We start from the raw sequence: 53,487 nt of genomic DNA, 5'->3' as shown, positions 1-53,487 counted from the left end.
CACCCGTCGGCCCGCCCCCGCCCGTCACATACGCTCGGTACATGCGCCAGCGCCCCATCGGCACCGCGACCCGCGGGACCACCAACCCCAACCGGCTGCGCCGTATGGACCGCTGGATCGCCGCGGTGCACGGCCCGGCCCTGCGCCGCGCCGCCTCCCCCCTCGCCGTCGACCTCGGTTACGGCGCCGCCCCCTGGACCGCCGTCGAGCTGCTGGAGCGCCTGCGCACCGTCGAGCCGCGCACCTCGGTGGCCGGTGTCGAGATCGACCCGGCCCGGGTCGCCGCGGCGAAGCCGTACGAACGGGACGGGCTCACCTTTCTCCACGGCGGCTTCGAGATCCCGCTCCCGGAGCGGCCCCAGCTGATCCGGGCGGCGAACGTGCTGCGCCAGTACGACGAGGACGAGGTCGCCGAGGTCTGGCGGCGGCTGTGTGCGCGGCTGGCCCCCGGGGGGCTGCTCGTCGAGGGCACCTGCGACGAGATCGGGCGGCGGCACGTGTGGGTGGCGCTGGGGCCGGAGGGCCCGCGGACGGTCACCTTCGCGACCCGGCTCGGTTCGCTGGAGCGCCCCTCCGATCTCGCGGAGCGCCTGCCGAAGGCACTGATCCACCGCAACGTGCCGGGCGAGCCCGTGCACGCCTTCCTCCGCGACTTCGACCGGGCCTGGGCCTCCGCCGCCCCGTACGCCTCGCTGGGCGCCCGGCAGCGCTGGATCGCGGCCGTGCGCGCGCTCCGCGCCGACTGGCCGACGACGGACGGCGTACGCCGGTGGCGGCAGGGCGAGATCACCGTGCCGTGGAGCGCCCTGCGCCCCGGCGGGGACTGAATACCGCGCGGGCGCCCCGTACCCCGGCGAGGAACTGGTACCGCGCGGCACGCTGTGAATCGCCGCTTTCCGGGAACGTCGCCGACTCATCGTTCGTCCCGTATCTACGGGACGTGCGCCGGCCGGGGCAGGGGTGTGACAGGGGGAGTGACAGGGGATGCGGCAGAGGGGTGTGACGTGTCAGCCGCGCTCGGCCTCTGTTGCTTTACGGGGTGACATGGCACGATCGCGACGTCGCCGGGAAGTTACTGACGGTAAGTCATATGCGCGTTACCTGACTTTTGTTGCATTCGCCCGGAGGGGGAGCTTGTGAACCGACGCCACTGTGCCACTGCCGCGATCACTCTGGTCTGCGCGCTGGCCATGCTGACCGCGCCGGTCCAGGCCATGGCCGCACCGATTCCCGAGCCCTCCCCCACCGCTCCCGCGAAGCCGGGGAAGAAGAGCCTCGAAGAGGTCCGCCAGGAGATCGACACCCTCTACCGCAAGGCCGGGGCGGCGACGGACGCGTACAACCTCGCCGAGGAGCAGACCGAGAAGCAGTCCGGCGAGATCGTCAAGCTGGCCAAGGCGATCGTCGACGGCCAGGCGAGGATCGCCGAGCTGAAGAACCAGGCGGGCGCCCAGGCCCGCGAGCAGTACCGCAACGGCGGGCTGCCCCCGGGTGCGCAACTGGTCCTCAGCGACGACCCGCAGCTCTTCCTGGACGGGGTCAACCAGGTCCGTCAGGGCCAGCAGGCCTCCAAGCAGGTCCTGGCGGAACTGAACAGGACCCAGGAGGACCTGGAGACGTACACCCAGGACGCGAGCCTCAACTGGCAGAAGCTCGAAACCAACCGGCTCAAGCAGGCCAAGGCCAAGAAGAAGATCGACGCCCAGATCGCGGCGGCGAAGAAGCTCGAATCGCAGCTGGAGAAGAAGGAACTGGCCCGGCTCCTCAAGCTGGAGCAGGAGGCCGAGTACACGGCGCAGACCGCGTGGCTCTCCTCCGGCGCGCTCAAGGACATCAACCGCGAGGCGAGCGCGAGCGGCAAGAAGGCGGTGGCCTTCGCCACCCGGGAGATCGGCAAGCCGTACGTCTGGGGCGCCGAGGGCCCCGACTCGTACGACTGCTCGGGACTGACCTCGCAGGCCTGGGCGGCGGCGAAGCGCCCGATACCGCGGACCTCGCAGGAGCAGTGGCGCCAGCTGCCGCGCATCGACATCAAGGACATGCGCCCCGGCGACCTGATCATCTACCACAGCGACGCCAGCCACGTCGGGATGTACGTGGGCGACGGCGCCATCGTGCACTCCCCGCGCCCCGGCCGGAACGTCACGCTGGCCGGCGCGGGCTCGATGCGGATCCTCGGAGTGGTCCGCCCGGACAAGTAGGGGCCGGGAACACCACCGCGCACGGCGGACCACGGGTACACGCCGGACACGTCGCGGCACCGCCGCGGCGGCCCGGAGCCGTTGCCCGCGTCCGCCGTGCGAGCCGGCAGGCCGGCCGGCCGCGTGAACCGGATCACGTGAGCGGCGCCACGCCGTGTCCCGGCGGCGCGTGATGTTTGTCATGGCCTCCGCCCCCGCCGAGCGGCGGCACATCTCGCCGGATCCGTGCCGGGACGCGGCTTATGGCTGCGCATATGACAGCGGACGTTCCCCCTGCGCCATTCCGTTCCCCTGCCACGGACCGCTATGGTCCCCGTCTGGCGGGTCGTCGATCGTCGTCCCGCCGCGCCCTCGGGGGGAGGGAAGGAAACCCGAACCGATGCCCGTACCCGTACCGCAGCAACGTGCCGTTCCCGCTGCGGAGACCACCCATGGCGCCGACCTCACCCTTCTGGTGATCGAGGACGACCCGGCGGGCACCATCGCCGTACCCGAACTGTCGGCCGGGACCCGGGTCCGTATCCGTACCGCCCGCAATCTCACCGAGGCGGAGCGGCTCCTCACCGACGACGTCGACTGCATCCTGCTGGACCTGGCCCTGCCCCTGCCGCTGAGCGCCGAGACGCGCCACGGTGACACCGGGACGGGGCCGCAAGCCCCCTCCGGGCGCGCGGACGAGCTGGCGGCACTCACCCACGTCCTGCGGATCGCGCCCCGGCACGCCGTCCTCGCGCTCACGGCCGAGGACGACGCGGAGCTGGCCGCCGAGGCGGTACGGGTCGGCGCGCAGGACTACCTCTTCCGGGACGAACTCGACGCCCGGCTGCTGAGCCGCGCCATCCGGTACGCCGTGGAGCGCAAGCGCGCGGACATCGCCCAGCACCAGCTGACCGAGTCCCGCCTCCGCGCCCAGGAGAACGCCCGGCTGGAACGCGGACTGCTGCCCACCCCGCTCCTGGACGGCTCCGACCTGAGCTTCGCCGCGCGCTACCGGCCGGGACGGAGCCGCGCCCTGCTCGGCGGCGACTTCTACGACACGGTCCGCACCCCCGACGGCACGGTCCACGCGATGATCGGCGACGTCTGCGGACACGGCCCCGACGAGGCGGCGCTCGGCGTCGAACTGCGCATCGCCTGGCGGGCGCTGACGCTGGCGGGACTGTGCGGCGACGAACTGCTCTCCACGCTCCAGCAGGTCCTGGAGCACGAGCGGGAGAGCGAGGAGATCTTCGCGACGCTCTGCACCGTCGACATCTCCCCCGACGGCCGCCGCGCCGGACTCTGCCTGGCGGGCCACCCCGCACCGCTGATCGCCCGCCGCGGACAGGCCGCGAAGCTGCTCCCGTACGAGGACGGCGGCCCGGCCCTGGGTCTGCTGCCGCGGGCCCGCTGGCCGCGCCGCCAGGTCGAACTGGGCGGCTCCTGGAGCCTGATGATGTACACGGACGGGCTGATCGAGGGCCGCGTCGGGCCGGTCGGCACCCAACGGCTCGGTCAGGAAGGCATGGTCGCCATGATCAACGGCCAGCTGGACCGCGGGCTCGCCGGCGAGGAGCTGCTGGAGGCGGCGGTCACGCAGGTGCGGGAGCTGAACGGCGGCGAGCTGACCGACGACGTGGCGGTGCTGCTGCTCGACCGCGACCAGGAGCGGATACGCCGACGGGGCGGCAGCGCACCGCGCTCCCGCCCCGTACCGGCGTCCACCCGCGCGGCGAGCGCTCAGCGCCCGCCGTTGTAGGGGCCGTACGGGCCGTCGCTGCTGGACCCGCCGCGTCGGCCGCCGCCCGAGACCGCCTTGAGCGCGGGCCGCACGTCGACCATGAACACGATCGACGCGACCGTGCCCGCGAGCTGGAGGAACAGCATCGGGACGAACAGGTTCACGGCCACGGTGATGCCGAGAATGATCAGCCAGAACGACTTCTTCTGCTTGTCCGCCGCACGGTAGGCGTCGTCGCGGGCCGTCACCGCGAAGAACAGTGCGATCACGGCCAGCACCAGCATGGCCAGATAGAGCAGCCCGATGAGTGTGCCGAAACCTGTGAGCAACATGGTGTCTACCGCCTAGTGAGTGGATGGGCGCCCTGCGGCCAAGCTACCGGGAGAACGAACCGGCCACCGGTATAGGTGCCCGGTCCGCGCCCCAGCCACTCGGCCGACGGCTCCGCGTGGACCGCCCGGGTCACTTCCCGGCGGGCGGGGTGGGCTTCTTCGCCACGGGCTTGCGCGGGGCGGGCGCCTTCCGGGCGGGCGCGGCCTTGGCCTCGGCGGGCTTGACCGGGCCGGGCTTCGCCGCGGCGGCGGGCTTCGCGAGGGGGGCGGGCTTCGCCGCGGCTGCGGGCTTGGCCGGCGAGGCCTTCGGCTCGCTCTTCGCGGCGGACGCGGGCCTGGCGGCCGGCGCGGGGCCCGCCGCAGGCCTGGCCGCGGGCTTCGCCTTCGGCCCGGCGTCCACCAGGGCGGCGATCTCGACGATCTCGTCGGCGCTCTCGCCACGCCAGGTCTTCACGCTCTGCTCGCCGCGCTCGGCGACTTTCTCGTACGTCTCACGGGCCCTGACCGCGTACTCGGCGGCCACGCCCAGGCTGCGCAGCGCCAGGTCCTGAGCGCTCTCGCCCAGCTTCTTCAGGTCGGTGTCGAACGATCCGAACACCTCGGTGACCTTCGCCTGCACGGTGGCCTGGGCCTCCTTGGCCTGCTCGGTCACCTTCTCCTGCACGGCCTTGGGGTCGGTGTTGCGTACGGCCTCGATCCGCTCGGGCGCCTCGGCCCGCAGCTGCTCGATCAGCGCCGGGACCTTGCGCGCCTGCTGCACGGCCAGATCGGCCGTACCGGCGGCGAAGTAGAGGGGGGTGGGGTCGGTGAGGGTCTTGCGCAGGTCATCGGTGATGGCCATGACTGTGGTCCTCCCGGATCATCAGAGCTAGCTGTGAGGGTGTGTGGCTGCGTCGGTACCGGCATCGGACCCGGGCTCGGGCGCGGGCTCGAACCCGTTCTCCTTGCGGAAGGAGTCGTAGATCTGGAGCAGCACGTTCTTCTGCCGCTCGTTGATCGACGGGTCGGCCAGAATCACCGCCCGCGTCTCCAGCTCCTCCCGCTCCCGCTCGTCGAGGATTCCGGCCCGTACGTACAGGGTCTCGGCGGAAATCCTCAGTGCCTTGGCGACCTGCTGCAGAACCTCCGCACTGGGCTTGCGCAGGCCGCGCTCGATCTGGCTGAGGTAGGGATTGGACACCCCGGCGGCATCGGCGAGCTGCCGCAGTGAGAGCTGCGCCGCGCGTCGTTGGTCGCGCAGGTACTCGCCGAGATTGCCGACGTTGAGTGATGCCATGACTCGATACTGCAACAGGTCTGCTAACTATTGCAAGCAGGCGCTTGCAAAAGTGTCGCCTGCCACTCGCGCGGAGCAGCGGCGCGCCGCGCGGCTGTCCGTTCCCGGTCTATCTGCGATTTCCCACCGGGCCTGCAGTGTGAAGTGAACGGGTCCCGGGCGCCCTGCGCAGCAACCCGCCCACCAGAGCCACCTGCCCGCGAGGGCAGTGCCCACCGCCCCGGGTGTCGGATGGCCTGGGAGATCACGACGGCCAGCGGGCGGACGCCCCACCTTGCCCGAGTTGCCAGGAAGGTGGGGCGCCAGGCGCGCCCATTGGTTCGTCGGTTCAGCAGGCGTATCCGCCTGCTCGTGGTTACCGAGGCTGGTAGGAGGTGGCCAGCACGGAGACGGTCACCTGACTGGGCAGGGGGCCGTGGCCGCTCAGGTCCGCGTGGGTCAGGTGGCGTGCGCTCGGTGTCATCCCCACCAGGTCGATGGCTTCTTGCCTGGTCAGGGGCGTGGTGTATTCGACGTGTTGGGTATCGGCGGCCTGGAAGTAGGGGTCCAGCGCCTGTTGCAGGCGCTGTTCCTTGGCCGGGTCGATCGTGACCATCGCGGGGATCTGGCCCCGTAGCTCGGCCAGGTGCCGCTCGATGGGGCGCACCACGATCAACCGGCCGGTCGGACAGAGCACTCGGTGGAACTCGGACGGGTTGCGCGGGGCGAACACGTCCAGCACGACGTCGACCCTCTGGTCGGCCAGGGGGAAGGGGCGGAAGACGTCCCAGCTCGCCGCAGCAGCTCGCGGATGAGCTCGGGCTGCTGAGCGCAGGGCGCGTGCTGACGTGTCCAGCCCCAGGCCGCGGGTGCCGGGCAGTTGATCGAGTACGCCGCCCAGGTAGTAGCCGGTGCCGCATCCGACGTCTACGACCGTGCCTTGATCAGGCAGGGCGTCGGCTGCCATGCGGGTCAGGGTCTGGTGGATAGGGGCGTACCTGCCGGTGGACAGAAACCGGTTTCGGGCCTGAACCATGGCTGCGTCGTCACCGCTGGTGGCGCGGATGCCCGTCAGCAGGCTGACGTAGCCCTGCCGGGCGATGTCGAAGGTGTGGCCCTCCGGGCAGCGCAGTGAGCCACGGTCGGGTCGGAGACAGGCGCGGCACACCGGGCAGCGCAGCAAGTCGAGAAACGGTTCGAGGGCAGGGGGAAGCAACGCAGGCACGAGGCACTCCAGGCGACGGTGAAGGGAAGGGACCGTGCCTGCACGCGCTCTCAAAAGCCGCCGTCTTAAGAAGGACGAGGCCCGGCATCTCGCCGCCTCGGTGTGGGCGGCACAAGGGAGATGGATCACGTAAACAGGCACGCCAAGGAGGGCGACGCCCTACGGCATCGCCCTCAACGCCTCGTGATTACAGAGCCTGGATGTGCTGGGTCCACATGCCTACACCTTACGAGCCTTACCAAAAGCCCGTCACCTCGCCTCAGCAGTCAAGAGACGCGGCCCGGCCGTGGGGGATCGCGCCGGACTGCGTAATCACCCGGACGAGGGGTTTGGTCCCGTTTAAGCTGCCCAGTCCCGACAGGTCTGCAAAGCGGCATACATGGGGCTGGGTGTGCTGGAGGGGACGAAGCCGTCACAAGTAAACGGCTTCGAGGTCGGCTGGCGGGACGACCAGGGTGAACATCGGCTGCCGTTGGCGGATGCGGTCTCGGTGCCGTTCGAGGCCGGGCGGCCGGTCCGAGACTTCCCGTCATATCGCGGACAACGGCATTTCCCTGGGTTGTATTGGTCGTCGACGACCGGTGGGCACGTGGGGTTCGAGTCCTGGCTGGAGCGGGATCACGCGATGCTGCTCGACTTCACGCCGCAGGTGATGGGGCTGCTCTCGCAGCCGTTGTGGCTGTTCTGGGAGGACGAGCGGGGCAAGCGGATCTCGCACGCTCCGGACTACTTCGCTCGGTTCGAGGACGGGCGGGGGCTGGTGGTGGACTGCCGGCCGCTGGACCGGATCGACGCACGGCCGGCGGCCAAGTTCGCAGCGGCGCGGGCGGCTTGTGAGGCGGTGGGGTGGGGATACCGCGTCGTCGGCGAGGTGGATCCGGTGCGGATGGTGAACGTCCGCTGGCTGGCGGGATACCGGCACCCACGGCACGGGGCCGATGACGGGCTCGCGGCCCGGTCGCTGGCCCTGTTCTCGATGCCGTCGCCCCTGGTGGCACAGGCTGCGCTGCTCGGTGATCCGATGGCGGTGTTGCCGACGGTGTTCCACCTGCTCTGGCTGGGACGGCTGACAGCGGATCTGTCGCGGCCCCTGTCGGATGCCACGCTGGTGTCACGGGCGGAGGCTCGGCGAGCGGGCACCCAGGGGCACGTGCAGCGTTGAGGGTCGGGGATCGGGTGCGCATGGATGACCGGCTGCGCACGGTCGTGGGCCTGTCCGGGACGACAGTGCGGCTCCTCGACGAAGCCGGGCCGGCGAGCCTGGTGTTGCTGTCGCATCTACTGGTCTCGGAAGGCTTTGAGCTCATCGGCCAGGGAACCGATCAGGGCCGCATGCCGCCGTTCGCACTGTTGGACATCGTGCCGGAGCGGGAAGCCGAGAAAGCGGTGGCCTGGGAACAGCATGTGACCGAGGTGGAGTTCGGCAAGCCGCCGGATGCTGATCCCACAGCCCTGCCTCGTCCGGAATACGACCCGGCCCGCCACACGGTGGAGGAGCGGGTGGCGGCCAAGGCGGCGGAACTGCGGGCTATCGGATGGCAGGCGAGTGTGGGGACCGTTCAGCGGATGCGCAGGCGCTACCGCGAGCAGGGTCTGTGGGGCCTGGTCGATCACCGTGCGACTCGTCTGTCCTCACCGACGGGACGGGCCGATGAACGGGTGGTGGCCGCCATCACGGAGATCCTGGCCGCGACGACGAACGAGTCCACTGGCACCCGCGGCCGACTGCGTCGGCGGGTGGAGGCGCTGCTGGCGGAACGGCACGGGCCGGGCACAGTGGCGATGCCGTCGAAGTCGGCGTTCTACCGGCTCGTCGAGGCGATGAGCGAGGGTACGCACGCCTTCGGCGAGGCTACGTCCCGCAGGTCAGCGGCTCGCCGCCCGCCAGGAGCGTTCACCCCTTCCTCGGCTTGCCGACCCGGCGAGATGGTGCAGATCGACACGACACCGCTGGACGTACTGGTGGTCCTGGAGGACGGAGTGAGCGGACGCCCGGAACTCACAATCGCCGTCGACGTGGCAACGAGGACAATCTGCGCTGCGGTGCTGCGACCGGCAGGCACCAAAGCCGTGGACGCCGCCCTGCTGCTGGCCAAGATACTGGTCCCGGAGCCGCTACGGCCCGGTTGGTCGGGCGCGCTGGCGATGTCGACGACGCTGATCCCCCACCGGCGGTTGTTGGAGATCGACACGCGCCTGGAGCAAGCGGCCGCCAAGCCGGTGATCGTGCCAGAGACGATCGGCATCGATCACGGGAAGGTGTTCGTCTCCAACACCTTCCTGACCGCCTGCCGGCCGCTGGGCGTCTCCGTCCAGCCGTCCCGCCCGGCGACCCCAACTGACAAGGGAATCGTTGAGCGGACGTTTTCCTCGATCAACACGCTGTTCTGCCAGCACATCCCTGGCTACACCGGTTCGAACACGACCCGCCGGGGGGCCGAGGTCGAGGCCGTCTGGACGCTCGCGGAACTGGACGACCTGCTGCAGGAGTGGATCGTGACCTGCTGGCAGCAGCGGCCACATGAAGGACTGCGCAGCCCGTTCCTACCGGGCCAGCCGATGTCTCCCAACGACGCATACGCCCTGCTGGTCTCCCGCACCGGCTACCTGCCGATGCCGCTGAGCGGCCCCGACTACTTGGAACTGCTGCCAGCACTCTGGCGTTCGGTCAACGACTACGGCATCCGCATCGACCACCGCACCTACAACTCCCCAGGACTGAACCCGCTGCGGCGCCGCTCCTCGGGCGTGACCGCCAAAGGCGGGCTCTGGGAAGTCCACTACGACCCCTACGACCTGTCCCAGATCTGGGTACGCGACGCGCGCACCGGAGAGTGGATCACTGTTCCGTGGACACACCGGCACCTGGTCTCCGCCCCATTCGCGGACTTCACCTGGCGCCGGGCCCGGGACCTGCTCGCGATGCGAGGCCAGGACGACACCAACCAAGCCGCTGTGGCCGCCGCAGTCGACCAGTTGCTGACGCGGGCGGAAAGCGGGCCGGACCGCCGGATCGCGGCCCGCACCCGCGCCGCCTTGGAGCCCGCTCGGCCCGTCGCCGCGCTGCCGCAGGCACCAACTTCGGAAGATGTCGAGGACGAGACCACCGTCCTGGAGCAGCCGTCGAACGTCATCCCCTTCGGCGTCTTCGACGCCTTCACTGACGGGAGCCGCCTGTGAGCCAGGCCCCGCCACAGGACATCGCCAACCCGCAGGCGTCGCTGACCACGAAGGAAGGCTGGCGGGCGTTCGTCGACGAGAACCCGGAGCCCCCACCGTCTCTCCCGTCCGGCACCGTCCTGGACGAGGACGAACTGGAGTCCTACAAGGAAGCGCGAATCGACTACCACACACGATCCGTCATCGTGAACACCCCCACGATCCGCGGCGTCGTCACCACCGGCCGCAAACGCATCGTGCTCAACCGGCACCAGGTCTCCGCCCGTCGCGGCCTGATCGTGTCCGGTTCGGCCGGCACCGGCAAGACCACAGCGATCACCCAGCTGGGCAAGAACGTCGAACAGATCACTCGGCGCCGCAACCCCGCCGCCGTCGGCGGACTGCCGGTCGTCTTCGTCACCGTTCCCCCGGCCGCCACCCCGAAGATGCTCGCAGGCGAGTTCGCCCGATTCCTCGGCATCCCGCTGGAGCACCGCATGAGCCAGGTCCAGATCACCAACGCCGTCTGTGACCTGCTCGGCAAGCTCGGCACCACGCTCGTCCTGGTCGACGAAATCCACAACCTCGACCTGACCACCCGCAACGGAGCCGAGGCATCCGACCAACTGAAGTACCTATCGGAACGGATCGCGGCCACCTTCGTGCTCGCTGGTCTCGACGTCGAGACCAGCAGCCTGTTCCAGGGCACCCGCGGACAGCAGATCGCCGGCCGCTACACGGTCATCCCCTCCCGGCCCTTCGGCCACAAGAACCGCGCGGACAAGGAGAGCTGGCAGGCCCTGGTAGTGACCATGGAGAACTCCCTGCGACTACACGCCCATCGTCCCGGCACCTTGGTCACCATGACCGATTACCTCCACGAACGCACCAGCGGGCTGATCGGCAGCCTTTCCCAGCCCGCTGAGCACCGACACCGACGGATCGCCCGGCGCTTCCCCGACACCCTGGAAACAGCGACGAAGGAAGCGCAGCACTTGGTCCGCTCCTGGCTCCTGAACAAGAACCAACCTCATCTGCTCTCACGCTGGAACGACCGCCTCGCCCAGCTCCCTCCCAAGGAAGCCATCTACGGGAACATCATCAGGCGACGCGTCGACGAGCGGGAGTACATCGCCACCTATCCAGAATTCGTCACGCTGCTGGGCATAGTGGCCGATCCTGCTTGGCGGGCACTACGGGCACCTCGCCGATGGACGAACCTCAGCCAGCACCGGCGCACCATCGACGCCGTCTACACAGAGGCCGAGCACCGGCTGAACGTCCCCACCCTTCGCGAGAAGCTCCACTCCTACGCCTTCTCCAACGACGCCCTTTTCCGCTGGACCGATCCCTTGGGAAGGTCCCTGATGTTGGTGGCGACGCCGGACGACTACGACGCCCTACGGGATGAGTCCCGCCAGAACTGAAAAACACCAGGCCGCGGCCGTGCCGTCCGACAGAACAAATGGGACCGTCCCAGCTCGCGCTCAAGCAGGCGAATCACCGTGCAGATCCACTGGGCCACCCGGCTTCGGACCCGTCCCAGCAGAACTGACAAGGCCCAGCTCAGAGACACCTCATCGATTCAGATCTTTTGGGAACGGACAGCGCCGGAAGGGGCTCGTCCGTTCGCGGTGGACGGGAAAAACAAAAGACAAGGAGCTCGCTCGCTCCTTGCCACTCTCAACGTATAGCGCACCGGGGGCCTTGCGGCAAGACCCCGGTCGTGATGCAGAATCCCCAACCGAAGCCGGAACCTGAGGAAAACAGGTATTCGCGAAGTACGAGTCTTTTGCCCTGATGGCGGGACTCGCGCGGAGCGGAGCAGCCGGCGCGGTGCGGTTCATCGAACGGGTGGGGATTTCATGGTGGACGTGATCGTGGTCGGCGGCGGGCCCACGGGGCTGATGCTGGCGGGCGAGCTGCGGCTGCAGGGTGTGCACGCGCTCGTGCTGGACAGGGCGGCGGAGCCGAACCGGCACTCGCGCGCGCTCGGCCTGCACGCGCGCAGCGCAGAGGTACTGGACCAGCGCGGTCTGCTGGAGAAGTTCCTCGCGCTGGGCCGTCAGTACGCGGTCGGCGGCTTCTTCGCCGGGCTCGGCACCTCGTGGCCCGCCCGGCTGGACACCGCGCATTCGTATGTCCTGGGCATCCCGCAGCTCACCACCGAGCGGCTGCTGACCGAGCATGTCACCGGGCTGGGCACCGAGATCCGGCGCGGCTGCGAACTCGTCGGCCTGAGCCAGGACGAGCACGGGGTGACCGCCGGGCTGGCCGACGGCACGGCGCTGCGCTCGCGCTACCTCGTCGGCTGCGACGGCGGCCGCAGCACGGTGCGCAAACTGCTCGGGGTCGGCTTCCCCGGTGAGCCCGCCACGGTCGAGACCATGCTGGGCGAGGTGGAGCTGACCGTGTCGCCGGAGGTGCTGGCCGCCACAGTGGCCGAAGTCCGCAGGACGCAGGCGCGGTTCGGCACCATGCCCCTCGGGGACGGGGCGTACCGGGTGATCGTGCCCGCCGACGATCTGGCCGAGGACCGCACGGTCCCGCCGACCCTGGAGGAGTTCAAGCGGCAGCTGCGGAAGCTCGCGGGCACCGACTTCGGCGCGCACTCACCGCGCTGGCTCTCCCGCTTCGGCGACGCCACCCGGCTGGCCGAGCGCTACCGGACCGGCCGGGTGCTGCTGGCCGGCGACGCGGCCCACGTCCACCCGCCGACCGGTGGGCAGGGGCTCAACCTCGGTATCCAGGACGCGTTCAACCTCGGCTGGAAACTGGCCGCCGAGGTCAACGGCTGGGCCCCCGAAGGGCTGTTGGACAGCTACCACACCGAACGGCACCCGGTGGCCGCCGACGTACTGGACAACACCCGCGCGCAGAGCGAGCTGCTGTCCGGCGAGCCGGGCCCCCGGGCGGTGCGCCGGCTGATGGCGGAGCTGATGGAGTTCGAGGAAGTGAACCGGTACCTGATCGAGAAGATCTCCGCGATCGCGATCCGCTACGACTTCGGCGAGGGGCATGAACTGCTCGGCCGGCGGCTGCGGGACGTGCGGCTGGAGCGCGGTCACCTCTACGGGCAGATGCACGGCGGCCGGGGACTGCTGCTCGACCGGACCGGCCGGCTCTCCGTGGCGGGCTGGGCGGACCGGGTCGACCACATCGTCGACGACTGCGAGGAACTGGACGTGCCCGCGGTGCTGCTGCGGCCGGACGGCCACGTGGCATGGGTGGGCGAGGACCAGCGGGATCTGCTCGGCCGGCTGCCCGCGTGGTTCGGCGCCCCCACCGGCTGAGCCCGACGCGCCGGGCCCCGGGGCTACTTCGCCGTCGTCCCGCGCGTCCGGGCGGCGGTCGCCGTGGCGGCCGCCAGCGCCAGGCACAGCGGGGAGTAGGCGACGCGGTCGAGGCGGCGGAAGCGGGCCGAGGCCGAGCCCGGGGACAGCAGATCGGTACGGCCCGAGAGCCCGGCCGCGCCGCGCAGTGCCAGCACGCCCGCGACACCGGCCGCTCCGAGGCGGGACAGCGCCGGGGTGCGCCGGGGCCGGCCCGCGGCCAGGAGGGCGGCGGTTCCGAGCGCGCCCGCGACCACGAAACATGCCTTCGGGCCGGGCGGGGACGGCCGGCCGACCACCGCGTCGGCGAAGGACTCCCGGTCGGGCAGCGGCCACGACGAGCCCAGCCCCCAGGCGACATGCAGCCCGGCCAGAGCGGTCAGCGTCGCGACGGAGGTGCGGGTGGCGGCACGTTCGAGGCTCATACCGATTCACGTTACGCCCGCGCCCGGCCCCGCCACCCGGCGCCCTGCCTCCTGCCCTCCTGCCTCCTGCGTCCTGCGTCCTGCGTCACTGTCATACCCGGCTGCGACAGTTCGGCCATGGAAGAAGAGAGCTTCGAGGACTTCTGGGCGCTGATCGAGGACTCGCGACGGCGGGCGGCCTGCCGTGACGAACGTGAGGAACTGCTCCGCGACCGGCTCGTGAAACGGCCGCCGCGCGAGATCGTGCGGTTCCAGATCCAGCTGCACCGCGTACGGCAGCGGGTCGACACCTGGGAGATGTGGGCGGCCGCCGAGCAGATATTCGGCGGCTCGTGTTCCGACGACAGCTTCTGGTACTTCCAGTTCTGGCTGGTGGGCCTCGGCCGGGAGGACTTCCGCACGGTGGTGGCCGACCCGGACGCCCTGGCGGACATCGCCGGACTGCGTCGGCTGGCCGGCCGGCCCCTGAGCGCCTGGCCGGACGACGAGTGGCCCGAGTGGGAGGGGCTCGACTACGTCGCGGCCGGGGCGTACGAGGAGCTGACGGGCGAGGAGAACGGGCTGGAGGAGGCACTGGAAGCCGAGGGCGTCGAGCACCCCTGCAACCCCGAGCCGGACGGTGAGGCGTGGGGCGTACGGCATACGGAGGAAGCGGCCCGCCGACTGCCCCGCCTGAGCACGATGTTCCCGCTCCCGGAACCCGCCGCCGGACGGTACCGGGCCGGGTGACGGCGGGCGCGAACGCGCCCGCCAGGGATTACGGGACGCCCTTTACGATGCGGACACCTACGCGAACCGACCTGGACGGAGCCCGGAATGCGGCCCTGCTCGACGGGATCACCACCCCTGCGGCCGCCCGGCGCGGGCGCCACGTACACGCCCTTCGACGCGGTGCTGTGCGATCTGGACAATGTGATCCGGTTCTACGACATGGCGGGGCTGGCCGAGCTGGAACGGGCCGCGGGCCTGGCGGCGGGCACCACGACGGAGGTGGCGTACGCCCCCGAGGTCGACCTGCCCCTGCTCCTCGGCCGGATCACCCCGGACGAGTGGGTGGAGGCCATCACCCGGGGGCTGATGGACCTCCCGGCCGGCCGGCGGGGGCGCGGCCGGGGCGCGGACGCCTTGATGACGGACGCCTCGGTGACGGACGCCCCGGTCACGGATGCTCCGGCGGCGGATGCCCCGACGGCGGTGGGGGCGGGCGGCCCCGGGGCGGGAAGTCTCAGGCCTGACGCGTGGGCCCGTGAACTGGGCCGGGCGCTCGCGCGGGCTCCGTTCCGGGCGGACCCGGCGGTGGTCTCGCTGCTGCGGCGGGCCAGGACCCGCGTCCCGCTGGTGCTCGTCACCAACGCGTCCCTCCAACTGGACGACGACCTGGCCTCGTTGGGGCTCATGGATCTGGCCGACGAGATCGTGAGCAGCGCCGTGGAAGGTGTGGCCAAGCCGGACCGGGCCATCTATGAGATCGCGGCGGCGCGGGCCGGCGTACCGATTCAGCGGTGTCTGTTCGTGGACGACCGGCAGGAGAACATCGATGCCGCCGTCGCGCTGGGGATGACCGGCGTACTCTTCCGCGGACCCGCCGACCTGGAGCGCGCGTTGGGCCCCGTTCTGGACGGCTCTCCGCAGGACGCGGCGAGTGGCGGCACGGTGGAGCGGGACACACGGGAAGAGGGGGAAGCATGACCGGAGAGGGACACCTGGACGGCGAGGTGATGCCGGGCGGGATGGCCAACGCCGGGGCCGTCGTCCGGCACGGCGACATCGTGGAGCGGCCCGCCCCGCCGCATGCCGCCGCCCTGCACGCCCACCTCGTGGCGCTGGCAGCCCAAGGCTTCGACGGGGTTCCCGTACCCCTGGGAATCACCGGCTCCGGCCGCCGCGAACGCCTTTCGTACGTGCCCGGGGACGTCGCGGTCCCGCCGCATCCGCCGTGGGCGTGGACGGACGACGCGCTGCGTTCGGTGGGTGGCCTGCTCCGGCGGCTGCACTCGGCCTCGGCGGGCCTCCCCCTCGATGCCGCCGCCGGGTGGTCCGCCGAGCTGGCCGATCCGCAGGGCGCGGGCGCCGCCGGGGCGCTGCTCTGCCACAACGACGTGTGCCTGGAGAACGTGGTGTTCCGCGACGGCCGCGCCGCCGCCCTCATCGACTTCGACCACGCCGCCCCCGGCCGGCCGCTGTGGGACGTCGCGATGGCGGCCCGCTACTGGGTACCGATGTCGGGCCGCGACGGCCTCGACCGGGCGCACCGGCTCCGAGTGCTGGCCGACGGCTACGGGCTGGAACGGGCGGACCGGGCCGCGCTGCCGGGTGTGATCGAAGAGGCGACGGGAGTGTGCCGGGCCTTCGTCGAGCGGCGCGTGGCGAGCGGGGATCCCACGTACGCGAAGGCGCTCGACGCGGGCGGCGGCTGGGGACGCTGGGACCGCCATCAGGCCTGGCTGGCCGACCGTCGTGACGAGCTGACCACCGCGCTGCTGGCAGGCTGACCCCTCCAGCCCCGCCAGCCCTCCAGCCCCGCCGGTCCCGCCAGCCCTCCAGCCCCGCCGGTCCCGCCAGCCCTCCAGCCCCTCCGGCCCTCCCGGCCGCGCAACCGCGCCCGGGAGGCCGGGCCCCCGCCTACTCCAGCCCCGTCCTCAGCTGCGCGAAGCCCAGCTCGGCCGCCCGTACCGCCGGCCCGTACACCTGCCCGGCGCTCTCCCCCGCGTCGATCCGCCGCCAGTTCTCCATGGCCAGGATGCGCAGTACGGCGGCGATCTGTCCGGCGGCGAGCCGTTCGGCCGTCCCGTCGCCCAGCGCGCGGGCGAGCGCCGCCTCGGAGCGCCCCTGGTACGCGTACATCCGGGCCACCAGGGACGGCGTCCCGTACAGCAGCCGGTGGTAGGCGAGCACCTGCGGGACGTCGCAGAGCCCGGTCACCGGGTCGCGCCGCTCCAGCCCGTCCAGGTAGTTCCGGCGCAGGGCGTCCAGCGGTGTCTCACCGGCCGCCCGGCCCGTCACCACCCTGGCCGACTCGTCCTCGTGGTCGGCGAGCCGGTGCAGGACCAGGTCCTCCTTGGCGGGGAAGTACCGGAACAGCGTCGGCTTGGAGATGTCGGCCGCGGCCGCCACTTCCGCCACCGAGACCTTGTCGAAGCCCCGTTCCAGGAACATCGCGATCGCGGCGTCGGAGACCGCCTGATAGGTCAGCCGCTTCTTGCGCTCCCGCAGTCCGGCCGGCTCCCGCGCCACCTCGCCGGCCGCGGCCCTCTCGCCGCTCCCGGCCTTCTCTCCACCCATGACCACGCAGCCTACGCCCTTGACCTCAAGCGGACTTGATGTCCGCGTCGTCACTCCCGGCACCGGGAGGCGCCTCCTCGGCCCGGTTCGCCTCCGTACGCCGGGCGAGCACCTCCACCCCGTCCAGCAGCCGCGCGAGCCCGAAGGTGAACTCGTGGTCGGGCTCGTCCGGCTCGCTCATCACCCCCGCCTCCAGCAGCCGGGACAGCGACGGATGCCGTACGGGGTCGGCGAGACGTTTCACCGTGCGCTCCCACCCCGCCATGACCTCCTCGGCGGGAATGCCGCGCGCCTCGACGGCGGCGGCGAGATCGCTCATCAGCAGCGCCTCGTTCCGCACGAAACCGCCGACGAGGAGGATGACGGAGATCTTCTCGCCCTCCGCCAGCCCGCTGCCCTCCAGCGCCTGGAGACCCTGCTCCCACCAGGCGATCGAGTGCGGACTCGCGGGCGGGCCGGCGATCGGGATGCGGAGCATCCACAGGTTCCGGTGGAACATCTCGCGCTGCGACCGGGCCCACTGGCCGATCGCCTCGCGCCAGCCCGCCCCGGTCTCCAGGGCGGGCAGCGGCGACGGCAGCCCCATGGCCGCCTCCTGCATGAGGACGAACAGCTCGTCCTTGGCGGAGACGTACCGGTAGAGCGACATCGTGGAAGCGCCCAGGTCCTTGGCGACGCGCCCCATCGACACCGCGCCGATCCCCTCGGCCGCCGCCACGGCCACGGCCGCGTCCACGATCCGCTCCAGGCTCAGACCGGGTTTGGGGCCCTTGGCCGGACGCTCGCGCAGCCCCCAGGCGGCCTCGATGCTGGGCGGCAGGTCACTGCCTCCGGGCACGCCACTCTTCTCCGCCACCGAATCCCCTTTTCCGCTTCCGGAACCCCTGCCCCCCGCTTGACCCCCATTCTAGTTTTGCGTAATGCTTACACAGTAACGCGTATTCCATACGCAGAAGGGGGATCGGCCATGATCGCCGAGAACAGCGGAAGCACCGACGGAAGCACCGGGAACAGGGGGAACGGCGCAGGCAGCGGCGCCTGCGGACACCACGCACCCGCCGACGCGCGGCCCGCCATCGAGGCCCACGGCCTCACCAAGTCCTACGGAAACCCCGCGGTACGGGTCCTGGACGGCATCGACCTGAGCGTCGAACGCTCCACCGTCCTCGCCCTGCTCGGCCCCAACGGCGCGGGCAAGACCACCACCGTGCGCATCCTCGCGACGCTCACCACCGCGGACTCCGGCACCGCCCGCGTGGCCGGGTACGACGTCGTCGCCGACCGCGCCCGGGTGCGCCGCTCCATCAGCCTCACCGGGCAGTTCGCCGCCGTCGACGAGACACAGACCGGCGAGGAGAACCTGCGCATGATGGCCCGGCTGACCGGCCTGACGCGCACCGCCGCACGGCACCGGGCCGAGGAACTCCTCGCCCGTTTCGACCTCACCGACGCGGCCCGCCGCCAGGCACGTACGTACTCCGGGGGCATGCGCCGGCGCCTCGACCTGGCGGCCGGGCTGGTCGGATCACCCGAGCCCGGCGTCTTCTTCCTCGACGAGCCCACGACCGGCCTCGACCCGCGCAGCCGTCAGCAGCTCTGGCAGGTCGTGCGCGACCTCGCCGCCCGGGGCGCGACGGTCCTGCTCACCACGCAGTACCTGGAGGAGGCCGACCAGCTCGCGGACCGGATCGCCGTCCTGGACAAGGGCCGGATCGTCGCCGACGGCACCGCCGACACCCTCAAGTCGCGTGTCGCCGGGCACCGCCTCGACCTCGTCCTCACCAGCCACGAGGGCTACCTCCGGCTGGCCGGCCGCGCCGTGCACCACTCCCCCGGGACGCTCACCCTCGGGCTGCCCACCGACGGCACGGCGGCCCATGTCCGCGCCCTGCTCGACGAGATCGACCCCGCCGGCACCGAAGTGGCGCGCTTCGGCGTGCACAGCGCCACCCTCGACGATGTCTTCCTGGCCCTCACCACGGAGGTACCGGCCCATGTCTGACGCACCCGGCGTGCTCACCCACGCGGCGGTCATGAGCGCCCGCAGCCTGCGGATCAGCCGCCGCAACATCGACGCCGTCATCACCTCGATGATGCTCCCGATCCTGCTGATGCTGATCTTCGTCTACTTCTTCGGCGGCGCGATCGACACGGGCGCGGACTACGGCTCGTACGTCATGTACGTCGTTCCCGGCGTCCTGCTCCTGTGCGCGGGCTTCGGCTCCGCCACCACGGCGGTGGCCGTCAGCGAGGACATGAAGGGCGGCATCATCGACCGGTTCCGCTCGATGGACGTGGGCGGTACGCCGGTGCTGGCCGGACATGTCGTGGCGAGCACCGTGCGCAACCTGGTCTCCACCACCCTGGTCCTCGGCATCGCCGTACTGATCGGCTTCCGCCCGGCGGCCACCGGGGCGGGCTGGCTCGCCGTGGCCGCCGTGCTCCTCGCCTACATCCTGGCGCTGTCCTGGATCTCGGCGGCGATCGGCCTGCTCGCCCGGACCCCGGAGGCGGCAGGCGGGTTCACGTTCTTCATGTCGTTCCTGCCGTACCCGAGCAGCGCGTTCGTCCCGATCGACTCGATGCCGGGCTGGCTGCGCGGCTTCGCCGACCACCAGCCGATCACCCCGGCCATCGAGTCCCTGCGCGGGCTCCTGCTGAACCAGCCGGTGGGCAACGCCCCCTGGGTCGCGCTGGCCTGGGCGGCGGGCATCCTGGTGGTGGCGGTGGGGCTCTCGGGAATGCTGTTCAGGCTGCGGACCCGATGAGCCCCGACAGGCCCCGGCGGCACCCCCGGAGCTCGCGCAGCCCGGCCCGGACGGCCGGGCCCGGCGGGCCGCCCGGACCTCAGAAGCTGTCCGGGCACCACGGGCGCCGCGCCGTCCGCAGGGCCCGGTCCGCCGACCGGGCGGCGCCGGTGCGGTTCTCCTCGGCCCGGCCGAGCGCGACCAGCCGCTGGACCGACTCGTCGCCCAGGTAGAGCGTGCCCAACTCCCGTACGTCCAGGGTCAGATCTGCACTCCGCGTGGTCGGGGTGCAGCTCGCCCCGGAGGTGGAGACCTCCAGCAGGAACCGGCCCCCGGCCAGACCCGCGGAGTCCTGGACATCCAGCACCAGGCCCGCCTCGTCCTCGTAGCCGCGGGCCTCCAGCGCGCGGGCGACATCCAGGACGCGCACCCACAGCCAGTCCGCGTGGGTGACGACGCGGGCGGCGCGGGGGTCCGGGAGGAGGAGGGGCAGCAGGTCGTCGGGGGCGCGGAAGCCCGAGCGGACCGTGGTGATCCAGTCGATCGAGCAGATGAAATACCACAGCGCCCGCTCCGCCTCCGGAGTCACCGCGATCATTTCCTTCACCGTCGCCTTGTTCAACGGCTGCTTCGCATCACCCCAGTTGTCGTCCGCGGTGTAGGCGACCAGGCCGTCGACGGTGCCGTCGGCGGAACGGTGGAGCGCGTAGAACGGCTCGGTCCAGGTGATGTGCGCGGAGGTGACCGCGCCCGTGTTGACCTCCCACCAGCGCTCGTCCCGGCTGACGGCACCGGGCCGGCGGGCCGCGAAGCGGGCATGCAGCTCGGGGCCCAGCTTGCGCACCTCCGCGCCGTCGATCAGCTCGATCCTGCCGCCGCCGTCCACGGCGGACGGACCCGCCCAGCGGGGGTCCAGCCCGGCCCGCGGGACGTCGATCTCCCACTGGACGGCCCAGGTCGCCGGGCCGAACCCGTACCGCCCGTAGATCGGGTACTCGGCCGCTATGAGGGTCGCGACCACCTCGCCGCGCTCCTTCGCCGCCGCCAGATCCGCGGTCATCATCCGGTTCAGCAGCCCGCGGCGGCGGTGCGTGGGCGTCACCGTGACCCCGCTGACCGCGTCGGCCGGCACCGTGGCGCCGCCGACGACGGTCAGTTCCTGGGCGAACGAGCGGAACGTCGCCACACAGCGCCCCGCGTCGAACGCCCCCTGGACACGGGACAGATCGGTGTGTGCCAGCCGGCCGGCGATCTCCTCCTCGCTCGCCCTCGCCGTACGGAGGAAGCCGGTGGACACGGCGCGCATCCAGTCGGGGTACTCGGACTCGGTGACAGTGCGGACCTCAAGGCTCATCCGCCCACGCTAGGCACACGTCCGTCAGAATGTCGCGCGGATTTCGCCGACCTCCGCCGCCCCGCCCAGCAGCGGCGACCGGCCGATCCGGGAGACCACCGGAGCGTCCACGCCGAGCAGTCCGAGCGCGCGGGCCAGCACCGGGCCGAGCGCCCGCGTCGCACCGTCGTCGATCTTGAAGGCCAGCGCCCGGCCGTCCGCCAGCGCCACCGCCTGGACCGCCTCCGCGCCCATCTTCGCGAGCGTGCCCGGCACTTCGCGCATCAGCCAGGTGTCGGGGCGCCGGGTGCCCGCGACGTACTCCGGATGGGCGCGCATCGCGTCCGCGACCCGGCGCTCCGCCGTCCCCGGCTCCGCCAGCACGAACGACCGGAACGCCCGCGCCAGCCCGACCAGACCGATCGCCATCAGCGGCGCCCCGCAGCCGTCCGTACCGACCGCCGGGACGCTCTCGCCCGAGGCCTCCTCGACCACCTGGAGCACCAGCCGCTGGAGCGGATGCGCGGGGTCGAGATACGTCGCGGTGTCCCAGCCGTTGAGCACGCAGGCCGCCAGCATCGCCGCGTGCTTGCCGGAGCAGTTCATCGTGATCCGCTCGCGGACGTGTCCGGCGGCGAGGTACGCCTCCGCCTCCACCGGGTCCAGCGGCAGGTCGGGCGGGGTCTGGAGGTCGTCGGCACTCAGCCCGTGCTCGGCCAGCACCGTGCGGACGAGCGCGAGGTGGAAGTCCTCCCCGGAGTGGCTCGCGGCGGCCAGGGCCAGGCGCTCACCGGACAGGCCGAGCCCGGCCCGCAGGATCGCCGCGGCCTGCATCGGCTTGTTGGACGAGCGCGGGAAGACCGGCGCGGCCGGATCGCCCCAGGTCCGCTCCACACTGCCGTCGGCGGCCAGCAGGACCAGCGAACCCCGGTGATGGCCCTCGACGAAACCGGACCGGACGACCTCGGCCAGCACGGGCGGGGCGGGAACGGTGGCGGCGGTGGCAGGGGTGGCGCCGGTGGACGTCATGGTGGGCCTTCCGGGGACGGGGAGCGGGACCCGTGCCCGGAAGGATCGCTTCAGGCGAGCAGGTCGTCTACTTGTGCTTCCCCGTCACGGTACCTGCGGGCGATCTCCGCGCCGCAATCGTCAGCGGTGCGCTGGAGCTGGTGCCGACGCCGGGAAACCTGCTGCTCATAGCGGACCAGCCGCCCCATCGCCGAGTGCAGTTCCTCGTCGGTCCGCGCGTCCAGATCGGACAGCTCGACCTCGGCGAGCGTCTCCGCGGCCAGCCGCCGGTACTCGTCGCTGCGCGGCGTGGTCAGCGTGACGTGCCGGGCGGAGGTGCGGTGCCGCGAGGGGGTGTCGGCGAGGATCTCCGAGAGCCGGTCCACCACCGGCGCCTCCGGGTCCCGGCGGCGGGCCAGCTCGGCCCGCAGGATGTCGATCCGGCCCTGCACCAGGCGGCGTACGTAGCTGAGGTCGGCCTCGTCGCGCTGCGCGTCACGGCGCAGGGTCCGCAGCTCCGGCAGCCGCAGCCCGCCGAAACCGGCCGGCACCCGCCCGGTGGCCGGCCCGTCCGCCCCGGGAACGGCCACGACCGGCGGCACCAGGCCCTGTTCGGGTACGGACGCGGCGGCCGCGCCGCCCGGACCGGGCAGGGACAGTGGCGCGGGGCTCTGTCCTGACTGTCCTGACTGCCCCGGCAGGCTCCGTTGCACGGGTGGCCGCATGGTGCTGGCGCGTGGCACCGGTACGGCACCGGGAGATTGTCCGGCTCCATATGTACTCATGCTGTTCCGTCCCCTCGACCGGTGCGTCGGCACACCGACATCGTGCATCGTGCCACTTGGCGGGGTGCCCACGCAGGTGCTCTGTACCCGTTCAGCCCAAGATAGGTTGGTCTGTATGCGTGCAGTGGTACAGAGAGTGGACGGCGCGAGCGTCTCCGTGGCGGGCGCCGCGGACGGCTCGCCGGAGACCGGAATCGTCGGCGAGATCGTCGGCGAAGGACTGTGTGTGCTGGTCGGGGTCACCCACGGGGACACACCCGAGAAGGCGGCGCAGCTCGCCCGCAAGCTCTGGTCGGTGCGCATCCTGGAGGGCGAGAAGTCCTGTTCGGATGTGAATGCCCCCCTCCTGGTGATTTCGCAGTTCACTCTCTACGGGGACGCCCGGAAGGGCCGCCGGCCCACCTGGAACGCCGCCGCGCCCGGCGGGATCGCCGAGCCGCTCGTCGATGAGGTGGTGGCACAGCTGCGGGCGCTCGGCGCACAGGTGGAGACGGGCCGGTTCGGTGCGGACATGCGCGTCTCGCTCACGAACCACGGCCCGTTCACCGTCCTGATCGAGGTGTGACCGCGCGGAGGCACGGCGCGGCACCGGTGCGGGCGCGGGTGCGGGGAACTACGGCTCGACGACCGTCTCCTGGGCCGCCGCCGTGTCCCCCGCGAGCAGTTCCGCGTCCACCGCCACGTTCCGCTTCACCAGCGCCAGGGCGATCGGGCCCAGCTCGTGGTGCCGGGCCGAGGTGGTGATGAAGCCGAGCTGCCGGCTCTCCGCCCCGTCGGCCGCCAGCCGCACCGGCGTGCCGTGTCCGGGCAGGTGCACCTCGCTGCCGTCCAGATGCAGGAAGACCAGCCGGCGCGGCGGCTTCCCCAGGTTCTGCACGCGGGCGACGGTCTCCTGGCCCCGGTAGCAGCCCTTCTGGAGGTGGACGGCGGAGCCGATCCAGCCCAGCTCGTGCGGGATGGTGCGGTGGTCGGTCTCGAAGCCGACGCGCGGGCGGTGCGCCTCGACGCGCAGCGCCTCGTACGCCAGGATGCCCGCGACCGGACCGTGCCCGGCGGCGTACTCCTCCAGATCGGCACGGGGCAGGAACAGGTCCCGGCCGTACGGGGTCTCCCGTACGGCGATGCCCTCGGGCGCCGGAGCGATGGAACCGGCCGGCAGATGGACGACGGCGATGTCGTCGGCACGGTCGGCGACCTCGACCCGGTAGAAGAACTTCATCGAGTCCAGATAGGCGATGAGCTCGCCCTGCGTGTCCGGCTCGACGTGCATCCAGACCCGCTCGCCGTCGTCGACGAGATACATCGCGTGCTCGATGTGCCCGTTCGAGGTCAGGATCAGCGCCTCGGTGGCCCGGCCGGGGGCGAGCTCGCTGACGTGCTGGGTGACCAGCAGGTGCAGCCAGGCCAGCCGGTCGTCGCCGCTGACGGTGACGACGCCCCGGTGCGACAGGTCGACGAGACCGCTGCCGTCGGCGAGGGCTCGTTGTTCGCGGAACAGATCGCCGTAATGCGCGGCGACACCTTCGTCGCGGCCCTCGGCGGGGACGGCGCCGGGCAGGGACAGCAGGGGGCTCTTCATGCGCCCAGCCTACGGCCCGGCGGCGGGGAGCCGCCTCGGCCCTGAGCCCTAGGCCTTCCCGTCCTCGCCGGCCTTCCTGAGCCCCTCGGCGCTTTCGGCCGTGCCGGGCCCGTCGGCGCTTTCGGCCGTGCCGGGCCCGTCGGCGTTCCCGGGCTTCCGTCCGGCCGCCCGCTCCGCCTTCGCCGCACAGCCGTCGCAGCGGCCGAAGATCGCGAAGTGCTTCATGTCCGTCTCGAAGCCGAAGGTGTCCCTGAGCTTCGCGGTGAACTCGGCGACCACGTCGAGATCCGCCTCGATGACGTCCGCGCAGTCCCGGCAGACCAGGTGGATGTGGTGGTGGCGGTCGGCCAGGTGGTACGTCGGGGCGCCGTGCCCGAGGTGGGCGTGGCTGACCAGCCCGAGCTCCTCCAGGAGCTCCAGGGTCCGGTAGACGGTGGAGATGTTCACGCCCGACGCGGTCCGGCGCACCTCGCAGAGGATGTCGTCGGGCGTCGCGTGCTCCAGCGTGTCGACGGCCTCCAGGACAAGCTGGCGCTGAGGCGTCAGCCGGTAGCCACGCTGCCGAAGATCGGTCTTCCAGTCGGTGCTCACCACACGGCCAGTGTAGGTCGCGATGCGCACCTGTCCGCAGCCCCGGGAACCACCGGTCCCCGGAACCGCCGGCCCGGGACTACTTGAAGAACGCGATGCCGTCGTCCGGCATGTCCTCGAGGTTCCGCGCCATCTCGGCGACCTCTTCCGGCGTGACGACCTTCTTCAGGTGCGCCGACATGTAGGGGCGCAGCTCGACCTCGGGGGTCGCCTTCTCGCCGACCCACATCAGGTCGCTCTTCACATACCCGTAGAGCCGCTTCCCGCCGCTGTACGGGCCGGAGGCCGCCGTCCGGGCCACCGCGTCGGTGACCAGGTCGATCTGCGGCTTCTGGTCGGCCAGCTCGCCGTACCAGATCTCGACGATGCCCTGGTCACGGACCATGACGACCTCGACCTTGCGGTCCTTGTCGATGCGCCAGTAGCCGGACTCGGTCTCCAGCGGCCGGACCTGGTTGCCCTCGTCGTCGAGCACCCAGGTGTGCGAGACGTACTCCAGGAAGTCCCGGCCGTCGTGGCTGAAGGTGACTTCCTGGCCGAAGTTGCACTTCTCGGCACCGGGGAAGTCGGAGACCCCCGCGCCCGCCCAGTTGCCCAGGAGGAAGGCCAGCGGAACGAGGTCCGGGTGGAGGTCGGACGGAATCGAGATCATGGGCGTCTCAGACGATCTGTGAGGGAGCGGCGGAGTTCGACGAGGGTCAGCGCTGGCCCTGGTACAGCTTCTTCACGGTCACACCGGCGAAGGCGAGCACACCGACGCAGACCAGGACCAGCAGGGCGGAGAAGAATGCCTCAAGCACGGGGGCTCCTCGGAACGAGCGATATACGGCGGTACAGGGCCGGTCCCCAGCCTAATGGGTAGGGGACCGGCCCTCTCGTTCAGGTCCTCAGCCGAGCAGCTGGTTCTGGAGTATCAGCGTCTGCTGGAACGGGATGCGCGCCGCCTCTTTCCCACCCTTTTGGGCATGGACGACCAGGGCGAGGGTGTCGCCCGCGACGGCGTACGACTGGCGTACGTGCTCACCGCCGGCCGGGCCCTTCTCTGTGAACGTGTACGACAGGACGCCCGGCACCACCGCTGTGGCGTCCCAGGTCTCGTCGAACGCCATCCCGTCGGTTCCGGTGAGCGGTGTACCGGCCTCGACGCCGATGCCCAGGTCGTCGCGCAGCTCGCCCGCGAAGGCTCCGGAGTTGAACTGGAGCAGATAGATCCGGGACGCGGTGCCGTCCGGCATGGTCCAGCCGCGGGCCGCGATGTGCCGCAGCGCGGAGTCCTTGATCAGCTGGGACACCTCGTCCCGTTCCTCCTTCTCGTACTCCGCGACGAACCGCCCGGTGGGAACCCAGTCCCCGGTCAGCTCCTTGTCCGGCACCGCTCCGGCCGGGGCGGGCAGCAGCAGCTCCCGGATGTCGGCGTGGTGCACCTCGGCGGGATTGCCGTCGCTGAACGGGCGCTGCGCACCGGCCGGGAGCGCGGGCAGCGTCAGCTCGGGGTAGTCCCAGCGCCCGTCGCCCTCGGTGGCGAGCCCCGGCACGTCCGTGCGGTCCATCGAGGTGAGGCCGAGGGCCGTACCGGCGCCGACCGAGCCGAGCACCAGCACGGCGGCGGTCCAGCGCGCCGCGGCCCGCAGCACACGGCGGGGGGCCTTGGGCCGCGGGTCCGGCCGGGGCGGCCCGACCGCGGTCTCCGCCGTCGTCGCCTCCGCCGTCACCGCCGTCACCGCCTCCGCCTTCGTCTCCGTCCGCTCGGTCATACGTACTCCCCCGGAGACTTGATGTGGTCGAGCTGGTCCTTCACGAGGGCGGCCACGTCGGACGTGCTGAACGGATCGGTGCCGCTCGCCGCGACGGTGACGAACGCCTCCCCGTCGTACGCGAAGCAGAACATCCCGTCGATCTTGTCCTTGTCCTTGGGCAGCCGGTAGCAGGCGGCCTTCTTGTGGCCCTCGATCTTCGGGCCCTTCCGGAAGCCCCCGATGGCGTCCAGCAGCTCCGTCTGCCCCTCGTACATGTCGTGGACCGCCTTCGTGTCCCGCATCTTCGAGATCTGGATCTCGACGACGAGGTCATTGGCCATCGACACGTACGAGCGCTGCGCGATGCCCTGGACACGGAGGCGGTCGATGCGTTTGTCCAGCTCCCGGCGCTGCTTGCCCGCCAGCCCGCGGCCCATCTCCTTCATCGCGGCGGTGGCCTTCCTGCCGCTCGTCTCGCTGTCGTTGCCGAACTCGGCGATGTCCGGGCCAAGCCGGTAGGCCCCGGGCACCGGCAGCAGCAGCTTGCTCAGCTCGGTGGTGGCCCGGCCCCGGTCGGAGCCGGCGGCCGGGTCCTTCCCGGGCTCGTCCCCGGTCTCCGCCCAGAGGGTCGTGGCGACGGTGCGGTCCGCGTTGTCGACGGTGTTCTTGATGTACGCGGCGGAGCCGCCGACCGCGCCGAGGACCAGGACGAAGGGCAGCACGGTGAGCACCAGCCGCCGGACCCCGGTGCCGCGACCCGTGCTGGTGTCGGTGTCGGTGCCGGGAACGGAACCGGTCTCCGTCCCGCCGTCGGCAGCGCTCTCCGGGCCGGTGCCGGAGTGGTTCGTCTCGTCGTTCACAGCCGCTCCAGCTGTCGCTCGGCCAGCTTCCGGATGTCCTTCTTGCTGATCGGCACGGTGTCGTAGATATGGATGTCGAGCACGATGTCGCCGCGCCGGGCCAGTGCTCTGGCCTTGTAGGACGGCAGATAGCCCGCCTTCCGCTCGACGCCGTACACGAAGTACCGGCCCTCGCCGCTGCCCTCGATCGGATCGCCCTCGTTGCCCGCGCCCTCCCTGTCGGACGGCATGTACGCCAGCTGGCCGCTGAAGTACGCCTCGGCGCCCAGCAGTGCGGCGGAGCGGAACTGGACGAGGTTGACGAGGGTCTGCCGGTACTTTCCCTGCTGCCATGAGGCGGACGCGGTCCGGCGGAAGTCGTCCCCGGCGAGCGTCTCGAACATGTAGTTCTCGGACTTGAAGGTCAGGGCGTACGTGTCGAGCGTGATCCAGCCGTCGTCGGTCCGCAGCCCCGGCTCGGCCTTCCCGGCGCCCTTGGGCCGGTCGATCAGCAGCTTGCGCAGATCGCCGTCCGTCCTGACCTGCCGGTCCTGCGCCACCGGAAGCGGGCCCGGGACCTTGTCGGCGGGCAGCGGTTCCGCCGGGTAGCCGAGACCCGGCTGCGACAGCGCCTCCAGCGGCGTCGGGGCGCGCCCGGCCTGGATCCCGTAACCGACGGCGGCGCCTCCGGCGATGCCGAGCAGCGCGGCGGCGGCGATGAGCAGCGTCGTACGGCCGCGCGGACGCCGGCGTACGGGACTGTCGGGAACTGCGGGAACAGCAGTAGCTGTGGGAACAGCAGTAACTGCGGGAGCGACGGCAGCGGAAGGCGGCTCCGCCGGCACGTCAGGAATGGTGTCGTTCAGTTCCAAAAGGGGTCCCCCCACGAGACCTGAGGCGCAGATTCCGATACCTGCGCACACAGCTGACCCACAGGCGCCTGAGGAGGTTGCGCGCCCGCCCATTACAGTTCGGCATATGCCGAAGAAGCTCGTGATCAAGGTGACCGCCGGGGCCGAATCCGCCGAGCGCTGCTCCCAGGCCTTCACCGTGGCGGCCGTGGCCGTCGCCAGTGGTGTGGAGGTCTCGCTGTGGCTGACCGGGGAGTCCTCGTGGTTCGCCCTGCCCGGTCGCGCCGCCGAGTTCGAGCTGCCGCACGCCGCGCCGCTGCCCGATCTGCTCGACTCGATCCTGGCGGGCGGGCGCATCACGCTCTGCACGCAGTGCGCGGCGCGGCGCGACCTCACCGAGAAGGACCTGCTGGAGGGCGTGCGGATCGCGGGCGCCCAGGTCTTCGTCCAGGAAGCCATGGCCGACGACACCCAGGCCCTCGTCTACTGAGGACGACTCCCGCGTCCGCCGGGAGGCCCGCCTACTGGCGGCGCTTCTTGCCGTCGAGCTCGTCCCACCACTCGTCGGACTTCGGGTCGCCGGACGGGTCGTCCCACCAACGGTCCTCCGGGCCGCGCCGGTTCGCGACCATCGCCGCGACCGGCGGGATGACCATGGCGACGAAGCACATCCCGATGGCCACCGGCATCGACCAGAGGCGTACGAAGGCCCAGGCGGAGACGAAGAGGACGATGCATCCGCCCATCATCAGGAAATAGCCACGACGGCGCCGGGCGTACATACCTCCAGCGTAGGCCCGGTTCCGCGCGCGGCCCAGAGCACGTGTTCTCCGGGTCGCGGCACGGTACGGCCCCGGCCCGGACGGCGCGAAGGGCCGCACCCCCGCTCAGGTGGCGTCCAACCCCCTGGGGTGCGGCCCTTCGGCCGGTCATGCGCCGCGCGGCGTGCGCGTCGCGTCCGCCGGAACTAGACGGCGATCGCGACCTCGGAGAGGCCGCCGGTCTGCGCCACGACCGTACGGTCGGCGCTGCCGCCCGGGACCAGGGCGCGAAGCGTCCAGGTGCCCTCGGCCGCGTAGAAGCGGAACTGCCCGGTCGCCGAGGTCGGGACCTCGGCGGTGAACTCGCCGGTCGAGTCCAGCAGACGGACGTAGCCGGTGACGGGCTCGCCGTCGCGGGTCACGCTGCCCTGGATGGTGGTCTCACCGGGCTTGATCGTCGAAGCGTCGGGGCCGCCGGCCTGTGCTCCACACATGGTGTTCTGTCCTTCTGGTCGAAGTCCTGCTGATCGGTCGAGCGGTCCCGCGCACACGCGTCGCGGAACTGCGCTGCGGTACTACTTGGCGGCGCCGAGCTCGATCGGCACGCCGACGAGGGAGCCGTACTCGGTCCACGAACCGTCGTAGTTCTTGACGTTCTCCTGGCCGAGCAGCTCGTGCAGCACGAACCAGGTGAGCGCGGAGCGCTCACCGATGCGGCAGTACGCGATGGTGTCCTTCGCCAGGTCGACCTTCTCGGCCTCGTAGAGGGCCTTGAGCTCGTCGTCCGACTTGAAGGTGCCGTCGTCGTTGGCGTTCTTCGACCACGGGATGTTGCGGGCGCTCGGCACGTGGCCGGGGCGCTGCGACTGCTCCTGCGGGAGGTGCGCCGGGGCGAGCAGCTTGCCGCTGAACTCGTCGGGCGACCGCACGTCGACCAGGTTCAGGCTGCCGATGGCCGCCACGATGTCGTCGCGGTAGGCGCGGATCGACTCGTCCTGCGGCTTGGCCTTGTACGAGGTGGCCGGGCGGGCCGGAACGGTGTCGACCAGGTCGCGGGAGTCGAGCTCCCACTTCTTGCGGCCGCCGTCGAGAAGCTTGACGTTCTCGTGGCCGTACAGCTTGAAGTACCAGTACGCGTACGAGGCGAACCAATTGTTGTTGCCGCCGTACAGGACGACGAGCGTGTCGTTCGCGATGCCCTTCTCGGACAGGAGCTTCTCGAAGCCGGCCTGGTCGACGAAGTCACGGCGGACCGGGTCCTGGAGGTCCGTGGTCCAGTCGATCCGGATCGCGTTCCTGATGTGGTTCTTCTCGTAGGCCGAGGTGTCCTCGTCGACCTCGACGATGGCGACCTTCGGGTCGTCGATGTGGGCCTCGACCCAGTCGGCGTCTACCAGGACGTCACTGCGGCTCATGTGTTCTCCTCCGGGGCAGTCTGCGACGGGGTGGTGCGGAGTGCGGGCGCGGGGTGTACGCGCAGATGCGCGGAGCGGGGCGCGTACGTGGCACTGGCTCGGCCCTGACAGTGGTCCAAGGGCCTGGGGGGAAGCAGAACGCTGAAGACGTCCCGCTCAGAAGGTGCGACAGAGCATGGCGGCGACGCGGCACAGGTCTACTGCCCGCCGCTTCGTGAGATCCGCCTGTCGCTTCATGTGTCCGATCGTAGGGAGGTACGGGCGGAGATGTCACCGTCGTGTCGCATTATGAGACGGGATCGTCCGCCATCCGGGACGGCGGAGCGATGACCGAGGGCCGGGGACGCGGATGCGGCGACGCGGGCTCGGCGTTCATCTGAGGGCCGGACGTGAACGTCTCAGTATCTGGATCAGGGATCCGGCTCAGGGCTCAGGGCTCAGGGCTCAGGGCTCAGGGCTCAGGCATCAAGGCCCGGGGGGCGCACCGCCACCGCCGGACGCCGGTCGTATCACCCCGTCGGCGCCCGGACTTCCCCTCGCCGCCTCCGGGCCGCCTCCGGGCCGGTTTCCCGGCCGGGTTTCCCGGCCGTTTCCCGGCCCGGGGCCGTGTCAGCCGGTGAGAGCCACGTTCGAACCGGTCACCGAGATCTCCAGCCCGTCGGGGGTGACCTCGATCTTCTCCAGCTTCAGGCCGTCCGGCAGCCCGCCGATCTTCCGCTCGAAGTCGGTCTTGCCGCGCACGATGTCCTCCAGACCGGGGATGCCCTCACCCGGGACCTCGTCCGCGTGCACCCGGATGGTCCGGCCGTCGACGAGGGTGACGGTGGAGAGCACGCTGCGCGAGAGGGGACGGCCGAGGATGTCGACCGTGCCGGTGACCTTCACCTTGCCCTTGCCGCCGTACTCGACGGCGACGCCCTCGTTGGCCGCGGAGGTCAGGTCCTGGTAGCTGACGACGGCCGTGCCCGTGGCACGGGCGGCCGTCGCGCTGGAGTAGCCGGGGCCGATCTCCACGTCGTGCAACTGGGCCCGCATCTCGCTGACCCGGATCACCCGGCCGCCCGCGCTGGTGGTGATGCCGGTGAGGCCGACATCCACCCGGTCGAGCCGCGAATCGGCGATCTGCGTCAGAAACGGGAAACCCTTGATCGAGACGTCCGTGGAGCCCGCGCTGCCCCCGCTGATCCGGACCCGGCCCTCGGCCTCCGACTCCGCGAAGTAGACCGCGGCGCGGTCGACGGCGACGAAGAGGCCGCCCAGCACCACCAGGACGACCAGCAGTATTCGCAGTGCTCGCATGCCCGTTGCTCCCCCACCCTGACCCGACCGGGCCCCCGTGGGACCCGACCGGCCCCCTGGGCCCGTGAGCCTACTGCGGCCGCACGGGACACCCGGGGTGATCGACGATCAGAAACCCCCGGCCGGTTCCCGGTTCGCGCCTCAGCCGACCAGGCGTCCGAACAGATACACGGCGGGAGCCGCGGCGGTGAGCGGCAGCGCCACTCCGGCGGTCATATGGACGAACCGGGACGGATAGTCGTAGCTCGCCACCCGCAGCCCGATCAGCGCGCAGACGCCCGCCGCGAGCCCGAGGAGCGCGGCCTTCGCCCCGAAGTCCGTGAAGCCGCCCATCACGGCACCGGCCCCCGCGGCGGCGAGCAGCGCCATCACGGCCGACGCCGCACCGGGCAGCGGCAGCGCCCTGACGAGCACCGCGGCCGCGACCGCGACCCCGCCCACCGTCACGGCGTCCGGGACGGCCGCCAGATGCCCGGCGGCGAGCACGGCGAGGGCGGCCGAGACGACCGTGGCCATCAGCCCGTACATCCGCTCGTCGGCACCCGCGTGGCTGCGCAGCTGCAGAACGACCGTGAGCAGCACCCAGACGCCCAGGGTGCCCAGGAGCGCGCCGGGGCCGTTCTCCCGGCCCGCCGCGAGCAGGGCCACATCGGCGGCGAGCCCGCCGGCGAAGGCGAGCGCGATGCCCTGACGGGCCGGCCACATGCCGTTGAGCCGGAACCAGCCCGCGGCCGTCACGGCCTGGAGCAGGATCAGGGGGACGAGCAGGGCGTACGGGCCGATCGCGGCCCCGAGGGAGATCAGCAGGCCGAGCCCGGCGGTGATCGCCGCGGGCTGCATGCCCGGCGCGATGATCGGCGAGCGCCCTTCGGCACGGGCCCGCTGGGCATCGGTGATCCGGCTGTTGCCGAGGGTGGTGGGCGCGCTGAACCCGGAGGCGTCGAGCGCCGCCGAGGACGCCGCAGCCGGTGCGGGGGCGGGGGCGGACACGGGCGGCTGCGCGGAGGCGGGCGCCGTACGGGAGGTGTCCGGCACCTCGGGCGGCAGCGGATACGAACCCGAGGCGCCCTGCGCCGGCGGATACGCGGCATCGGCGGCGTACGGCGCCGGAGCGGCAACCTGGTGCTGCACGGGCTGCTGGTGCGCCTGGTGCTGGACCTGGTGCTGTGCGGGCTGCTGGTGCGCCTGGTGCTGTGCGGGCTGCTGGTGCGCCGGGGGCTGCACCGGCTGCTGGACCGGCTGGATCGTCGGCTGGTACTGGGTGTCCCAGGTCTGCGCCTGCCAGGTCTGCGTCGCACCCTGGTCGAAGGCCCCCGGCTCCGACTGCCCCGTCGGCCAGTGGGAGGAGGCGTCGTACGGGGCGGCCTGGTCACCGTACGGCTGCTGCGGCTGCGGCTGCCCGTGGGCGGGGGCACCGTACGCCGGACCACCGTAGGACCGACCGTCGTACTGCTGCTGGGGCTGCTGGACCTGCTGGGGCTGCTGCCCCGCGTACGACTGGTCACCGTAGGGCTGGTCACCGTAGGGCTGGCCGCCGTACGGCTGATTCCCGTACGACTGGTCCCCGTACGACTGGCCGTACGGCTGCTCACCGTACGGCTGCGGATACTGCTGATCGCTGTTGTCGCTGCTGCTGCTCATGGTCTGCGGTTCACCCTCCTGCGAACGGCGGGAGCACCTCGACCGTGCCGCCCTCGGCAAGCCGTACGGTCTCATGGCCGCGGGTCCCGACGGGGTCACCGTCGATCAGGAACGAACACCTTTGCAGTACGCGGACCAGCTCACCGGAGTGCCGTTCGCGCACCGTGTCGAGTGCCTCGGCGAGTGTCGCCGCCGCGTACGGTTCCTCCGCCGTCCCCGCGGCCGCCTTGGCCGCAGCCCAGTAACGGATCGTCCCCGTCGCCATGGCGCCACCCCTTTCGTCGTGCGTCAGCTGTCCATGATGGGTCACGCCGCGGCCGCCCAGTCGGCGATGCGGGTGAGCAGGATCTCGTCGGACGCGTTCTCCGCGTGCCCCATCCCCCGCTCCAGCCACAGGCCCGCGCCGCCCTCCCCGGCGGCTTCGGCGAGCATCCGGGGGTGGTCGAGCGGGAAGTACGGGTCCTGGTCGCCGTGCACGATCAGCAGCGGGGCGGGCGCGATCAGCGGGACCGCGCCGACCGGGGAGAGCGGTACGGGGTCCCAGTCCTCGTCGGCGATACGGGTGCGGAAGCCGTAGCGGCCCACGAGCCGGCCCGTGGGCCGGGTGACCACCCAGTGCAGGCGGCGCATCGGGGCCGTGCCCCGGTAGTACCAGCGCGCGGGAGCACTCACAGCGACGACCGCGTCGGCATGCGCCTCCGCGCGCCCTTGAAGCGCTGGTACCCGACACGGCGCCGTTCGAACGGCCGTACTACCGCGTATCGGATTCCGGACGGAATCCCGGGGCGAATCCCGGACGGATTCCGCAGCCGGATCAGCCGTATACAGCGCACCGTGCCGGAGCACCACGGAGCCGCCCATGGAGAACCCGGCCGTGATGATCCGCCGATGCCCCAGCGAGCGCGCCCAGGCCACCGCGGCGGCCGGATCCAGCACTTCGCGATCACCCACGGTCGAGCGTCCGACGGACCTTCCATGGCCCCTGAAAGAGAACGTGATCACGGCCGCACGCTGGGAGAACACCCGTGCCACCCGTCGCACGGCCGGGCGGTCCAGATGGCCGGTGAACCCGTGTGCGACGACAATCGCGGTATCGGTCCGCGCACCGTTCCCGGCCCCGATCCCCGCCGCCCCGGCACCCGCCGTACACGGTTCGTACACCGCTTCGACGGGGACCCCGTCATCGGTCAGCAATGTGGCGCGAAGGGGGTTCGGCGTGAGGAAGGAAACAGAAGAACTCAGGAATCGGCCCTCGGACACAGAACTCATGTGGGCTATTCTGCTGCGAACAGGATCCGGGCAATGCAGCCCCCGGGTCCTTTTGTGCTTTCCGCGTGTTGTTACGGAGACGTTTCGACAAGCTCAGCGGTCCCAGGGCGCGGGACCGCACCGGTAAAGCCGCACGACCGTACGAAGCAGTGCCGCATACTCCCCCGGGTCCGACCCGGGAGTGCCCCTCTCGCAGGGAACGAGGAGGACCGACGTAATGGGCGAGCGAACCGTGCAAGACGACCGACCGACCGACCAGGCAGGTGGGCGGCGATGAGTTCACTGCTGCTTCTCACCAACGCGCTCCAGCCGTCGACGGAGGTGCTCCCCGCCCTCGGCCTTCTGCTGCACAGCGTGCGGGTGGCCCCCGCCGAGGGCCCCGCTCTCATCGACACCCCCGGTGCCGATGTCATCCTCATCGACGGGCGCCGCGACCTTCCGCAGGTGCGGTCGCTCTGTCAGCTGCTGCGGTCCACCGGACCCGGCTGTCCGCTGATCCTGGTGGTCACGGAGGGCGGTCTCGCCGCCGTCACCGCCGACTGGGGCATAGACGACGTCCTGCTGGACACGGCCGGCCCGGCGGAGGTCGAGGCACGGCTGCGGCTGGCCACCGGGCGGCAGCAGATCACCTCCGACGACTCCCCGATGGAGATCCGCAACGGGGACCTCTCGGTCGACGAGGCGACGTACAGCGCCAAGCTGAAGGGCCGGGTCCTGGACCTGACCTTCAAGGAGTTCGAACTGCTCAAGTACCTCGCGCAGCACCCGGGCCGCGTCTTCACCCGCGCCCAGCTGCTCCAGGAGGTCTGGGGGTACGACTACTTCGGCGGTACGCGGACCGTCGACGTCCACGTACGGCGGCTGCGCGCCAAGCTCGGCCCCGAGCACGAGTCGCTGATCGGCACCGTGCGCAATGTCGGCTACCGCTTCGTCGCCCCGGAGAAGGTGGAGCGGGCCGCCGCCGAGGAGGCGAAGGCCCAGGAGGCGAAGGCCCAGGAGGCGAAGGACCGGGCGGCGAGGATCAGGGCGGCGGTTTCGGCGGCCGAGGGACCCGTACCCCGTTCGGAGCAGTCCCGCGATTCACAGGTCCCGGAAGAAGCCCCGGTACGAGCTGCCAAGAGGTAGGTCCATCCGCGTAGACTGCCGCGCGTGGCCAAGGTGACGCGGGACGATGTGGCGAGACTGGCGGGGACGTCGACCGCGGTCGTCAGCTACGTCATCAACAACGGACCCAGGCCGGTCGCCCCGGCCACGCGCGAGCGGGTACTCGCAGCGATCAAGGAGCTGGGCTACCGGCCCGACCGGGTCGCCCAGGCGATGGCCTCGCGGCGGACCGACCTCATAGGGATGATCGTGCCGGACGCGCGCCAGCCGTTCTTCGCGGAGATGGCGCACGCGGTCGAACAGGCCGCCGCCGAACGCGGGAAGATGGTCCTCGTCGGCAACTCCGACTACCGCGACGAACGAGAGGTCCACTATCTGCGGGCCTTCCTCGGCATGCGCGTCTCCGGGCTGATCCTGGTCAGCCAGGGCCCCAGCGAGCGGGCCGCCGCCGAGATCGAGGCCTGGGACGCCCGTGTCGTCCTGCTCCACGAACGGCCCGAGGCGATCGACGATGTCGCGGTCGTCACGGACGACGTCGGCGGCGCGCAGCTCGCCACCCGGCACCTGCTGGAGCACGGCAACGCGTACGTGGCCTGCCTCGGCGGCACCGAGTCGACCCCGGCGGTCGGCGACCCGGTCGCCGACCACGTCGAGGGCTGGCGGCGGGCGATGCACGAGTCGGGGCGCTCGACGGAGGGGCGGCTGTTCCAGGCCCCGTACAACCGTTACGACGCCTACGAGGTGGCGCTCGGGCTGCTGTCCGGGCCGGACCGGCCCCCGGCGATCTTCTGCGCGACGGACGACCAGGCCATCGGGGTGCTGCGGGCGGCCCGTGAGCTGCGGATCGATGTGCCCGGGGAGCTGGCGGTCGCGGGCTTCGACGACGTGAAGGAAGCCGGTCTGACCGATCCGCCGCTGACGACCGTCCACTCGGACCGTCCGGCGATGGCGCGGGCGGCCGTGGACCTGGTGCTCGACGACTCGCTGCGGGTCTCGGGCTCGCGCCGGGAGCGGCTGAAACAGTTCCCCTCGGCGCTGGTCGTGCGGCGCTCGTGCGGGTGCGGGGAGCCGGCAGCGGGAGTCCGCCGAGGCGGTGCCGCGGCGGAAATCCGCTGAGCCTTTATTTGGGACATACGAGGTTCTGCCGGGCTTCTCAGGACGTACTCAGCCTCTTCTCATGTTCGCTGGCCACTCTCGTAGACATGACCGAGAGCAACCGCCCGAGCGGCGAGTACCCGACGTACCACTCGTACCCCTCGTACGGCGACGGCGCGACGTCCTACCCGCCGCCGCCCCCCTACGAGCCGGGCGAGTCCGGCGGCGCACCCGGCGACTCCGGCCGGCCGGGGCGTGCCGCACGCCGGGCGCGGCGGCCCGTCGCGCTCCTGGTGGCAGTGGCGATCGTCGCGGCGGCGGTCGGCGGCGGCAGCGCGGCCCTGATCGGGCAGCTCACCGACAGCGGGCCGGACGGCTCCGGCTCCTCCGGCGCCGTCAACGGCACCACCGTCTCGCAGAGCAGCGCGGGCACCGTCTCCGGCGTCGCGGAGGCCGTCTCCCCGGCGATCGTCGAGATCGGCGCGACCTCCACGGCGGGCCGGTCCACCGGCTCCGGCGTGGTCATCACGTCCGACGGCGAGATCATCACCAACAACCACGTCATCTCCGGCGCCTCCCGGATCGAGGTGACCCTCTCCACCGGCAGGACGTACACGGCCGATGTGGTCGGCACCGATGCCGACAAGGACCTCGCGCTCATCAAGCTCAACGGTGCGAGAGGACTGAAGACGGCCACGCTCGGCGACTCCTCCTCGGTGAAGGTCGGCGACCAGGTCGTGGCGATCGGCTCCCCCGAGGGCCTGACCGGCACTGTCACCAGCGGCATCGTCTCCGCGCTCGACCGCGATGTCACGGTGGCCAAGGACGAGGACTCCACCCCGGGCGGCGGCCAGGGTCAGCGCGGGGGCGTCGGCCAGTGGCCGTTCGAGTTCGGCGGACAGCAGTTCAACGGGGACACGGGCAGCTCGACGACCACGTACAAGGCGCTCCAGACCGACGCCTCGCTCAACCCCGGCAACTCCGGCGGTGCGCTGATCAACATGAACGGCGAGATCATCGGCATCAACTCCGCGATGTACTCCCCGAGTTCGTCGAGCGGCACGGAGAGCTCCGGCGCGGGCAGCGTGGGTCTCGGATTCGCCATCCCGGTCGACACGGTCAAGGCCGACCTCGACACACTGCGGGCGGGCAACGGATCCTGACGCGCTCCGGGTGCCGCGCCGCCCCGGTCGCGCCGGACACCCCGGATACTTTCCCTATCAGGTACCGGACATTCCGGAGCCGGGCACCGGGTACCGGGTCAGGTACCGCGCCCGGCCGGAACGAACAGAGGAAGAGCAGCGATGAGCCACGCCGAAGACGATCCACAGCGCATCCTGATCGTCGACGACGAGCCCGCCGTGCGCGAGGCCCTGCAGCGCAGCCTCGCGTTCGAGGGGTACGGCACCGAGGTCGCCGTGGACGGCTACGACGCGCTCGCCAAGGCGGAGGCGTACGCCCCCGACCTGATCGTGCTGGACATCCAGATGCCCCGGATGGACGGACTCACCGCCGCCCGCCGCATCAGGTCCACCGGCACCACCACGCCCATCCTCATGCTCACCGCCCGCGACACGGTCGGTGACCGGGTCACGGGACTGGACGCGGGCGCCGACGACTACCTGGTCAAGCCCTTCGAACTGGACGAGCTCTTCGCCCGTATCCGGGCCCTGCTGCGCCGCAGCTCCTACGCGTCCTCGGCGGGCGCGGACGTCACCGACGAGGACGTCCTGGCCTTCGCCGACCTGCGGATGGACCTGGCCACCCGCGAGGTCACCCGCGGCACCCGCCGGGTCGAACTGACCCGGACCGAGTTCACGCTCCTGGAGATGTTCCTGGCCCACCCGCGCCAGGTGCTCACCCGGGAACAGATCCTCAAGGCGGTCTGGGGCTTCGACTTCGAACCGAGCTCCAACTCCCTGGACGTGTACGTGATGTACCTGCGCCGCAAGACGGAAGCGGGCGGCGAACCGCGCCTGGTCCACACGGTACGGGGCGTGGGGTACGCGCTGCGCTCCGGCGGCGGTGAGGGGTGAGGGGCCTGGTGCGCCGGTTCCGGGCGCTGCCGCTGCGTTCCCGGCTGGCGCTGCTGGTCGCCACGGCGGTGGCGGTGGCGGTGGCCGCGGTGGCGGCGGCGTGCTGGTTCGTGACGAAGGCCCAGCTGGAGAGCCAGCTCGACAACTCGCTGCGCAGCGCCAAGATGGACAACGACAAGATGCGGGACCTGCTGACCGCCTGCCTGAGCGGCGGGAAGCTGCCGGCCCAGGAGTTCCCGGGGCAGTACACCGTGCAGCTCGTCGCGTCGAACGGCACCTACTGCCCGGCACCGAACACCACGCCCATCCCCGCCCAGCCCGGCGACATCGCCGTGGCGGCCGGACGGCTGCCCGACATCCTGCACACGACCGAGAACGACGACGGCGCGAACATGCGCGTCTACACCAGCAAGCTGCCCGTGGTCGGTGCCGGCTCGGCGGGCGACCAGCTCGCCGTCTCCGTCGCCCGCCCGCTGAGCGAGGTCACCGCGCCTCTCTCCACCCTCGCCTGGGTCCTCGTCGTCGTCTCCGGCATAGGCGTGCTCGGGGCGGGCGCGGCGGGGCTGTGGGTCGCCAGGTCCGGGCTGCGCCCGGTCGACGAGCTGACCGAGGCCGTGGAACATGTGGCGCGCACCGAGGACCTCACGGTGCGCATCCCGGTCGAGGGCGAGGACGAGATCGCCCGCCTGTCCCGCTCCTTCAACTCCATGACCGCCTCGCTCGCCACCTCCCGCGACCTCCAGGCCCGGCTGATCGCGGACGCCGGCCACGAGCTGCGGACACCCCTGACCTCGCTCCGTACGAATGTCGAACTGCTCGCCCGCAGCGACGAAACCGGCCGGGCGATCCCGCCGGGCGACCGCAAGGCCCTGATGACCTCGGTCAAGGCGCAGATGGCCGAGCTGGCCTCCCTCATCGGCGACCTCCAGGAACTGGCCCGCCCCGACGCCGCCCAGCCCGGCCGCCTCGAAGTGGTGGCCCTGCACGACATCACCCGCGCCGCCCTGCAACGTGCCCGGCTGCGCGGCCCCGAGCTGACGATCACGGCGGAGCTGGCCCCCTGGTACGTACGGGCGGAACCGGCCGCACTGGAGCGGGCGGTCGTCAACGTCCTGGACAACGCGGTGAAGTTCAGCCCGCCCCGCGCCACGGTCGATGTGGTGCTGCACCGCGGCGAGCTGACGGTACGGGACCGCGGCCCCGGCATCCCCGCCGAGGAACTCCCCCACGTCTTCGAACGCTTCTGGCGCTCCCCCTCGGCCCGCCAGCTCCCCGGCTCGGGCCTGGGCCTGTCGATCGTGGCCCGCACGGTCCAGCAGGCGGGCGGCGAGATCACCCTGAGCCCGGCCCCGGACAACGGCCCCGGCACGGTCGCCTCCATCCGCCTGCCGGGCGCACCACAACCGCCGCCGGAGATCTGACCGGGGGGCGGCTAGGGGCGTCGGCTCAGGGCGTCGGCTCAGGGCGTCGGCTCAGGGGCGTCGGCGGAATTCGGCGGCCCCGACGCCCGTCCCCTCAGGCCCCCGGGTTGTGCCGGATCAGGGATTCGACCAGGCCGGAGCGGGTCGCGGGGAAGTCCAGCGGGACGATGCCGAGGCCCGTCCAGCCCGCGGTCCCCGAGCCGTCGAGGAAGGAGTGCACCTGCGGGTTGAGCCGGTCGGCGTTCCAGCGGGGCGGCATCAGGGCGGCGGTGCTCACATAGTTCATGAACAGCTTGCCCGGCTGTGCGTTCGCCTTCCGGAACTGAGCCTCGATCTTCGGGTACTTCCCGAACGGCTCGGCCATGTAGTCGTCCTGGATGTCGAAGACCTGCGGATCGGCGTACCTGACCCCGGGCAGCCCGCCGTTGTCGGCGAGCAGCACCACCTTGCCGCGCGCCTCGCCCAGCGTGGGCAGCGTGGAGTCCAGGCGGAACAGCGGCCGCCAGCCCTTGGCGTCGAGGTAGAGGTCGAAGATCCGCCGGAACGCGGCGTCGCTCTCCTCCGAGTACTCCTGCTTGACCCGCATCAGCACCGTCTCGCCCGGCCGTTCGGCCAGGAAGTCCCAGCAGGCACCGAGGACATCGCCGAACATCAGGTTCTGGAACGACGCCCCGTGATGGATGGCGAACGAGTCCCCGGTGATCCGGCAGCGTACGTCGAGGAACCGGATGCCACTGTTCAGCTGCTCGGCGATCGTCGTGTTCTGGCACTCGGTCCAGGGCCCGCCGTACCGGGCGCCGGAGTCGTGCGACCCCGGGATCGTGAGGCGCTGGAGTCCGGTCGCGTCGGGGATGGAGCCCATCCAGTCCTGCGGGGTGCGAGCCGTACGGGTCGTACGCGTCCCGGCGACGGCGGGCGCGACCCCGACGAGGGCGGTGGCGGAGACGGCGAGGGCGCCGGCCAGGAAGTTCCTGCGGGTACCGGTGTACGGGCTCATGCGGAAGGGCCTCCGGGTGCGTGGGGGGGTGAGCAGCCCCCGAATTATGACGGGTGCACGTCACCAGAGGAACAGGGCAGGAACGCTGCGGCCCGGCCACCCGGACAACAGGGCAACAGGGCAACAGGGCAACAGGGCACGGAAGTCATCACCTGACCGCTCGTCGATGAGCCGCACCGTGCCGAGGTCCGTCATGCCCTGACGCCTCCGGGCCGGACCCGGTGCGAAGTGAAAGTATCCGCTCATGGATGACACAGTGAAGCCCGCCGGGATCGTCGTACGCCGTGCGAACGACGCGGACGCGGATGCGCTCGCCGGGATCGACACCGTCGCGGCGGAAGGGGACGGCCACCGGCGGGCGAGCATCCGGGAGTGGTGCCGGCAGGGCCTGGCGGTCGTGGCGGAGGACGAGTCCGGGCCGCTCGGCTACTGCGTGGTGGAGTACACGTTCTTCGAACAGGGATTCGTCACCATGCTGATGGTGGCGCCTTCGGCCCGGGGCAGGGGTGTCGGACAGCGGCTGCTGGACTCCGTGGCCGCCTCGTGCACGACCCCGAAGCTGTTCACCTCGACCAATGTCTCCAACCAGCCGATGCAACGGCTGCTCCAGCGCGCCGGATGGAGCCCGGCCGGCCTTGTCCACGGCCTCGACGAAGGCGACCCGGAGCTGTTCTACCTCCACCATGCGCGGACCGGGCAGCCGTGCCCGTGACCCCGCGCCTGAAGCGGATCGGCTATTCGGTGGATCCGACTGTCGGCAGGCGCTGCCCACCACACTCAGTGGATTCCGGTCAGTAAGGGAAGCCGAGCCCTGTCCCCGACGCGAAATACCAGGTAGGGACGCACGGTCCATTCGATCCACGCCCCTCGTCCGGCGCCATCGACCGGTACGTGACCCGCTCGCACCAGAACGCCCACGCGGCGAAGGGCGACGGTTCCGATTCGCTGAGCATGAGTTACCTCCTTGCGTCGCACCAGGGCGCCCCTTGCCCACGGAGCCGGCGTGACGAGCTGCGAACAAGGGGAGCCCGCTCGACATCCCTCAACCGGCGCAGAGATCAAGAGAGTTACGTGCGCTACTGCCGCGTTCTCCACGGTGCGCACGAGTCGAGTGGCGTTGCGTCACGAAGCTAGCGCGTGATGCCAACCCGTATCAAGTGTTTGACGTCTAACGAGTGAGGTGGAAACTCGCTACAAGTGATACGTGTGGATCGGCGATCCTCGGCGGAGCCAGAAGCACTACGAGAGCCACGAGGCCTACGAGAACTGCGACGCCGCACTTGCGGCCCTCCTCGCCGCGGTCGCACTCCTCTCAACGGGCCGGCGAAGTTCTCGAACGACTCCATGTCGAAGTGCCCGCGCTCCACGGACTCATCGATGAAGCCGAGAGCGCCGTCGAGGATCCGTCCGCTCGCCGCCTCCAGCCGCCGCGGCAGATCAGCGCTGCCGAGCTGCTGCCTGGCTGTCGTCAGCGTGGTGCCGAAATCCCGGAGCGGGCCCACCCGCCCTTTCGCCCCCGGCCCCTTGAACGCCACCATGTCCACATCGTGCTGGTCGAGCCGGGCGGAACCGGGAAGGTCCGGGAGCCTGTGGCTGAGGTAGGGCGCGACGATCGAGTAGCTGCCCAGGGGGACGTGGGCGATGGACTTCGCCAGCTCGAAAATCTCGGAGACAGGGTGCAACGACTCCTGTTCCCCGTTGTGGACGAGGGTGTACAGACCGCCCTGGTCGTCGTTCTGAATGACGATGACCGGGCTCAGGTGGTTGATCAACTCGGCCCGGAGCGTGTCGTAATGCTCCTGCGTTTCCGTCTCGGCCGCCAGGATCGCGTCACGGGCCCGGCGTTCCCGGGCCGCCGGATCCGGTCCCGGAGAATCGCTCCCCGCATCCGCGGATGCGGCCCGACGGCCGCCGAGGTACGCCATGGCACCGGCTGCGGTAGCGGAGCCGAGAAACATTCTGTGCGTACTCACTGTTCGTCTTCTTCCGTTCGGATACCGGCAGTTCACGTGCCCGCGCCGAGAGGAGAAGAGAGACTGCCGACATGACCATGCACCTCATCTCCGTGATCGGAAACAGCCCCGGCGTCGGCAAATCCACCCTGTGCCGCGCCGTGGCCGACTGGCTCAGGAGCATCGGCGCATCGGTCGACCACTTCGAGGAATCCGACATCCTCACCCGGCCGTCCTTCCGGCCGGTCGCGGACGAGTTCGCCGGTGGAGCCTCCGCCGTACGGCCCGAGACCCTGGTCGCGTGCACCCGCGCCTATGTCACGGAATCACTCGGGGCAGGCAAGGACCGCCTGGTGACCGATGCCCTCCTGCCCTTCATCCCGTCCCTCGTGGCATGGGGCCACGACGAGGCCACGCTCGTCCACGTCGTGGACGAACTGACCCGGGCCGTGAAACCCGCCCAGGTCACCGTGGTGTACGTCCACGACGACCCGGACACGGCACTGCGGCGAGCCGTCGACCGGGAAGGTGCCGCCTGGGAGGACTGGTACGTAGCCAGACTCGCCGGTTCCCCCGGCACCCGGGCGGTCCATGACCTCACCTCGGCCGCCGCCCACCTCCGCTCCGAGGCGGACCTGACCCGCCGCCTCCTCGCCCGGACCCCTTGGCGGCTTCTGACGGTGGACGTAGGCGATCTCGACGCCCAGGAGGCATTCGCCCATACCCGGCGCCACCTGGCTGGCTTTGTTCATCTCCAGGAACAGCGTTCTCGAACGGTTCCGGAGGCAGTTCGTGATCAACCAGCTCGCGAATGTCGATGAGAAATGACGGCACTGTCGCGGCCGCGAACGCGGGATGGCCAGTCGCCCGTCAGGGCGGCTGGCCATCGGGGTAGGTGGCCGTCATGCGTCAGCCGAACTGGCGCCGATCAGGTGCTCCGGTCCCGCGCGGTTCGGCTGAGGTTGTCGCTCAGCGTGGAATCGCGAGTCATGCGCACATTTGGCAGTTTTCCTCGCCAGATCTCTCGCTCACCTGTGCTCTTGAATCCGTAACGCTCGTAGAAGCGGACCGCTCGCTCGTTGTATTCGGTGACCCACAGGCGCATAGGTGAGCTTCCTGCCCAAGTGAGGAACTCTCTCATCATTCGGCCTCCGACACCTTTGCCCTGGGCTTCGTTCAGCAGATACATCGGCCCGAGGGTGACGACCTCGTCCCGGCGACCGCAGAGGAAGCCAACGATCTCCGTCTGGGAGCGGGCGACACGGCAAAACAGCAGGTCCGGTCGCTGCTTTGCCGCCTCGATGAACTCCCGCCACTGGGCGATGCCTTCCGCGGTGGCGGAGGCGCCGCGGTGCTCACGGATCCAGGTGTCATCGATCCCCGCCGCCTCGTTGGGATATGTCTGCAGCCAGATCCTCAACTGCAGAGGCCCCAGAAACGCGGCGTGGTCGGCATGGGGGACTTCGATCACGTGGGTCATGGCCGCCATCCTCGCCGATGCTCCCCGAACGCTCGTACGTTTCTTGGTCGGTGACAGCAAAGGTCAGCCGGCCTTCGCGGGCTCCTCGGCTCGTGCTCGGGTGCTGGCGAGGCGGTAGGAGTCGGTGCCGGTTTCGATGATGGTGCCGTTGAAGGTCAGCCGGTCGACGATGGCCGCGCAGAGCCGCGGGTCCGTGAACGTCTTCATCCAGCCGCCAAAGGACTCGTTGGAGGCGATGGCGACGCTGTTCCTCTCCTCGCGCTCGGTCAGAACCTGGAACAGGAGTTCGGCGCCATGCCGATCCAGCTCCATGTAGCCGAGCTCATCAACATCACCCGACCGTGGTTCGGGGCGCCTCGCAAACTCGTCGACAAGTGACGTCACTACTGCTCGATAAAGCCACCTGGCGGAGGCCCTGGGACTTCCCGACCGGACTCCGCCGCAGCAGTAACCGCCGGCCGGCCGGGAAAGGACGCGCACAGCCGAACGGGCGGCCCCCACCCTGCGCCGGATAGGGGACCGCCCGAAGCGGACGCGACGAGCCCTCAGGCCAGATCGTCGAACTCGCCGTCCTTCGCACCACCCAGGAAGGCACGGAGCTTCGCACGGGTCGTACGGATGACCACGTCAGGATGGTCGCTCTCACGCATCAGAATCTCGCCACCGTGCTCGGCGAGCTCCAGGCAGTCGGAGCCCTCGGCATTGGAGGATCTCGAAGATTTGCGCCACTGAATTTCCACAACACTCACGCCTTCATACTTGTAGTGCGATTTGGCGAATGAAGTCCCGCGAGCTCTTCGGATCAAGCGACTTCTCTTCGGTCCGGTCCAGAGCAACTCGCCAATTCTCAAGACTTGTCTCGGAATCCACAAAGCCCGAACCGGTCGACGTATCCGTCTGCACTGTGTCCAGCTGCGGCACCACACCGTAGAGGTAGTGTGCCGAACTGCTGGCGTACGGGAAGCCGCCTGCCGCGAACGGGATCACACGGATGGTGACGCCCTCACGTTCCGACTGATCCACCAGATAGTCGAGTTGGCTGCGGGCGACCGCAGAGCCGCCATACGTCATTCGCAGCGCAGCCTCATGAATGAGGAACGTGCACGAAGCCAGGTCGACACGATCGAGTACATCTCGGCGCCGCAACCGGTGCGACAGCTGTCGCCGCTGACGAGCGGGGCTCGGAGGCGGCACGCTCTCGGCGAAGACCGCCCGCGCGTAGTCCTCGGTCTGGAGAAGGCCGGGCATATACATGATCTGCACCGACCTGACGGCCACCGCGTGGTGCTCCAACTCGGCCAGATCGAGCGCGGCGCTGGCGAGGTGGCCCCGGTAGTCCTCCCACCAGCCGCTTATGCGCTCGGCTGCCATCTCCGCCAGCGCTTCGACATACGCGCTGTCGGGGCATCCGTAGTGGCCGGCCCACGCTCGGACGCGATCGGCGCTCACGCCGAACCTTCCGGATTCGACGTTGCTGATAGTGGTGCGATCGGTTCCCAGCATGGCCGCCGCCTCGGTGAGCGACAGGCCGGTGTGCTCTCGAATCCGACGCAACTCAGTACCCAGGCGGCGCTGTCGTCCCGTGGGCGTCTTCCTCGATGGCATCGCCCCTCCTCTTGTCGGGTCCCAGTGTGGCCCTTGGTTCGAACCCTATCCAAAAGAGCTAATCCTTTACGGGTTCACGTCTAACGCGTTAGACCATGAGCTACGGTGCTCTCACCACGCGCTGCACGTCGGCCAGCCCGAAGTGCAGCCGCACACACGTGCGTTGAGACATGCACTTGTGCGGCCACAGCCACGGGGCGACGCGCAGCGCACACGCCCGGAGATACCAGACCGTGTGGGGAGAACGACATGACCGCCACCGCCACAACTCCCGTACCCATCAATCCGCTTGGCGGGGAGACGTACCGGCTGACCTTGCCGAACACCGCAGGCGCGGCCAAGATCGCGCGAGACTTCGTCACTTCCCTGCTGGATATCAGCAGGCATCCCGGCTTGGTCGACGACGCACGCATCTGCGTCACCGAAGTGGTCACCAACGCGCACCGGCACACCCGTACGTCGTTGATCCGCGTCCATGCCGCGGTCAACCGGCACCGGGTCACCATCTCCGTCGCGGATGATGAAGCCCGCGCCGGGAACGTGCTCGCCGCCCTGCGGTCGGGGCCGGAACAGGGAAATGGGCGCGGCTTGTTGCTGGTGGAGAGCCTCGCGCTCGCGTGGGGCACCAACACACTGAACGGCTGCCTGCCGGGGCACAAGGTCGTCTGGTTCACGCTGGGCCGGCCCGATCCGAAACCGTGACGCCTCCTGCGCCCTGCGACGGCGTGCCGCACTGGGGCTTCCTGCTCGTCGCCGTCGTCCTCAGCGCGCTCGCAGCCGGGGTGGCCCTCGCGCCGGTGCCACGTACGAAACCCGAGGACCCGAACGACGGTTGCGCAGAACGCGCCGACAAGGAAAGCCTGCGCAGGCCACCAGGCCAGCCGCCCGCCGCAACCAGCCCCGCCGACGTGATCGAGCGGTATCGCCACGCCGTGGCTGAGTTCCCTGTTGCCGATGTGGCCGGCTGAAGGCCGTCAGCCGGATCGGGGGCCGGGCGCGTGCGGTCCCGGATGCCGGGCGGCGTGCAGCGCGGATGCCCTGCGGACCAGCGTGTCGTCGCCACGGCCGAGGCACTCGGCGGCGTACAGCAGTTCCGCCAGCACCTCCTGGTCGCGCGCCTGCACGGCGAGCGCGAGCAACGGGCCGAGCCTCGCGGACCAGGCCTCGCGCGTCTCCGGGGGACTCGTCCGGGGCAGGGCCGACGCCCTGCGGGCCCAGCGGCGGATCTCCTCCCGGTCCGCCCGGGGAGCGGGCACGGGGAGGAGAAGGGGGACCTGTTGGGCGAGGTCACCGGGGGTGCTCCGGGACGCTCCCCGTCGCCGCCCCCGTTCGGCCGCGGCCAGGGCCGCCGCGAGCGTCGTGTGGTAGCACGTGCCGAAGAGGTAGGCGGCTGCCCGGTCGCCCGTGAGCCCGGACAGGACCTCGGGGCGGTGCACCGGGCTGGGTACCGCCCCGTCCCGGCGCTGCGCGGTGGCCAGGGCGCCCCAGCCCTCCCGTACCAGCGGGTCGTCGTCGCCCCGGAATCCGAGGGCGCCCGCGCACAGCAGCAGCTCCGAGAGGAGGTCCAGGCTCCCGCGTGCGAGGTGGACGCCGAGCAGTACCCGGACCGGTGCGCGGAGCCGGGCCGCTTCCCCGGGGCCGCCCAGCAGCCGCCGCGTACGGCCGAAGTCCGTGACGTAGAACAGGACATGGGCGAGCGCGTACGTCTCGTCCCCGGTCATCTGAAGGACGTCCGGGCCCAGGGCGGCAATGCTCCGGCGGTGCAGCACGTCGAGTGCGGGCAACGCCGCCGGAGGCGTGAACCCTCCCCGGTCGACGAAATAGCGCAGCTCCACCTGGGAGAGGACAGGCCGGTACGCCCTGGTGTGACCGCCCGCATCGGCCGCGAGCAGCGCCTGGCACTTGGCGCGCGCTCCGGGCTGCGGGCGGCCGAGCACTTCGAGCAGCGCGATCAGATTGAGGTGGTAGGGGAAGAGTTCGTCGCCCCGGCGCAGCCCCCGCGCGAACTCCGCCTCCCCGGCCGCACCGGCGGCCAGATCCAGGGCACGGCTCGGGAGCGCCGCTTCCTTGGGCACCAGGCCCGAACGGTCCAGCAGCCGTACCAGGCCCAGCAGTTCGAGGAGGGGACCGGGGCGGAACGGGCGACGGGGAAGATACTCCTCCCAACGGGGCGCCGCGAACCACTCCACGTACTCCTCCAGCCAGCGCAGCGCACCTGCCAGCACGCGGTCCGCGGAGGCATCCGGATCAGGGACCGCCGCCTCGCCCTCGCCCTCCCGCCGGGCATGCGCGGGCAGCGGGGGCCAGTACGGACCGTCGCCCTCGGCCACCGGGGCGCTCACCGCCCGCTCCGCACGCGCAGCAGCGCCAGGACCGCCACCAGGATCCCGGCCAGCACGCCCAGGTCCGCCCACCACGGCAGCAGACCGCCGCCGCCCAGCAGGGTCTGGCGCGCCAGATCCACGGCGTACGTCATCGGGTTGAGGTACATGACCGAGGCCAGCCAGTCGGGCACATCCCGCACGCTGAAGACCGAACCGGACAGGAACAGCAGGGGGAACATGGCCAGTTGAACGGTCGCCTGGAGGGTCTGCACACGTTTGACGACCGTGGCCAGGCACAGCCCGATGACGCTGAAGACCGTCGCCGCGAGCGCGTAGCAGCCGACGGCGAGGACGAACCGGGCGGTGGTCAGCGGCACGCCCATCAGCGGCGAGAACGCGAGCATGAGCGTGCTCTGCACGGTCACCGTCCCCGCACCCGCGACGACCTTGCCCAGGGGAAGGCAGATCCGCGGCACCGGGGCGACGAGGAGTTCGCGCAGGACGCCGTACTCGCGGTCCCAGGCGTACGACTGGCCGGAGGCGACGCCGATCGAGACGACCTGGATGCCGATGATTCCGGGAAAGACATACGCGCTGAACGACACCGAGCCGACCGCGCCGATCATTCCGTCGAAGCCGACCGCGTAGACCAGGACGAAGAAGAGGATCTGCACCGCCTGGCTGAGGAGCACGCCCGGTCGTTTGGCCTGGCGCAGCAGATCTCGGTGGGCGATGACGGCGATGGCGCGCAGGGCCACTCTCAGCGGCCCGTCCCCGGCGGCGAGGGACGGTGCGGGGGCAGCTGTGGTGGTGGGGGCGGCGGGCGTGGTCCCGGTCGCGGGGGTGCCGGCCGTCGTCGTGTGCGTCCTGGTCATGGCGCCGTCGTCCTCTCCCGCCGGGCCCGGGGGCCGTCCTGCTCGGCCGCCTCCGGACAGACGCGGCCCTCCTGCTCGGCCGCCTCCCGACAGACGCGGCCCTCCTGCTCGGCCGCCTCCAGATAGACGTCGTTCATCGAGGGGTGGTGCACGGAGACCGTCAGTCCGGGCACGTCCAGGGCCCGAACCACCGCGGCGATCCGGGCCTCGGGATCGACGCAGTGCACCGCGACCCCGGCCGGCCCGATCAGCGCCTCGAAACCGGCCGCCCGCAACTGGCGGGCGGCCGCCTCGTCGTCCGCGCAGGTCACCACGACGCGGGACGAGTCGAGACTGCTCTTGAGCCGGTCGACGCTGCCGTGCCGGACGATCCGGCCCTGCTGGAGGATGACGATCTCGTCGGCGTACTCCGCCTCGTCCATGTAGTGCGTGGCGAACAGGACCGTGACACCCAGCTCGTCACGCATCCGCAGCAGGTCCTCCCACACGGTGGCGCGGGCGGCCGGATCCAGACCGTTGGTGGGCTCGTCCAGGACGATCAGCCCCGGCCGGTGCAGCAGGGCACGGGCGATCTCCACGCGCCGGGCCAGCCCGCCGGACAGCTCCTCGACGCTCTGGTGGCGGCGGTCGGCGAGACCGAACAGGTCCAGCATCAGCGTGATCCTGGACCGGGCGTCCGCGCGTTTCATGCCGAACAGCCGGGCGTGGAACCAGAGGTTGCGCTCCACCGAGAGTTCCTTGTCGAGGGTGCGTTCCTGGAAGACCAGTCCCAGACGGCGCCGGGCGGCCACGGCTGCCTCCCGGACGTCATGGCCGAAGATCCGGACCGTGCCTCCGTCTGGCCGCGCGGCTGTCGACAGCACCCCCAACAGGCTGGACTTCCCCGCACCGTTGGGGCCGAGCAGCGCGGTAATGCGGCCCGGCGGGGAACTGACCGACACACCGTGGACCGCCGTCACCCTGCCGTGGCGCACGACCAGATCGCTGATCTCGAAGGCGAGGGGGGCCCGCTCGGCCGATGCTCCGCCTTCGGCCGTCTCCGCAGGGGTCCGACCGGAGCTGTCCGTACCGGCCCCGTTGCCTCCAGCCCCGTTCCTACCCGCCCCGTTCACGCCGGCCCCGTTCACGCCAGCCCCAGTGTGCGGTCCCATGGCAACGGGCCTTCGCCCGGCGGCATCAGGGCGAGTGCCACCCCCGCGGCGCCCTCCAGCATGCCCGCGGTGTCCACGGCGCGGTGCGGGACCGGCGAACGGGCCGCGGCGGGGAAGCGCATCAAGTGGCGGTATCCGAACGGTGCCGCTTCCTCCGCGCAGCCCAGCACCTTGTCGGTCAGCCTGCGGCGCCCGGCGCGCAGTTCCGGGTCGTCCGTGTCGTGCGCGACCCGGGTCAGGACGCTCAGCAGTCCGGCGTACCCGTGGCAGACGGTCGCGCCCTCGATCGCCCACAGCGATTCGTCCCGCCGCAGAGCCGCCCGGAGCGCGTCGACGGCCGCCACGCACCACTGGGGGCGGTCCATGGCCCGTCCCGCGCGGAAGAGGGCGGCGGCGACGCCCGGGGTGCCGTAGCACCAGGCCGTACGGGTGAACAGCTCGGCGGGCCGGTCCGGGGCGACCTCCCACTCCCAGGACGCCCGCGCGGGCCAGTACGGGCCCGCTCCGTCGTGCAGCGTCCAGCCGAGGAGCCAGGCGGCGACGCGGTGGACGGCGTCGCGGATGTCCGTCCCCGTGTGCCCGGCCTCGTACGCCGAGCAGAGCACCGCGAGCGGACCGGCGATGCCGTGTGCCATACCGAGGTTGAAGTCCCCGCGGGGGTATTCCTTCCGGTCCCGTTCGCCGAGCTGGAGCCCGGCCGGAACCCACCAGCCGGGCACCTCGTGGCCGTCGACCGTCACCGGTTCGGTGATGCGGGCCAGGTGCCGGAGCGAGGCGGCGAGGGCGGCGGTCACCTCGGGGCCGGTCTCGGCCGGGTCGGTGGCCGAGTCCAGGAGCAGCCGGGTCGTCCCGGACAGCCCGTTGATCAGGTCGTACGCCGCCCAGTCGACGCCCTTCGCCCCTGATGCGGCGCGGGTGGCGAAGGCGCGCAGCCGCTCGTTGTGGTCCTCCGCGACCCATCCGGCCAGCCTGCGGCGCAGCGCGCTGTAGTGCCCCTGCGGCCCGGCGCAGGTCTGTGCGGCGGCGAGCAGTGCGGCCGGGCCGGAGAAGAGACCGTGGCGGGGCGCGGAATTCATGGCGCGGCCGGCGGCGGCGAGGTGCCGGTGGGCGACGGGCCGCCAGGCGTCGTCGCCGCGGGCCAGTTCGCCGTAGAGGAGGGCGATGCCGGGCAGCCCGTTGGCGAGGGTCAGCGGGCCCCACATCACCGCGTCGTAGACGGGGTCCCGGTTGTCGTCGCGGGAGGCGACGGCCGCGACCCGCTCGGGGTCGGCGAGCCGGTCGGCGACCAGGGCGACGGCTTCGTGCGGGCGTACCTCGGTGGTGGCCTTCATGACTGGTGCCTCCGGCGGTTGAGGTGGTCCTGCACCGCGCCCCGGGCGATGCCGAGGGCGGTGGTCTCGCGGGCGCCCGAGCCTCCGAACAGGCGGTTGCAGACCATGTGCAGCAGGCTGCCGACGACCCGGCCCTGAGGGGTGCCGCCCGGGACACCCACGGCGGCGGCGAGTTCCCGGACGGCGTCGTCGCGTGCGGCCAGCGCGGCCAGCACCCCGGCCCCGGCCGGGTCCGCCGAGAGGGCGGGCCAGCCGCCGTAGGGGTCGATGAGGCGGCGCCAGTGCGCGGACCGGGAGCGGAACGCGGCGGGCAGGTCGGAGCGCGCGCCGGTCATGGACAGCCAGGCCGTGGCGCCGTCGTCACCGCAGTCCTCGGTCACCAGGGGGTTCCCGGGGGCCGGGGGGCCGAAGGCGTGGGCGAGCGCGGCGCAGGAGACGGCCGCGAGGTCGTCGACGCCGTAGTCGTTCGCCGGGTCCTTGGCCAGCCTCAGCAGGTCGAGGGCGGCCTCGCTGTCGTACTGGAAGACCCGTTCGGCGAGCCGCTGGGCGGCCGGCCCGCCGTAGCGCTCGCACTCGGGGTCGTACTGTGCGAGGGAGTGGCTCCGCAGCAGCCCCTCGCGCTGCCAGCGGTGCAGCAGTTCGCCGACCGCGGGGGCGGCCTCGCCCCACATCTCGCGCGGCCGGTCGCCGTGCAGCCGCAGCCGCAGGTGGTGGCCGCTGTCGTCGGTGTAGCGGATGAAGAACCAGCCGTCGGCGCCCTTCTCCCGTGCCAGCGCGACGAGTCCGGGGACGTGGTCGCGCAGCAGGTCGTCCTGCGTACGGGCGGAGCCGTGCAGTTTGAGGTAGAGCCATTCGCCGCCGAGGCCGTGCGCTGTTCGTCCGGGCCGGTGCTGTCCGGCGTACGGGCGGCGGCGCGGCGCACCGGTCTCGCGGCGGGTCAGCGGGACGACCAGCTCGGCCGTGTGCCCCGCGAGAGAGGTGTGCTGCCCGGCACGCGGGGCGCGTTGTACGTCCGGGGCGTGCTGACCGTCCGGGGCGTGCTGACCGTCCGGGACCGGGGCTCGCTCACCGTCCGGGGCCGGGGCCGGGGCGTCCAGCCAGCCTTCGTACTCGCCGGGGACTTCCTGGGCGACCAGATCGGGATGCCGCAGGACCTGATCGAGCAGCAGCTCGCGGTGCCATGCCTGGCCGAGGTCGAGGAGCAGCCGCTGGTCGGCGGTGACGGCCAGGACGCGGGAGGGTACGTCCCACGCGGTCCGCCAGTCGTGCACCGCGTCGTCCCACTCCGCCCCGCGCGTGCCCCGGGCCGGGTCGCCGCGGCGTGCCCGTAC

General features: G+C 71.3%; 56 protein-coding genes and 2 pseudogenes (1 of these 58 only partly in view). 23 read left to right on the top strand and 35 right to left on the bottom strand.

Going from position 1 to position 53,487, the window contains the following annotated elements:
* Positions 1 to 41: 41 nt before the first annotated feature.
* The 3 genes from ACIGJO_RS07595 to ACIGJO_RS07585 all read left to right on the top strand — a co-directional run bounded on the left by ACIGJO_RS07595 (position 42) and on the right by ACIGJO_RS07585 (position 3,939).
* Positions 42 to 827, top strand: coding sequence for a class I SAM-dependent methyltransferase (locus ACIGJO_RS07595; protein ID WP_399953555.1), 786 nt, complete (start codon positions 42 to 44; stop codon positions 825 to 827).
* Between the two features lie 309 nt (positions 828 to 1,136).
* Positions 1,137 to 2,201: an NlpC/P60 family protein gene (locus ACIGJO_RS07590; RefSeq protein ID WP_399953552.1), complete on the top strand. Its 1,065-nt coding sequence runs from the start codon at positions 1,137 to 1,139 to the stop codon at positions 2,199 to 2,201.
* 379 nt (positions 2,202 to 2,580) lie between these two features.
* Entirely contained in the window at positions 2,581 to 3,939 is a 1,359-nt protein-coding gene (locus ACIGJO_RS07585; protein ID WP_399953549.1) for a PP2C family protein-serine/threonine phosphatase, read from the top strand.
* On the opposite strand, the gene ACIGJO_RS07580 is transcribed toward ACIGJO_RS07585, so the two are convergent.
* The 4 genes and pseudogenes from ACIGJO_RS07580 to ACIGJO_RS07565 all read right to left on the bottom strand — a co-directional run bounded on the left by ACIGJO_RS07580 (position 3,921) and on the right by ACIGJO_RS07565 (position 6,733).
* Positions 3,921 to 4,253, bottom strand: coding sequence for a DUF2516 family protein (locus ACIGJO_RS07580; protein ID WP_399953547.1), 333 nt, complete (start codon positions 4,251 to 4,253; stop codon positions 3,921 to 3,923). The genes ACIGJO_RS07585 and ACIGJO_RS07580 overlap by 19 nt on opposite strands.
* Before the next feature lie 130 nt (positions 4,254 to 4,383).
* Positions 4,384 to 5,094 carry a hypothetical protein gene (locus ACIGJO_RS07575; protein WP_399953544.1) on the bottom strand — a complete coding sequence of 237 codons (711 nt, stop codon included), beginning with the start codon at positions 5,092 to 5,094 and terminating at the stop codon, positions 4,384 to 4,386.
* 48 nt (positions 5,095 to 5,142) lie between these two features.
* Positions 5,143 to 5,529, bottom strand: a pseudogene (locus tag ACIGJO_RS07570) (helix-turn-helix domain-containing protein); the annotation flags it as partial.
* Positions 5,530 to 5,884: 355 nt separating this feature from the next.
* Entirely contained in the window at positions 5,885 to 6,733 is an 849-nt protein-coding gene (locus ACIGJO_RS07565; RefSeq protein ID WP_399953542.1) for a putative RNA methyltransferase, read from the bottom strand.
* Positions 6,734 to 7,112: 379 nt separating this feature from the next.
* Here ACIGJO_RS07565 and ACIGJO_RS07560 point away from each other — a divergent pair, with 379 nt between their 5' ends.
* The 4 genes from ACIGJO_RS07560 (at position 7,113) to rox (ending at position 13,185) form a co-directional block, all read left to right on the top strand.
* Positions 7,113 to 7,895, top strand: a complete 783-nt coding sequence (locus tag ACIGJO_RS07560; RefSeq protein ID WP_399953539.1) for a TnsA-like heteromeric transposase endonuclease subunit — start codon at positions 7,113 to 7,115, stop codon at positions 7,893 to 7,895.
* 20 nt (positions 7,896 to 7,915) lie between these two features.
* Entirely contained in the window at positions 7,916 to 9,913 is a 1,998-nt protein-coding gene (locus ACIGJO_RS07555; RefSeq protein ID WP_399953536.1) for a Mu transposase C-terminal domain-containing protein, read from the top strand.
* A complete protein-coding gene (locus ACIGJO_RS07550; protein ID WP_399953534.1) occupies positions 9,910 to 11,319 on the top strand; it encodes an AAA family ATPase in 1,410 nt (469 codons plus the stop codon). The genes ACIGJO_RS07555 and ACIGJO_RS07550 overlap by 4 nt, the downstream gene beginning before the upstream one ends.
* Before the next feature lie 438 nt (positions 11,320 to 11,757).
* Complete coding sequence (gene rox, locus ACIGJO_RS07545) at positions 11,758 to 13,185, top strand: rifampin monooxygenase (RefSeq protein WP_399953531.1); 1,428 nt, start codon at positions 11,758 to 11,760, stop codon at positions 13,183 to 13,185.
* Between the two features lie 23 nt (positions 13,186 to 13,208).
* Here rox and ACIGJO_RS07540 read toward each other — a convergent pair whose 3' ends face one another.
* Positions 13,209 to 13,649, bottom strand: a complete 441-nt coding sequence (locus tag ACIGJO_RS07540; RefSeq protein WP_399953529.1) for a DUF3995 domain-containing protein — start codon at positions 13,647 to 13,649, stop codon at positions 13,209 to 13,211.
* A 117-nt stretch (positions 13,650 to 13,766) separates the two neighbouring features.
* Here ACIGJO_RS07540 and ACIGJO_RS07535 point away from each other — a divergent pair, with 117 nt between their 5' ends.
* The 3 genes from ACIGJO_RS07535 to ACIGJO_RS07525 all read left to right on the top strand — a co-directional run bounded on the left by ACIGJO_RS07535 (position 13,767) and on the right by ACIGJO_RS07525 (position 16,141).
* Complete coding sequence (locus ACIGJO_RS07535) at positions 13,767 to 14,378, top strand: DUF4240 domain-containing protein (RefSeq protein ID WP_399953527.1); 612 nt, start codon at positions 13,767 to 13,769, stop codon at positions 14,376 to 14,378.
* An 87-nt stretch (positions 14,379 to 14,465) separates the two neighbouring features.
* Positions 14,466 to 15,338: an HAD family hydrolase gene (locus tag ACIGJO_RS07530; protein WP_399953525.1), complete on the top strand. Its 873-nt coding sequence runs from the start codon at positions 14,466 to 14,468 to the stop codon at positions 15,336 to 15,338.
* Positions 15,335 to 16,141, top strand: coding sequence for a phosphotransferase enzyme family protein (locus ACIGJO_RS07525; RefSeq protein WP_399953523.1), 807 nt, complete (start codon positions 15,335 to 15,337; stop codon positions 16,139 to 16,141). The genes ACIGJO_RS07530 and ACIGJO_RS07525 overlap by 4 nt, the downstream gene beginning before the upstream one ends.
* A 130-nt stretch (positions 16,142 to 16,271) precedes the next feature.
* Here ACIGJO_RS07525 and ACIGJO_RS07520 read toward each other — a convergent pair whose 3' ends face one another.
* Positions 16,272 to 16,931, bottom strand: a complete 660-nt coding sequence (locus ACIGJO_RS07520; RefSeq protein ID WP_399953521.1) for a TetR family transcriptional regulator — start codon at positions 16,929 to 16,931, stop codon at positions 16,272 to 16,274.
* Positions 16,932 to 16,956: 25 nt separating this feature from the next.
* Positions 16,957 to 17,787, bottom strand: a complete 831-nt coding sequence (locus ACIGJO_RS07515; protein ID WP_399953519.1) for a TetR/AcrR family transcriptional regulator — start codon at positions 17,785 to 17,787, stop codon at positions 16,957 to 16,959.
* A 111-nt stretch (positions 17,788 to 17,898) separates the two neighbouring features.
* Here ACIGJO_RS07515 and ACIGJO_RS07510 point away from each other — a divergent pair, with 111 nt between their 5' ends.
* A complete protein-coding gene (locus tag ACIGJO_RS07510; protein WP_399953517.1) occupies positions 17,899 to 18,933 on the top strand; it encodes an ATP-binding cassette domain-containing protein in 1,035 nt (344 codons plus the stop codon).
* On the top strand, positions 18,926 to 19,699 hold the full coding sequence (locus ACIGJO_RS07505) for an ABC transporter permease (protein ID WP_399953514.1): 774 nt from the start codon (positions 18,926 to 18,928) through the stop codon (positions 19,697 to 19,699). Before ACIGJO_RS07510 ends, ACIGJO_RS07505 begins: the two co-directional genes overlap by 8 nt.
* A gap of 79 nt (positions 19,700 to 19,778) precedes the next feature.
* Here the strand turns inward: ACIGJO_RS07505 and ACIGJO_RS07500 are convergent, their stop codons facing one another.
* Genes ACIGJO_RS07500 through ACIGJO_RS07490 form a run of 3 tightly spaced genes read right to left on the bottom strand, consistent with a single transcriptional unit; the run spans position 19,779 to position 22,804 of the window.
* The gene (locus ACIGJO_RS07500) at positions 19,779 to 21,032 is read right to left on the bottom strand and encodes a GNAT family N-acetyltransferase (RefSeq protein WP_399953512.1); all 1,254 of its coding nucleotides are present in this window, start codon (positions 21,030 to 21,032) and stop codon (positions 19,779 to 19,781) included.
* A 24-nt stretch (positions 21,033 to 21,056) separates the two neighbouring features.
* Positions 21,057 to 22,040 (bottom strand): asparaginase, encoded by a 984-nt coding sequence (locus ACIGJO_RS07495; RefSeq protein WP_399953510.1) that lies wholly within the window; start codon positions 22,038 to 22,040, stop codon positions 21,057 to 21,059.
* Between the two features lie 50 nt (positions 22,041 to 22,090).
* Entirely contained in the window at positions 22,091 to 22,804 is a 714-nt protein-coding gene (locus ACIGJO_RS07490) for an ABC transporter substrate-binding protein (protein WP_399953508.1), read from the bottom strand.
* Positions 22,805 to 22,919: 115 nt separating this feature from the next.
* On the opposite strand from ACIGJO_RS07490, the gene dtd reads away from it, so the two are divergent.
* Positions 22,920 to 23,369 carry a D-aminoacyl-tRNA deacylase gene (dtd, locus tag ACIGJO_RS07485; RefSeq protein WP_399953506.1) on the top strand — a complete coding sequence of 150 codons (450 nt, stop codon included), beginning with the start codon at positions 22,920 to 22,922 and terminating at the stop codon, positions 23,367 to 23,369.
* Positions 23,370 to 23,417: 48 nt separating this feature from the next.
* Here the strand turns inward: dtd and ACIGJO_RS07480 are convergent, their stop codons facing one another.
* The 6 genes from ACIGJO_RS07480 to ACIGJO_RS07455 all read right to left on the bottom strand — a co-directional run bounded on the left by ACIGJO_RS07480 (position 23,418) and on the right by ACIGJO_RS07455 (position 28,394).
* A complete protein-coding gene (locus ACIGJO_RS07480; protein WP_399953503.1) occupies positions 23,418 to 24,383 on the bottom strand; it encodes a YgfZ/GcvT domain-containing protein in 966 nt (321 codons plus the stop codon).
* A gap of 48 nt (positions 24,384 to 24,431) precedes the next feature.
* Positions 24,432 to 24,977, bottom strand: a complete 546-nt coding sequence (locus ACIGJO_RS07475; protein ID WP_399953500.1) for a Fur family transcriptional regulator — start codon at positions 24,975 to 24,977, stop codon at positions 24,432 to 24,434.
* Positions 24,978 to 25,053: 76 nt separating this feature from the next.
* Positions 25,054 to 25,626 (bottom strand): FABP family protein, encoded by a 573-nt coding sequence (locus tag ACIGJO_RS07470; protein ID WP_266932238.1) that lies wholly within the window; start codon positions 25,624 to 25,626, stop codon positions 25,054 to 25,056.
* A gap of 235 nt (positions 25,627 to 25,861) precedes the next feature.
* Positions 25,862 to 26,728, bottom strand: a complete 867-nt coding sequence (locus ACIGJO_RS07465; protein ID WP_399953496.1) for a hypothetical protein — start codon at positions 26,726 to 26,728, stop codon at positions 25,862 to 25,864.
* Complete coding sequence (locus tag ACIGJO_RS07460; RefSeq protein ID WP_399953493.1) at positions 26,725 to 27,570, bottom strand: hypothetical protein; 846 nt, start codon at positions 27,568 to 27,570, stop codon at positions 26,725 to 26,727. Before ACIGJO_RS07460 ends, ACIGJO_RS07465 begins: the two co-directional genes overlap by 4 nt.
* Positions 27,567 to 28,394 carry a hypothetical protein gene (locus ACIGJO_RS07455; RefSeq protein ID WP_399953490.1) on the bottom strand — a complete coding sequence of 276 codons (828 nt, stop codon included), beginning with the start codon at positions 28,392 to 28,394 and terminating at the stop codon, positions 27,567 to 27,569. The genes ACIGJO_RS07460 and ACIGJO_RS07455 overlap by 4 nt, the downstream gene beginning before the upstream one ends.
* A 133-nt stretch (positions 28,395 to 28,527) precedes the next feature.
* On the opposite strand from ACIGJO_RS07455, the gene ACIGJO_RS07450 reads away from it, so the two are divergent.
* The gene (locus ACIGJO_RS07450; RefSeq protein WP_399953487.1) at positions 28,528 to 28,890 is read left to right on the top strand and encodes a DsrE family protein; all 363 of its coding nucleotides are present in this window, start codon (positions 28,528 to 28,530) and stop codon (positions 28,888 to 28,890) included.
* A 31-nt stretch (positions 28,891 to 28,921) separates the two neighbouring features.
* On the opposite strand, the gene ACIGJO_RS07445 is transcribed toward ACIGJO_RS07450, so the two are convergent.
* The 8 genes from ACIGJO_RS07445 to ACIGJO_RS07410 all read right to left on the bottom strand — a co-directional run bounded on the left by ACIGJO_RS07445 (position 28,922) and on the right by ACIGJO_RS07410 (position 34,785).
* A complete protein-coding gene (locus ACIGJO_RS07445) occupies positions 28,922 to 29,182 on the bottom strand; it encodes a DUF3099 domain-containing protein (RefSeq protein WP_399953484.1) in 261 nt (86 codons plus the stop codon).
* Positions 29,183 to 29,367: 185 nt separating this feature from the next.
* The gene (locus ACIGJO_RS07440) at positions 29,368 to 29,655 is read right to left on the bottom strand and encodes a DUF1416 domain-containing protein (RefSeq protein WP_003968135.1); all 288 of its coding nucleotides are present in this window, start codon (positions 29,653 to 29,655) and stop codon (positions 29,368 to 29,370) included.
* Between the two features lie 81 nt (positions 29,656 to 29,736).
* Positions 29,737 to 30,576, bottom strand: a complete 840-nt coding sequence (locus tag ACIGJO_RS07435; protein WP_399953481.1) for a sulfurtransferase — start codon at positions 30,574 to 30,576, stop codon at positions 29,737 to 29,739.
* 156 nt (positions 30,577 to 30,732) lie between these two features.
* Complete coding sequence (locus ACIGJO_RS07430) at positions 30,733 to 30,813, bottom strand: putative leader peptide (protein ID WP_350310325.1); 81 nt, start codon at positions 30,811 to 30,813, stop codon at positions 30,733 to 30,735.
* A gap of 372 nt (positions 30,814 to 31,185) precedes the next feature.
* A complete protein-coding gene (locus ACIGJO_RS07425) occupies positions 31,186 to 31,875 on the bottom strand; it encodes a DUF2993 domain-containing protein (protein WP_399953478.1) in 690 nt (229 codons plus the stop codon).
* A gap of 141 nt (positions 31,876 to 32,016) precedes the next feature.
* A complete protein-coding gene (locus ACIGJO_RS07420) occupies positions 32,017 to 33,516 on the bottom strand; it encodes a hypothetical protein (protein ID WP_399953475.1) in 1,500 nt (499 codons plus the stop codon).
* A 10-nt stretch (positions 33,517 to 33,526) separates the two neighbouring features.
* Positions 33,527 to 33,781, bottom strand: a complete 255-nt coding sequence (locus ACIGJO_RS07415; RefSeq protein WP_399953473.1) for a MoaD/ThiS family protein — start codon at positions 33,779 to 33,781, stop codon at positions 33,527 to 33,529.
* A 41-nt stretch (positions 33,782 to 33,822) separates the two neighbouring features.
* Positions 33,823 to 34,785, bottom strand: a complete 963-nt coding sequence (locus tag ACIGJO_RS07410; protein ID WP_399953470.1) for an alpha/beta fold hydrolase — start codon at positions 34,783 to 34,785, stop codon at positions 33,823 to 33,825.
* A 273-nt stretch (positions 34,786 to 35,058) separates the two neighbouring features.
* Between ACIGJO_RS07410 and ACIGJO_RS07405 the strand changes: the two genes are divergently transcribed.
* From ACIGJO_RS07405 to ACIGJO_RS07385, 5 genes are all read left to right on the top strand, one after another.
* Positions 35,059 to 35,910 (top strand): winged-helix domain-containing protein, encoded by an 852-nt coding sequence (locus ACIGJO_RS07405; RefSeq protein WP_399953467.1) that lies wholly within the window; start codon positions 35,059 to 35,061, stop codon positions 35,908 to 35,910.
* 24 nt (positions 35,911 to 35,934) lie between these two features.
* On the top strand, positions 35,935 to 37,005 hold the full coding sequence (locus tag ACIGJO_RS07400; RefSeq protein ID WP_399953465.1) for a LacI family DNA-binding transcriptional regulator: 1,071 nt from the start codon (positions 35,935 to 35,937) through the stop codon (positions 37,003 to 37,005).
* An 86-nt stretch (positions 37,006 to 37,091) separates the two neighbouring features.
* Positions 37,092 to 38,147, top strand: coding sequence for a S1C family serine protease (locus ACIGJO_RS07395; protein ID WP_399953461.1), 1,056 nt, complete (start codon positions 37,092 to 37,094; stop codon positions 38,145 to 38,147).
* Positions 38,148 to 38,288: 141 nt separating this feature from the next.
* Entirely contained in the window at positions 38,289 to 39,020 is a 732-nt protein-coding gene (locus ACIGJO_RS07390) for a response regulator transcription factor (RefSeq protein ID WP_399953458.1), read from the top strand.
* Positions 39,017 to 40,441 carry an ATP-binding protein gene (locus ACIGJO_RS07385; protein ID WP_399953455.1) on the top strand — a complete coding sequence of 475 codons (1,425 nt, stop codon included), beginning with the start codon at positions 39,017 to 39,019 and terminating at the stop codon, positions 40,439 to 40,441. The genes ACIGJO_RS07390 and ACIGJO_RS07385 overlap by 4 nt, the downstream gene beginning before the upstream one ends.
* 94 nt (positions 40,442 to 40,535) lie before the next feature.
* On the opposite strand, the gene ACIGJO_RS07380 is transcribed toward ACIGJO_RS07385, so the two are convergent.
* Positions 40,536 to 41,438, bottom strand: a complete 903-nt coding sequence (locus tag ACIGJO_RS07380; RefSeq protein ID WP_399953452.1) for a phosphatidylinositol-specific phospholipase C — start codon at positions 41,436 to 41,438, stop codon at positions 40,536 to 40,538.
* A 244-nt stretch (positions 41,439 to 41,682) separates the two neighbouring features.
* Here ACIGJO_RS07380 and ACIGJO_RS07375 point away from each other — a divergent pair, with 244 nt between their 5' ends.
* The gene (locus ACIGJO_RS07375) at positions 41,683 to 42,150 is read left to right on the top strand and encodes a GNAT family N-acetyltransferase (protein WP_399953450.1); all 468 of its coding nucleotides are present in this window, start codon (positions 41,683 to 41,685) and stop codon (positions 42,148 to 42,150) included.
* Positions 42,151 to 42,568: 418 nt separating this feature from the next.
* On the opposite strand, the gene ACIGJO_RS07370 is transcribed toward ACIGJO_RS07375, so the two are convergent.
* Positions 42,569 to 43,396, bottom strand: a complete 828-nt coding sequence (locus ACIGJO_RS07370; protein WP_399953447.1) for a hypothetical protein — start codon at positions 43,394 to 43,396, stop codon at positions 42,569 to 42,571.
* An 86-nt stretch (positions 43,397 to 43,482) separates the two neighbouring features.
* Between ACIGJO_RS07370 and ACIGJO_RS07365 the strand changes: the two genes are divergently transcribed.
* Positions 43,483 to 44,211, top strand: coding sequence for a hypothetical protein (locus tag ACIGJO_RS07365; protein ID WP_399953444.1), 729 nt, complete (start codon positions 43,483 to 43,485; stop codon positions 44,209 to 44,211).
* Positions 44,212 to 44,318: 107 nt separating this feature from the next.
* Here ACIGJO_RS07365 and ACIGJO_RS07360 read toward each other — a convergent pair whose 3' ends face one another.
* From ACIGJO_RS07360 to ACIGJO_RS07345, 4 genes and pseudogenes are all read right to left on the bottom strand, one after another.
* Positions 44,319 to 44,870 carry a GNAT family N-acetyltransferase gene (locus ACIGJO_RS07360; protein WP_399953441.1) on the bottom strand — a complete coding sequence of 184 codons (552 nt, stop codon included), beginning with the start codon at positions 44,868 to 44,870 and terminating at the stop codon, positions 44,319 to 44,321.
* Between the two features lie 63 nt (positions 44,871 to 44,933).
* A pseudogene (locus ACIGJO_RS07355) lies at positions 44,934 to 45,200 on the bottom strand (ATP-binding protein); the annotation flags it as partial.
* A gap of 215 nt (positions 45,201 to 45,415) precedes the next feature.
* Positions 45,416 to 45,610: a DUF397 domain-containing protein gene (locus ACIGJO_RS07350; RefSeq protein WP_399954511.1), complete on the bottom strand. Its 195-nt coding sequence runs from the start codon at positions 45,608 to 45,610 to the stop codon at positions 45,416 to 45,418.
* 13 nt (positions 45,611 to 45,623) lie between these two features.
* Positions 45,624 to 46,475 (bottom strand): helix-turn-helix domain-containing protein, encoded by an 852-nt coding sequence (locus tag ACIGJO_RS07345; protein ID WP_399953438.1) that lies wholly within the window; start codon positions 46,473 to 46,475, stop codon positions 45,624 to 45,626.
* Positions 46,476 to 46,724: 249 nt separating this feature from the next.
* Between ACIGJO_RS07345 and ACIGJO_RS07340 the strand changes: the two genes are divergently transcribed.
* Positions 46,725 to 47,177, top strand: coding sequence for an ATP-binding protein (locus ACIGJO_RS07340; RefSeq protein WP_399953435.1), 453 nt, complete (start codon positions 46,725 to 46,727; stop codon positions 47,175 to 47,177).
* On the top strand, positions 47,174 to 47,443 hold the full coding sequence (locus ACIGJO_RS07335) for a hypothetical protein (RefSeq protein WP_399953432.1): 270 nt from the start codon (positions 47,174 to 47,176) through the stop codon (positions 47,441 to 47,443). The genes ACIGJO_RS07340 and ACIGJO_RS07335 overlap by 4 nt, the downstream gene beginning before the upstream one ends.
* A 6-nt stretch (positions 47,444 to 47,449) precedes the next feature.
* On the opposite strand, the gene ACIGJO_RS07330 is transcribed toward ACIGJO_RS07335, so the two are convergent.
* The 5 genes in view from ACIGJO_RS07330 to ACIGJO_RS07310 are tightly spaced (at most 11 nt apart) and all read right to left on the bottom strand, a layout consistent with a single transcriptional unit that may run on beyond the window.
* A complete protein-coding gene (locus ACIGJO_RS07330) occupies positions 47,450 to 48,817 on the bottom strand; it encodes a DUF6895 family protein (protein WP_399953429.1) in 1,368 nt (455 codons plus the stop codon).
* Positions 48,814 to 49,674: an ABC transporter permease gene (locus tag ACIGJO_RS07325; RefSeq protein WP_399953426.1), complete on the bottom strand. Its 861-nt coding sequence runs from the start codon at positions 49,672 to 49,674 to the stop codon at positions 48,814 to 48,816. The genes ACIGJO_RS07330 and ACIGJO_RS07325 overlap by 4 nt, the downstream gene beginning before the upstream one ends.
* A complete protein-coding gene (locus ACIGJO_RS07320; protein WP_399953423.1) occupies positions 49,671 to 50,786 on the bottom strand; it encodes an ABC transporter ATP-binding protein in 1,116 nt (371 codons plus the stop codon). The genes ACIGJO_RS07325 and ACIGJO_RS07320 overlap by 4 nt, the downstream gene beginning before the upstream one ends.
* A gap of 11 nt (positions 50,787 to 50,797) precedes the next feature.
* Positions 50,798 to 52,156: a lanthionine synthetase C family protein gene (locus ACIGJO_RS07315; RefSeq protein ID WP_399953420.1), complete on the bottom strand. Its 1,359-nt coding sequence runs from the start codon at positions 52,154 to 52,156 to the stop codon at positions 50,798 to 50,800.
* A protein-coding gene (locus ACIGJO_RS07310) for a lantibiotic dehydratase (RefSeq protein WP_399953417.1) crosses the window boundary here: on the bottom strand, positions 52,153 to 53,487 show its 3' end. Its footprint extends 2,121 nt past the window's final position; 1,335 of the gene's 3,456 nt are visible here — the last part of the coding sequence; the start codon falls outside the window, past its right edge; the stop codon is at positions 52,153 to 52,155. The genes ACIGJO_RS07315 and ACIGJO_RS07310 overlap by 4 nt, the downstream gene beginning before the upstream one ends.

It is taken from the genome of Streptomyces sp. NPDC079020 (assembly GCF_044542225.1).
In the GTDB taxonomy this organism is placed as follows: domain Bacteria; phylum Actinomycetota; class Actinomycetes; order Streptomycetales; family Streptomycetaceae; genus Streptomyces.
This window is presented reverse-complemented; position numbering and strand designations above follow the sequence as displayed.

What these genes read in the sequence shown, in the direction of transcription:
- ACIGJO_RS07595 (WP_399953555.1), top strand. Translation starts at nt 42, where the DNA reads ATGCGCCAGCGCCCCATCGGCACCGCGACCCGCGGGACCACCAACCCC.
- ACIGJO_RS07585 (WP_399953549.1), top strand. Translation starts at nt 2,581, where the DNA reads ATGCCCGTACCCGTACCGCAGCAACGTGCCGTTCCCGCTGCGGAGACC.
- ACIGJO_RS07580 (WP_399953547.1), bottom strand. Translation starts at nt 4,253, where the DNA reads ATGTTGCTCACAGGTTTCGGCACACTCATCGGGCTGCTCTATCTGGCC.
- ACIGJO_RS07575 (WP_399953544.1), bottom strand. Translation starts at nt 5,094, where the DNA reads ATGGCCATCACCGATGACCTGCGCAAGACCCTCACCGACCCCACCCCC.
- ACIGJO_RS07560 (WP_399953539.1), top strand. Translation starts at nt 7,113, where the DNA reads ATGGGGCTGGGTGTGCTGGAGGGGACGAAGCCGTCACAAGTAAACGGC.
- ACIGJO_RS07555 (WP_399953536.1), top strand. Translation starts at nt 7,916, where the DNA reads ATGGATGACCGGCTGCGCACGGTCGTGGGCCTGTCCGGGACGACAGTG.
- rox (WP_399953531.1), top strand. Translation starts at nt 11,758, where the DNA reads ATGGTGGACGTGATCGTGGTCGGCGGCGGGCCCACGGGGCTGATGCTG.
- ACIGJO_RS07540 (WP_399953529.1), bottom strand. Translation starts at nt 13,649, where the DNA reads ATGAGCCTCGAACGTGCCGCCACCCGCACCTCCGTCGCGACGCTGACC.
- ACIGJO_RS07535 (WP_399953527.1), top strand. Translation starts at nt 13,767, where the DNA reads ATGGAAGAAGAGAGCTTCGAGGACTTCTGGGCGCTGATCGAGGACTCG.
- ACIGJO_RS07530 (WP_399953525.1), top strand. Translation starts at nt 14,466, where the DNA reads ATGCGGCCCTGCTCGACGGGATCACCACCCCTGCGGCCGCCCGGCGCG.
- ACIGJO_RS07525 (WP_399953523.1), top strand. Translation starts at nt 15,335, where the DNA reads ATGACCGGAGAGGGACACCTGGACGGCGAGGTGATGCCGGGCGGGATG.
- ACIGJO_RS07520 (WP_399953521.1), bottom strand. Translation starts at nt 16,931, where the DNA reads ATGGGTGGAGAGAAGGCCGGGAGCGGCGAGAGGGCCGCGGCCGGCGAG.
- ACIGJO_RS07510 (WP_399953517.1), top strand. Translation starts at nt 17,899, where the DNA reads ATGATCGCCGAGAACAGCGGAAGCACCGACGGAAGCACCGGGAACAGG.
- ACIGJO_RS07505 (WP_399953514.1), top strand. Translation starts at nt 18,926, where the DNA reads ATGTCTGACGCACCCGGCGTGCTCACCCACGCGGCGGTCATGAGCGCC.
- ACIGJO_RS07500 (WP_399953512.1), bottom strand. Translation starts at nt 21,032, where the DNA reads ATGAGCCTTGAGGTCCGCACTGTCACCGAGTCCGAGTACCCCGACTGG.
- ACIGJO_RS07495 (WP_399953510.1), bottom strand. Translation starts at nt 22,040, where the DNA reads ATGACGTCCACCGGCGCCACCCCTGCCACCGCCGCCACCGTTCCCGCC.
- ACIGJO_RS07490 (WP_399953508.1), bottom strand. Translation starts at nt 22,804, where the DNA reads ATGAGTACATATGGAGCCGGACAATCTCCCGGTGCCGTACCGGTGCCA.
- dtd (WP_399953506.1), top strand. Translation starts at nt 22,920, where the DNA reads ATGCGTGCAGTGGTACAGAGAGTGGACGGCGCGAGCGTCTCCGTGGCG.
- ACIGJO_RS07480 (WP_399953503.1), bottom strand. Translation starts at nt 24,383, where the DNA reads ATGAAGAGCCCCCTGCTGTCCCTGCCCGGCGCCGTCCCCGCCGAGGGC.
- ACIGJO_RS07470 (WP_266932238.1), bottom strand. Translation starts at nt 25,626, where the DNA reads ATGATCTCGATTCCGTCCGACCTCCACCCGGACCTCGTTCCGCTGGCC.
- ACIGJO_RS07465 (WP_399953496.1), bottom strand. Translation starts at nt 26,728, where the DNA reads ATGACCGAGCGGACGGAGACGAAGGCGGAGGCGGTGACGGCGGTGACG.
- ACIGJO_RS07450 (WP_399953487.1), top strand. Translation starts at nt 28,528, where the DNA reads ATGCCGAAGAAGCTCGTGATCAAGGTGACCGCCGGGGCCGAATCCGCC.
- ACIGJO_RS07445 (WP_399953484.1), bottom strand. Translation starts at nt 29,182, where the DNA reads ATGTACGCCCGGCGCCGTCGTGGCTATTTCCTGATGATGGGCGGATGC.
- ACIGJO_RS07440 (WP_003968135.1), bottom strand. Translation starts at nt 29,655, where the DNA reads ATGTGTGGAGCACAGGCCGGCGGCCCCGACGCTTCGACGATCAAGCCC.
- ACIGJO_RS07435 (WP_399953481.1), bottom strand. Translation starts at nt 30,576, where the DNA reads ATGAGCCGCAGTGACGTCCTGGTAGACGCCGACTGGGTCGAGGCCCAC.
- ACIGJO_RS07430 (WP_350310325.1), bottom strand. Translation starts at nt 30,813, where the DNA reads ATGAAGCGACAGGCGGATCTCACGAAGCGGCGGGCAGTAGACCTGTGC.
- ACIGJO_RS07425 (WP_399953478.1), bottom strand. Translation starts at nt 31,875, where the DNA reads ATGCGAGCACTGCGAATACTGCTGGTCGTCCTGGTGGTGCTGGGCGGC.
- ACIGJO_RS07420 (WP_399953475.1), bottom strand. Translation starts at nt 33,516, where the DNA reads ATGAGCAGCAGCAGCGACAACAGCGATCAGCAGTATCCGCAGCCGTAC.
- ACIGJO_RS07415 (WP_399953473.1), bottom strand. Translation starts at nt 33,781, where the DNA reads ATGGCGACGGGGACGATCCGTTACTGGGCTGCGGCCAAGGCGGCCGCG.
- ACIGJO_RS07410 (WP_399953470.1), bottom strand. Translation starts at nt 34,785, where the DNA reads ATGAGTTCTGTGTCCGAGGGCCGATTCCTGAGTTCTTCTGTTTCCTTC.
- ACIGJO_RS07405 (WP_399953467.1), top strand. Translation starts at nt 35,059, where the DNA reads ATGAGTTCACTGCTGCTTCTCACCAACGCGCTCCAGCCGTCGACGGAG.
- ACIGJO_RS07395 (WP_399953461.1), top strand. Translation starts at nt 37,092, where the DNA reads ATGACCGAGAGCAACCGCCCGAGCGGCGAGTACCCGACGTACCACTCG.
- ACIGJO_RS07390 (WP_399953458.1), top strand. Translation starts at nt 38,289, where the DNA reads ATGAGCCACGCCGAAGACGATCCACAGCGCATCCTGATCGTCGACGAC.
- ACIGJO_RS07380 (WP_399953452.1), bottom strand. Translation starts at nt 41,438, where the DNA reads ATGAGCCCGTACACCGGTACCCGCAGGAACTTCCTGGCCGGCGCCCTC.
- ACIGJO_RS07375 (WP_399953450.1), top strand. Translation starts at nt 41,683, where the DNA reads ATGGATGACACAGTGAAGCCCGCCGGGATCGTCGTACGCCGTGCGAAC.
- ACIGJO_RS07370 (WP_399953447.1), bottom strand. Translation starts at nt 43,396, where the DNA reads ATGTTTCTCGGCTCCGCTACCGCAGCCGGTGCCATGGCGTACCTCGGC.
- ACIGJO_RS07365 (WP_399953444.1), top strand. Translation starts at nt 43,483, where the DNA reads ATGACCATGCACCTCATCTCCGTGATCGGAAACAGCCCCGGCGTCGGC.
- ACIGJO_RS07360 (WP_399953441.1), bottom strand. Translation starts at nt 44,870, where the DNA reads ATGACCCACGTGATCGAAGTCCCCCATGCCGACCACGCCGCGTTTCTG.
- ACIGJO_RS07345 (WP_399953438.1), bottom strand. Translation starts at nt 46,475, where the DNA reads ATGCCATCGAGGAAGACGCCCACGGGACGACAGCGCCGCCTGGGTACT.
- ACIGJO_RS07340 (WP_399953435.1), top strand. Translation starts at nt 46,725, where the DNA reads ATGACCGCCACCGCCACAACTCCCGTACCCATCAATCCGCTTGGCGGG.
- ACIGJO_RS07325 (WP_399953426.1), bottom strand. Translation starts at nt 49,674, where the DNA reads ATGACCAGGACGCACACGACGACGGCCGGCACCCCCGCGACCGGGACC.
- ACIGJO_RS07315 (WP_399953420.1), bottom strand. Translation starts at nt 52,156, where the DNA reads ATGAAGGCCACCACCGAGGTACGCCCGCACGAAGCCGTCGCCCTGGTC.